This is a genomic window from Nocardia cerradoensis NBRC 101014 (genome assembly GCF_000308535.1).
Classification (GTDB): Bacteria; Actinomycetota; Actinomycetes; order Mycobacteriales; family Mycobacteriaceae; genus Nocardia; species Nocardia cerradoensis.
Window position 1 is genome coordinate 1 of the sequence record NZ_BAFW01000257.1, and the last position, 56,788, is coordinate 56,788.

Annotated in this window: 48 protein-coding genes, 3 tRNA genes and 1 pseudogene; 33 read left to right on the plus strand and 19 right to left on the minus strand. The window is 66.8% G+C overall.

Translation table 11 applies throughout. From position 1 onward, the window contains the following. The 6 genes from murJ to ON23_RS27700 all read left to right on the plus strand — a co-directional run. The coding region (murJ, locus tag ON23_RS27670; protein ID WP_051043470.1) for a murein biosynthesis integral membrane protein MurJ at positions 1 to 3,828 on the plus strand (3,828 nt) is incomplete at its 5' end. 271 nt (positions 3,829 to 4,099) lie between these two features. Continuing rightward, positions 4,100 to 4,663 carry an RNA polymerase sigma factor SigM gene (gene sigM, locus ON23_RS27675; protein WP_039781846.1) on the plus strand — a complete coding sequence of 188 codons (564 nt, stop codon included), beginning with the start codon at positions 4,100 to 4,102 and terminating at the stop codon, positions 4,661 to 4,663. 181 nt (positions 4,664 to 4,844) lie between these two features. Continuing rightward, complete coding sequence (locus ON23_RS36175; protein ID WP_157170297.1) at positions 4,845 to 5,729, plus strand: RsmA family anti-sigma factor; 885 nt, start codon at positions 4,845 to 4,847, stop codon at positions 5,727 to 5,729. 141 nt (positions 5,730 to 5,870) lie between these two features. Then, on the plus strand, positions 5,871 to 6,857 hold the full coding sequence (gene trxB / locus ON23_RS27690) for a thioredoxin-disulfide reductase (protein WP_039781816.1): 987 nt from the start codon (positions 5,871 to 5,873) through the stop codon (positions 6,855 to 6,857). A 53-nt stretch (positions 6,858 to 6,910) separates the two neighbouring features. Next, a complete protein-coding gene (trxA, locus tag ON23_RS27695; protein WP_039781817.1) occupies positions 6,911 to 7,240 on the plus strand; it encodes a thioredoxin in 330 nt (109 codons plus the stop codon). 238 nt (positions 7,241 to 7,478) lie between these two features. Next, entirely contained in the window at positions 7,479 to 8,675 is a 1,197-nt protein-coding gene (locus ON23_RS27700; RefSeq protein WP_036507426.1) for an N-acetylmuramoyl-L-alanine amidase, read from the plus strand. 82 nt (positions 8,676 to 8,757) lie between these two features. On the opposite strand, the gene ON23_RS27705 is transcribed toward ON23_RS27700, so the two are convergent. From ON23_RS27705 to rpmH, 9 genes are all read right to left on the minus strand, one after another. Beyond that, complete coding sequence (locus ON23_RS27705) at positions 8,758 to 9,498, minus strand: hypothetical protein (protein WP_036507428.1); 741 nt, start codon at positions 9,496 to 9,498, stop codon at positions 8,758 to 8,760. A 192-nt stretch (positions 9,499 to 9,690) separates the two neighbouring features. Beyond that, positions 9,691 to 10,692 carry a ParB/RepB/Spo0J family partition protein gene (locus ON23_RS27710; RefSeq protein WP_039781818.1) on the minus strand — a complete coding sequence of 334 codons (1,002 nt, stop codon included), beginning with the start codon at positions 10,690 to 10,692 and terminating at the stop codon, positions 9,691 to 9,693. 4 nt (positions 10,693 to 10,696) lie between these two features. Continuing rightward, the gene (locus ON23_RS27715) at positions 10,697 to 11,698 is read right to left on the minus strand and encodes a ParA family protein (protein ID WP_244970073.1); all 1,002 of its coding nucleotides are present in this window, start codon (positions 11,696 to 11,698) and stop codon (positions 10,697 to 10,699) included. A 307-nt stretch (positions 11,699 to 12,005) separates the two neighbouring features. Beyond that, positions 12,006 to 12,752: a 16S rRNA (guanine(527)-N(7))-methyltransferase RsmG gene (gene rsmG / locus ON23_RS27720; RefSeq protein ID WP_051043472.1), complete on the minus strand. Its 747-nt coding sequence runs from the start codon at positions 12,750 to 12,752 to the stop codon at positions 12,006 to 12,008. A gap of 87 nt (positions 12,753 to 12,839) precedes the next feature. Beyond that, a complete protein-coding gene (locus tag ON23_RS27725; protein ID WP_210743953.1) occupies positions 12,840 to 13,412 on the minus strand; it encodes a Jag family protein in 573 nt (190 codons plus the stop codon). A 43-nt stretch (positions 13,413 to 13,455) separates the two neighbouring features. Further along, positions 13,456 to 14,610: a membrane protein insertase YidC gene (gene yidC, locus ON23_RS27730; RefSeq protein ID WP_039781820.1), complete on the minus strand. Its 1,155-nt coding sequence runs from the start codon at positions 14,608 to 14,610 to the stop codon at positions 13,456 to 13,458. A gap of 4 nt (positions 14,611 to 14,614) precedes the next feature. Continuing rightward, entirely contained in the window at positions 14,615 to 14,980 is a 366-nt protein-coding gene (gene yidD, locus ON23_RS37105; protein ID WP_083904274.1) for a membrane protein insertion efficiency factor YidD, read from the minus strand. Continuing rightward, complete coding sequence (gene rnpA / locus ON23_RS27735; protein WP_083904275.1) at positions 14,977 to 15,417, minus strand: ribonuclease P protein component; 441 nt, start codon at positions 15,415 to 15,417, stop codon at positions 14,977 to 14,979. Before rnpA ends, yidD begins: the two co-directional genes overlap by 4 nt. An 85-nt stretch (positions 15,418 to 15,502) precedes the next feature. Further along, a complete protein-coding gene (gene rpmH, locus ON23_RS37110; protein WP_006550910.1) occupies positions 15,503 to 15,646 on the minus strand; it encodes a 50S ribosomal protein L34 in 144 nt (47 codons plus the stop codon). A 571-nt stretch (positions 15,647 to 16,217) separates the two neighbouring features. On the opposite strand from rpmH, the gene dnaA reads away from it, so the two are divergent. From dnaA to ON23_RS27785, 11 genes are all read left to right on the plus strand, one after another. Next, positions 16,218 to 18,266, plus strand: a complete 2,049-nt coding sequence (gene dnaA / locus ON23_RS27740) for a chromosomal replication initiator protein DnaA (protein ID WP_039781821.1) — start codon at positions 16,218 to 16,220, stop codon at positions 18,264 to 18,266. An 828-nt stretch (positions 18,267 to 19,094) separates the two neighbouring features. Further along, positions 19,095 to 20,264, plus strand: a complete 1,170-nt coding sequence (gene dnaN / locus ON23_RS27745; protein WP_039781823.1) for a DNA polymerase III subunit beta — start codon at positions 19,095 to 19,097, stop codon at positions 20,262 to 20,264. A 166-nt stretch (positions 20,265 to 20,430) separates the two neighbouring features. Continuing rightward, complete coding sequence (gene recF / locus ON23_RS27750) at positions 20,431 to 21,666, plus strand: DNA replication/repair protein RecF (RefSeq protein ID WP_051043473.1); 1,236 nt, start codon at positions 20,431 to 20,433, stop codon at positions 21,664 to 21,666. Positions 21,667 to 21,809: 143 nt separating this feature from the next. After that, positions 21,810 to 22,382 (plus strand): DUF721 family protein, encoded by a 573-nt coding sequence (locus ON23_RS27755; RefSeq protein ID WP_039781825.1) that lies wholly within the window; start codon positions 21,810 to 21,812, stop codon positions 22,380 to 22,382. A gap of 393 nt (positions 22,383 to 22,775) precedes the next feature. Further along, positions 22,776 to 24,824, plus strand: a complete 2,049-nt coding sequence (gene gyrB, locus ON23_RS27760) for a DNA topoisomerase (ATP-hydrolyzing) subunit B (protein ID WP_039781826.1) — start codon at positions 22,776 to 22,778, stop codon at positions 24,822 to 24,824. Between the two features lie 72 nt (positions 24,825 to 24,896). Then, positions 24,897 to 27,395, plus strand: a complete 2,499-nt coding sequence (gyrA, locus tag ON23_RS27765; protein WP_039781827.1) for a DNA gyrase subunit A — start codon at positions 24,897 to 24,899, stop codon at positions 27,393 to 27,395. A gap of 79 nt (positions 27,396 to 27,474) precedes the next feature. Beyond that, positions 27,475 to 28,446 (plus strand): DUF3566 domain-containing protein, encoded by a 972-nt coding sequence (locus ON23_RS27770; protein WP_039781828.1) that lies wholly within the window; start codon positions 27,475 to 27,477, stop codon positions 28,444 to 28,446. A gap of 148 nt (positions 28,447 to 28,594) precedes the next feature. Further along, positions 28,595 to 28,668, plus strand: a tRNA-Ile gene (locus ON23_RS27775). 33 nt (positions 28,669 to 28,701) lie between these two features. Next, positions 28,702 to 28,774, plus strand: a tRNA-Ala gene (locus ON23_RS27780). A 148-nt stretch (positions 28,775 to 28,922) separates the two neighbouring features. Beyond that, positions 28,923 to 29,030 (plus strand): DLW-39 family protein, encoded by a 108-nt coding sequence (locus ON23_RS38925; RefSeq protein WP_210743954.1) that lies wholly within the window; start codon positions 28,923 to 28,925, stop codon positions 29,028 to 29,030. Between the two features lie 16 nt (positions 29,031 to 29,046). Then, positions 29,047 to 29,119 (plus strand) — tRNA-Ala (locus ON23_RS27785). Between the two features lie 18 nt (positions 29,120 to 29,137). Here the strand turns inward: ON23_RS27785 and ON23_RS27790 are convergent. Continuing rightward, positions 29,138 to 29,788, minus strand: a complete 651-nt coding sequence (locus ON23_RS27790) for a TetR/AcrR family transcriptional regulator (RefSeq protein ID WP_063821344.1) — start codon at positions 29,786 to 29,788, stop codon at positions 29,138 to 29,140. Positions 29,789 to 29,966: 178 nt separating this feature from the next. Here ON23_RS27790 and ON23_RS27795 point away from each other — a divergent pair, with 178 nt between their 5' ends. The 5 genes from ON23_RS27795 to ON23_RS27815 all read left to right on the plus strand — a co-directional run bounded on the left by ON23_RS27795 (position 29,967) and on the right by ON23_RS27815 (position 37,007). Beyond that, positions 29,967 to 31,760: a multicopper oxidase family protein gene (locus ON23_RS27795; RefSeq protein ID WP_039781829.1), complete on the plus strand. Its 1,794-nt coding sequence runs from the start codon at positions 29,967 to 29,969 to the stop codon at positions 31,758 to 31,760. A 6-nt stretch (positions 31,761 to 31,766) separates the two neighbouring features. Continuing rightward, complete coding sequence (locus ON23_RS27800) at positions 31,767 to 33,023, plus strand: oxygenase MpaB family protein (protein ID WP_039781853.1); 1,257 nt, start codon at positions 31,767 to 31,769, stop codon at positions 33,021 to 33,023. After that, positions 33,020 to 34,084 carry a lipocalin-like domain-containing protein gene (locus tag ON23_RS27805; protein ID WP_039781830.1) on the plus strand — a complete coding sequence of 355 codons (1,065 nt, stop codon included), beginning with the start codon at positions 33,020 to 33,022 and terminating at the stop codon, positions 34,082 to 34,084. Before ON23_RS27800 ends, ON23_RS27805 begins: the two co-directional genes overlap by 4 nt. A 66-nt stretch (positions 34,085 to 34,150) precedes the next feature. Next, positions 34,151 to 35,713: an FAD-dependent monooxygenase gene (locus tag ON23_RS27810; RefSeq protein ID WP_086006994.1), complete on the plus strand. Its 1,563-nt coding sequence runs from the start codon at positions 34,151 to 34,153 to the stop codon at positions 35,711 to 35,713. A gap of 160 nt (positions 35,714 to 35,873) precedes the next feature. Further along, positions 35,874 to 37,007, plus strand: a complete 1,134-nt coding sequence (locus tag ON23_RS27815; protein ID WP_063821345.1) for an alpha/beta fold hydrolase — start codon at positions 35,874 to 35,876, stop codon at positions 37,005 to 37,007. Here ON23_RS27815 and ON23_RS27820 read toward each other — a convergent pair. Continuing rightward, a complete protein-coding gene (locus tag ON23_RS27820) occupies positions 36,941 to 39,643 on the minus strand; it encodes a winged helix-turn-helix domain-containing protein (protein ID WP_167331902.1) in 2,703 nt (900 codons plus the stop codon). The genes ON23_RS27815 and ON23_RS27820 overlap by 67 nt on opposite strands. Before the next feature lie 271 nt (positions 39,644 to 39,914). Between ON23_RS27820 and ON23_RS27825 the strand changes: the two genes are divergently transcribed. Next, on the plus strand, positions 39,915 to 40,955 hold the full coding sequence (locus ON23_RS27825) for an AI-2E family transporter (protein ID WP_306307146.1): 1,041 nt from the start codon (positions 39,915 to 39,917) through the stop codon (positions 40,953 to 40,955). A 12-nt stretch (positions 40,956 to 40,967) separates the two neighbouring features. Here ON23_RS27825 and ON23_RS27830 read toward each other — a convergent pair whose 3' ends face one another. Continuing rightward, on the minus strand, positions 40,968 to 41,198 hold the full coding sequence (locus tag ON23_RS27830; RefSeq protein ID WP_036496920.1) for a DUF8691 family protein: 231 nt from the start codon (positions 41,196 to 41,198) through the stop codon (positions 40,968 to 40,970). 206 nt (positions 41,199 to 41,404) lie between these two features. Between ON23_RS27830 and ON23_RS27835 the strand changes: the two genes are divergently transcribed. The 7 genes from ON23_RS27835 to ON23_RS27865 all read left to right on the plus strand — a co-directional run bounded on the left by ON23_RS27835 (position 41,405) and on the right by ON23_RS27865 (position 47,188). After that, entirely contained in the window at positions 41,405 to 41,818 is a 414-nt protein-coding gene (locus tag ON23_RS27835) for a DUF7144 family membrane protein (protein ID WP_036496921.1), read from the plus strand. A 74-nt stretch (positions 41,819 to 41,892) separates the two neighbouring features. Beyond that, positions 41,893 to 42,900, plus strand: coding sequence for an adenylate/guanylate cyclase domain-containing protein (locus ON23_RS27840; protein ID WP_039781833.1), 1,008 nt, complete (start codon positions 41,893 to 41,895; stop codon positions 42,898 to 42,900). A gap of 715 nt (positions 42,901 to 43,615) precedes the next feature. After that, on the plus strand, positions 43,616 to 44,620 hold the full coding sequence (locus tag ON23_RS27845; protein ID WP_039781834.1) for a daunorubicin resistance protein DrrA family ABC transporter ATP-binding protein: 1,005 nt from the start codon (positions 43,616 to 43,618) through the stop codon (positions 44,618 to 44,620). Next, positions 44,617 to 45,459 carry an ABC transporter permease gene (locus ON23_RS27850; RefSeq protein WP_051043474.1) on the plus strand — a complete coding sequence of 281 codons (843 nt, stop codon included), beginning with the start codon at positions 44,617 to 44,619 and terminating at the stop codon, positions 45,457 to 45,459. Before ON23_RS27845 ends, ON23_RS27850 begins: the two co-directional genes overlap by 4 nt. Positions 45,460 to 45,512: 53 nt before the next feature. Next, positions 45,513 to 45,731: a hypothetical protein gene (locus ON23_RS27855; RefSeq protein WP_039781835.1), complete on the plus strand. Its 219-nt coding sequence runs from the start codon at positions 45,513 to 45,515 to the stop codon at positions 45,729 to 45,731. Positions 45,732 to 45,776: 45 nt separating this feature from the next. Continuing rightward, positions 45,777 to 46,304 (plus strand): peptidylprolyl isomerase, encoded by a 528-nt coding sequence (locus ON23_RS27860; protein ID WP_039781836.1) that lies wholly within the window; start codon positions 45,777 to 45,779, stop codon positions 46,302 to 46,304. 14 nt (positions 46,305 to 46,318) lie between these two features. Beyond that, positions 46,319 to 47,188, plus strand: a complete 870-nt coding sequence (locus ON23_RS27865; protein WP_083904277.1) for a rhomboid family intramembrane serine protease — start codon at positions 46,319 to 46,321, stop codon at positions 47,186 to 47,188. Between the two features lie 25 nt (positions 47,189 to 47,213). On the opposite strand, the gene ON23_RS27870 is transcribed toward ON23_RS27865, so the two are convergent. Then, entirely contained in the window at positions 47,214 to 47,732 is a 519-nt protein-coding gene (locus ON23_RS27870; RefSeq protein WP_083904278.1) for a PH domain-containing protein, read from the minus strand. 140 nt (positions 47,733 to 47,872) lie between these two features. After that, positions 47,873 to 48,136, minus strand: coding sequence for a cell division protein CrgA (gene crgA, locus ON23_RS27875; RefSeq protein ID WP_030516702.1), 264 nt, complete (start codon positions 48,134 to 48,136; stop codon positions 47,873 to 47,875). Between the two features lie 82 nt (positions 48,137 to 48,218). Between crgA and ON23_RS27880 the strand changes: the two genes are divergently transcribed. From ON23_RS27880 to ON23_RS27890, 3 genes are all read left to right on the plus strand, one after another. Then, a complete protein-coding gene (locus ON23_RS27880) occupies positions 48,219 to 48,857 on the plus strand; it encodes an aminodeoxychorismate/anthranilate synthase component II (RefSeq protein WP_039781838.1) in 639 nt (212 codons plus the stop codon). A 121-nt stretch (positions 48,858 to 48,978) separates the two neighbouring features. Continuing rightward, a complete protein-coding gene (locus tag ON23_RS27885) occupies positions 48,979 to 49,665 on the plus strand; it encodes a RibD family protein (RefSeq protein ID WP_245556147.1) in 687 nt (228 codons plus the stop codon). After that, positions 49,662 to 50,168, plus strand: a complete 507-nt coding sequence (locus tag ON23_RS27890) for a deaminase (RefSeq protein WP_245556149.1) — start codon at positions 49,662 to 49,664, stop codon at positions 50,166 to 50,168. Before ON23_RS27885 ends, ON23_RS27890 begins: the two co-directional genes overlap by 4 nt. Positions 50,169 to 50,181: 13 nt before the next feature. Here ON23_RS27890 and pknB read toward each other — a convergent pair whose 3' ends face one another. The 5 genes and pseudogenes from pknB to ON23_RS38930 all read right to left on the minus strand — a co-directional run. Beyond that, positions 50,182 to 52,083 (minus strand): Stk1 family PASTA domain-containing Ser/Thr kinase, encoded by a 1,902-nt coding sequence (gene pknB, locus ON23_RS27895; protein ID WP_039781841.1) that lies wholly within the window; start codon positions 52,081 to 52,083, stop codon positions 50,182 to 50,184. Then, entirely contained in the window at positions 52,080 to 53,579 is a 1,500-nt protein-coding gene (locus tag ON23_RS27900; RefSeq protein ID WP_039781842.1) for a protein kinase domain-containing protein, read from the minus strand. Before ON23_RS27900 ends, pknB begins: the two co-directional genes overlap by 4 nt. An 82-nt stretch (positions 53,580 to 53,661) precedes the next feature. Next, positions 53,662 to 55,128 (minus strand): peptidoglycan D,D-transpeptidase FtsI family protein, encoded by a 1,467-nt coding sequence (locus ON23_RS27905; RefSeq protein WP_036496932.1) that lies wholly within the window; start codon positions 55,126 to 55,128, stop codon positions 53,662 to 53,664. Beyond that, positions 55,125 to 56,609, minus strand: coding sequence for an FtsW/RodA/SpoVE family cell cycle protein (locus tag ON23_RS27910; RefSeq protein ID WP_036496933.1), 1,485 nt, complete (start codon positions 56,607 to 56,609; stop codon positions 55,125 to 55,127). Before ON23_RS27910 ends, ON23_RS27905 begins: the two co-directional genes overlap by 4 nt. After that, a pseudogene (locus ON23_RS38930) lies at positions 56,609 to 56,788 on the minus strand (serine/threonine protein phosphatase); the annotation flags it as partial. The gene ON23_RS27910 and the pseudogene ON23_RS38930, both read right to left, overlap by 1 nt.

A 56,788-nucleotide genomic window follows, 5' to 3' on the forward strand; every position in this document is an offset into this window, starting at 1 on the left:
GCGCGCGGCGATTCGGCGGGTCCGCGCACCGCCCAGCAGGCCGTCGTCGAGCAGGAACCGGAGGACTCGTCGACCTCGCGTTTGGTCCGCGACTCCGGATCCATCGCGGTCGCGACGCTGGTCAGCCGCATCACCGGCTTCGTCAAACAGCTGTTGCTCGTCACCGTGCTCGGCCCGGCCATCGCCAGTGCGTTCACGGTCTCCAGCACGATCCCGACCATGATCTCCGAGCTGCTGCTCGGCGCGGTGCTCACCGCCATCGTGGTGCCGACCCTGGTCCGCGCGGAGAAGGAGGACGCCGACCGCGGCGCCGCCTTCGTCCGCCGCTTGGTCACCGCGGCATTCACGGTATTGGCCATCGGCACCGTCCTGGCCGTCGCCGCGGCACCGGTGATGACCACCCACATCTTCCTGTCCCACGACGGCAAGGTGAATACCGCGCTCACCACGGCGCTCGCCTTCCTGCTGCTGCCGGCCATCCTCTTCTACGGGATGTCGGGCCTGCTCATGGCGATCCTGAACACCCATCAGGTGTTCAAACCGGGTGCCTGGGCGCCGGTGTTGAACAACGTGGTCGTGCTGGCGATTCTGACTCTGTACGCGGTCACACCGGGAGAGATCAGCCTCGATCCGGTCCGGATGAGCGATCCGAAGCTGCTGGTCCTCGGCGTCGGTGTGACCGTCGGTGTCATCGTTCAGATGGTGAGCCTGCTGCCGGCCATCCGGCGGCTGGGGATCGATCTGCGCCCGCTGTGGGGGGTGGACGCCCGGCTCAAGCAGTTCGCCGGGATGGGCGCGGCCATCATCCTGTACGTGTTCATCAGCCAGATCGGCTGGACCATCGCCACCCGGGTCTCCTCGCACGCCGACGTCGCGGGCCCGACCATTTATCAGAACGCCTGGCTGCTGCTGCAGCTGCCGTACGGCGTGCTCGGCGTGACGCTGCTGACCGCGATCATGCCGCGCCTGAGCCGCAACGCCGCCGCCGACGACAATCCGGCGGTGGTCGACGACCTCGGCGTCGCCACCCGTCTGACCATGATTTCGCTGGTCCCGGTGGTCACCTTCCTCACCATCGCGGGTCCGCAGATCGGCCAGGCGCTGTACGGATACGGCCATTTCGGCAGTTCGGATGCGGGTCGTCTGGGCGAGGCGGTCTCCTGGTCGGCGTTCACGCTGATTCCCTACGCGCTGGTGCTGATTCACCTGCGGGTGTTCTACGCGCGGGAGCAGGCCTGGACACCGACCTGGATCATCCTCGGCATCACCGGCGTCAAGATCGTGTTGTCGCTGCTCACACCGGTGTTCTTCAGTGACGATCACGTGGTCATCGCCCTGGGTGTGGCCAACGGTCTGGGCTTCGTGACCGGTGCGGTGATCGGCGGCTGGCTGCTGCATCGCAGTCTCGGCGATCTGCGGATGGCCAATGTCGGCCGGACCGTCACCCGCGTGGTGCTGGCCTCGGTGGCCGGCGCGGCGGTGACGCTGATCATCGATCAGGTGCTGGGCCTGTCCCGGCTCGACGGCGGCCTCGCCTCGGTACTGCGGGTCGGCCTGGATGCGATCGTCATGTTCGGCGTCGCCTTCGGCCTGATGCGCCTGGCCGGGGTTCCGGAGATCGTCGCGCTCACGGTCGCGGTGTCGCGGCGCCTCGGCTTCACCCCGCCGGCGCCGGACCTCGGCTTGGACGACACCGCGGTCGATATGCACGACACGATGGTGCTGCCGCGTCCGGACCTCGCCGCTCCGTATTACTACCGCTACGACCCGTATACCGACGCCCAGACCATGGTGCTGCCGGTAATCCGTCCTGGTGCGGTTGACCGCACCGGCCAGGACGAGTTCCCGTACCCTGTTCGGCAGAGAAACGCAAATGCCGGTGCTACACCGGCACAACGGACTTCGAGATATCAGGGCGAAGGAGGAGCGAGGGTGAGCGACGACGCGGCGGAGGGTCAGCCTTCCGCCGAGGCTGCCGACGCGGCAGGCGCAGTGCGCACCGACGACGTCCCGCCCGGGAGTGTTCCGCCGGCCGACCGCACTCCGGAATCCGCATCCGACCATACGGAAGCGTCGAACGCCGCTGCGGCGCCCGACGGCGAAGCCGGTGTGGACGCAGATGTCCCCGACGCGCCGAACGCCGCGGACGCGGTGAACGGCAACGGTGCGGAAGCGGTGCCGCCCGGCGCGGTGCCGCCGCGGGATCCGGCCTACGACACCGGCATGCTGCCGGTCGGTTCGCCGGAGATGCCCCCGATGCGGGTGGAACCGCCGTCCCGGCGCGTGCCGCGCGGTCCCAAACTGATTCCGGGCGCCTCCGTGGCGGGTGGCCGCTATCGGCTGCTCGCCGACCACGGCGGCGCACGCGGACTGCGGTTCTGGCAGGCCTTGGATGTGAAACTGGACCGCGAGGTCGCGCTCACCTTCGTCGATGCCGATCAGAAGGCCGGCGACAATCCCGGCCACGACGGCCCGCAGGCCATTCTCTCGCGCACGCTGCGCCTGGGCCGGATCAACTCGTCCGGCCTGGCCCGTGTGCTCGATGTGGTGCGCGGTAGTTCCGGCGGCATCGTGGTCGCGGAGTGGACTCCCGGCCGCTCGCTGCGGGAGATGGCCGAGACCAAACCCTCGCCGATCGGCGCGGCCCGAGCCATCCGGGCTCTCGCCGCGGCGGCCGAACTGGCCCATCGCGGCGGCGGTTCGCTGTCGATCGACCATCCGGACCGGGTGCGCATCAGCGCCTCCGGCGATGCGGTGCTGGCCTTCCCGGGCACCTTGGCCGATTCCGATGCGCAATCGGATGTGCGTGGCCTCGGCGCGATGCTGTACGCGCTGATCACCGCCCGCTGGCCGATCCGCACCGGCGGTGTCACCGGTGCCGCCGCGACCGTCGGCGGGCTGAAGCTGGCCGATTTCGGCAGCGACGGCTCTCCGGTGGAACCGCGTCAGATTCGTCCCGAGGTGCCGTTCGAGATCTCCGCGGTGGCGGTCCGCTCGCTCGAGGCCGACAAGGGCGTGCGGACGGCGGCGACCGTGCAGCACGTGCTCGAGCAGGCCTCGGTCGTCGACCAGAAGACCGACTTCATCCCGGTCCTGCGTCTGGGCCAGCGTGCGGTGGCGAATCCGGACGAGACCCTCGCCGATCCGGAACTGCTCGCCGCCGAGCGCGAGCGGTCGCAGCGAATGCTGTGGATCCTGGTCGGCTTGGGCGTGCTCGCGGCGCTGGTGGTCGGCGTGATCATCTGGTGGTTGCTGAGCATCTTCGCGCCGGGTTCGGCCGACCAACCGCTCAACGAACAGCAGCGCAAACTGGGCCTGACCACGGCCAGCGTCGCACCGACTGCCCCGGCGGCGCAGCCTGCGGGACCGGCGCCGACCACGGCCGCCGGACTTCCGCTGCAGGCCACGGGCGTCTCGGTGTACTCCCCGGAGGGCACGCCGGACAGTCCCGGCAACGTATCGGCGCTGCTCGACGGAAATCCGACCACCACCTGGCACACCGATCAGTACTTCCAGCAGTTCCCGGCTCTGAAGAAGGGGGTCGGGGTGCTCGCGACGCTGCCCGGCCCCAGCAAGGTGAGCAAGGTCGTCATCGATTCCGCGTCACCGGGCACGGTGGTCGAGGTGCGGACCTCGCCCACCGCGGTGCCCACCCTGGATCAGACCCAGCTCGTCGGCCAGGCCACCCTGGCCGACGGCACCACCACGATCCCGGTGCAGTCCGATCAGCCGGCTCGCTACGTGCTGATCTGGATCACCCAGCTGGCCAACAACGGCGGCCAGTTCCAGACGTCGCTCGGCGACATTCGCTTCGAGGCAGCTTCCTGATTCGTGCCGTCGCGGCCGGCGACCGTCCCGGCTCGTGATAACGCCTCGCTCTGGTTGCTACCGATTCGTAATGAACGTTATGATTCACAGCGCGCTCTCAGCAGGGGAGCTTCCTGGGATCTGGTGTCTCGGTCCTGGATGATGCGGAATTAGCGGCCTGTCCGGTGTAGGACTTCGTGCCGTCGTGAGCGCTGTCCAAGGGGTTTGTGTGTCGTTCGAAGCGATCGCCAGTGGGGGGACACCGGAGTCGTCTGCTGTCCGTCGTCGCTCGATCGATCCGGACGAAACCACCGATTTCGAATTACTTTCCGCCCATGTCGCGGGCGACCGTGATGCTTTCGGCATTCTGTTCCGCCGTCATTACCACCGGCTCTGGCAATTGGCGCTGCGCACCTGCCGCACTCCGGAGGATGCCGCCGATTCGCTGCAGGACGCGCTGCTGTCGGCGCATCGCAATGCCGCCACCTTCCGCGGGGATGCGGAGGTACGCAGCTGGCTGCATCGCATCGTGGTCAATGCGTGCCTGGATCGTATGCGGCGCAACAAGTCTCGGCCCGCGACATCGCTGTCGGACGAGTCGATGGCCGAACCGGCGGTGGAACGCGACGACATCGCGCAGCGCGAGGTGAAAATGGTGGTCGCCGCGGCGCTGTTCACGCTGCCGCCCGATCAGCGAGCAGCGCTGGTTGCGATCGACATGGAAGGGTATACCGTAGCGGAAGCGGCGCAGTTGCTGGGCGTCGCCGAGGGGACGATCAAAAGTCGCTGCGCCCGGGGCCGTAAACGGCTGGAACAGGAATTGGAATTCCTGCGAAATCCGGGGAACCGGACGTAGCCGAGAAGCGTCATTACTAACAGACGGACAATTATTCGTTGTGCTTGCCGCCGCATCGCTGCGATGACAGGTGCTACATCATGAGGCCGGACCCGGAGAGGCGATGGACGACAAGGGCGAATTCGCCGCGCGGCGACGCCGTTCCGGGGTGTGGGGCGACGAATCGGACACAGGAGGTGTGATGGCAGCCCGTCCGGTGCCGCGCCCTCCGTTCTCCACCGATCTGCTGGCCGATCTGCACGCCGACAACGTCCCTCCCGAACAGGCCGAGCTGCTGTGGCCGCAAGTTCGCCGCGACCCCGACGCCGTTCGTTTCCTGCACTCGCTCGACGGCGTGAGCGCCGAGTTACGCGCGCTGAGCCTGGACGACCACATTCTGCATCCGATCCCCACCCAGGTAGCGGCCCGGCTGGACGCGCTGCTGGACGAGTTGTCGCGCGGCGAACAGCCGCAGCCGGTCGCCACCGTCCACCATCTCTACGGCGACGGATCGGGCGGCGAACCGCCCTCCACCCGTCCGATGCCGGCGCTGGACGCGGTAGCGCAGGAGGCGCTGCCCGAAGAACCGATGCCCATGGAACCGCACGAGCAGGACGCCGATGTTCCCGGCGCGGCGGGCCCGGGCGCGCCGGTCTCGCTGGACGGTCACCGCGCGAAGCGATGGCGCTGGTTCACCGCGGCCGCGGCGGCAGTGGCCGTCATCGCCGGAACACTGGTCGCCGTGGACGCGGTGACCGATCGCACGGTCAGCCCGAAGGCGCTGCCGGCGCAGCACAGCGGCACCGTCGCCCTCGACGACGAGCTGTCCTCCGCGGCCGTGCTGAGTGCCATGGGCCGCAACGACGTCACCGGCGCGCTGTCGGGCCCCGGGGCCATGGCCGGCTGCGTGAAAGCCGCGATTCCGGACCGCACGGTGCTCGGCTCGACGAATGTCACATATCGCGGTGAATCGGCCGTCCTGATTCTGCTCACGGGCCCGCGGCCGCCCAAGATCACCGCGCTGGTCGTCGGGACCGGTTGCAGCCCAGCGGATCCGCAGATCCTCGAGATGCGCGATATCGGCTGACGGCGCGTGGGGTGCGCGAACGCCTCGTCGACGGCGACGTTTCCGGGCGTGGCCTCGAGTACGGCCGGTCGGCGGCGGGAACATCTACGTTTACCCTGTTGTTGACCGACACGCCTGTTGAACACACTTCGGAAGGGCATCATGAGCACGCCTGTACGCGATCTGATCATTGTCGGCTCCGGCCCCGCCGGCTACACCGCCGCGGTCTACGCTGCCCGGGCCGAGCTCGAACCGCTGCTGTTCGAGGGCACCCAGTTCGGTGGCGCGCTGATGACGACGACCGAGGTGGAGAACTTCCCCGGCTTCCGCGACGGCATCATGGGCCCCGATCTCATGGAAGAGATGCGTGAGCAGGCCAAGCGCTTCGGCGCGGATATTCGTACCGAGGATGTCGAGGCGATCGATCTCTCCGGCCCGATCAAGTCGGTCACGGTCGGCGGCGAGGTCTACCAGGCCTACGCGATCATCCTGGCCATGGGCTCGGCGGCCCGCTATCTGGGCGTACCGGGCGAGCAGGAGCTGCTCGGCCGCGGTGTCAGCGCCTGCGCGACCTGTGACGGCTTCTTCTTCAAGGGCCAGGACATCGTCGTGGTCGGTGGTGGCGACTCCGCGATGGAGGAGGCGACCTTCCTCACCAAATTCGCCTCCAGCGTGACGATCGTGCATCGCCGCGAGGAATTCCGCGCCTCCCGCATCATGCTCGAGCGGGCGAAGGCCAACGAGAAGATTCGCTTCCGCCTGAACTCCGAGGTGGTCCAGGTGCACGGCGACACGGCCGTGACGAGTCTCACCCTGCGCGACACCAAGACCGGCGAAACCTCCGAACTGGCGGCCACCGGCCTGTTCGTGGCGATCGGCCACGACCCGCGCAGCGAATTGGTCCGCGGCCAGGTCGATCTCGATGCCGAGGGCTATGTGAAGGTGCGCGAGCCCGGCACCGCGACATCGGTGGACGGCGTCTTCGCGGCCGGCGATCTGGTCGATCACACCTACCGCCAGGCCATTACCGCCGCCGGTACCGGTTGCCGTTCGGCGATCGACGCCGAGCGCTGGCTCGCCGAGAAGGGCGACATCACCAGCAACACCCTCGATAACGCCGGCAATCCGGTGGAAGTGACCGCCGGCTGATCCCCCCGAACCCTTCGAATATCGCGTCATCGCACACCGCTAGGAGTACCGCCATGTCCGAAACAGCCACCAAGACCGTCACCGACGCCACCTTCGAACAGGATGTGCTCGGCAGCGACAAGCCGGTGCTCGTCGACTTCTGGGCCTCCTGGTGCGGTCCGTGCAAGATGGTCGCCCCGGTGCTGGAGGAGATCGCCGCGGCGCACGGCGACAAGCTGATCGTGGCGAAGGTCGACGCCGATGCCAACCCCACCAGCTCCCGTGACTACGGTGTGATGGCACTGCCGACGATGATCCTGTTCTCCGGCGGTAAGGAAGCCAAGCGCATCGTGGGTGCCAAGGGTAAGGCCGCGCTGCTGCGCGAACTCGAGGGCGTCATCTGAGTTCTCCCGGTCGAGGCCCCGGATCAGGGTACGTCGCGAGCGTGCCCGGCCCGGGGCCCCGATGCGGTTTCACCAGGAGGCACTCCGGGACCCGATGGCTGTGTACTATTTCGGCACCCGGAGAATTGCCGAAATACGGCTCGGGTCTGAGACAATCGACCGACGCTCCGGTCGTGCGAGGGTGTGTGCCATCGCATAAGTGGGTACCCGGGTTGGCGGAAGGAAAGGGCTCTCACGCATGCACCGACTTCGTCACGGCGATACTGGTCCAGCCGTCGCTGAGGTCCGGAGCACCCTGGCAAGTCTCGGATTCCATCCACACCCGCACGGGACCGACCGGTCCGGCGGGCAGGGGGAGTACTGGAAGGACTCCGACGCCGTCTTCGATCGTGAACTCGATTCGGCCGTACGCGCTTTCCAGCAGCAGCGCGGCCTGTTGGTCGATGGCGTCGTCGGGCCCGCCACCTATCGTGCGCTGAAGGAGGCCTCCTATCGCCTCGGCGCCCGCACCCTGATCTATCAGCTGTCGGCGCCGCTGTACGGCGACGACGTCGCCACTCTGCAACGCCGCCTGCAGGATCTGGGCTTCTACGTCCATCGCATCGACGGCTATTTCGGGCCGCACACCCACGATGCGCTCACCGCCTTCCAGCGTGAGATCGGCCTGTCCGCCGACGGCATCTGTGGTCCGGACACCCTGCGTTCGCTGGAACTGCTCGGCGCGCGGGTCACCGGTGGCAATCCCCATCGCATCGCCGAGGAGGAGGTCGTGCACCGGGCCGGCCCGCAGCTGACCGGCAAGCGCATCGTCATCGACCCCGGAATGGGCGGCGAGGACAAGGGTTTGGCCGTGCCGACGGAATTCGGCGATGTGTACGAGTCGGAGATTCTCTGGGATCTGGCGAGCCGCCTGGAGGGCCGGATGGCCGCCACCGGCATGGAGACGTTCCTGTCCCGCCCGTGGGGCGCCAACCCGACCGACGCCGAACGCGCCGAGACCTCGAACACCTTCGATGCGGATCTGATGATCTCGCTGCGCTGTGCGGCGAATCTCAGTTCGTCCGCGGGCGGTGTGGCCAGTTTCCACTTCGGGAATTCGCACGGTTCGGTGTCGATGATCGGCCAGGTGCTGGCGGGATTCATCCAGCGCGAGATCGTGGCGCGAACCTCGTTGCAGGACTGCCGCACCCACGCCCGCACCTGGGACCTCCTGCGGCTGACGAAGATGCCGACCGTCCAGGTCGATATCGGATACCTGACAAATGATTACGACGCCTCGGTATTGACCAATCCCCGGATGCGCGATGTGATCGCGGAGGCCATTCTGATCTCGGTCAAGCGGTTGTATCTGCTCGGCCAGGACGATCAACCCACCGGCACTTACACCTTCGCCGAGCTGTTGGCCGAGGAATTGGCCGCGGCCGATCGGATGTAGGTCCCGAATAGCACAGGAAGGCGCCCCCGGAATTCGATCCCGGGGGCGCCTTCCTTTTTTCGTGTCAGTGGCCTTTTGCGTGTCAGTGGCAGGGAACGCCCGGCTGCGCCTGCATCGCAGCAGCGGCAAGCAGCTGGTCCAGAGCGCGCTCGACGTCTTCCTTCCACAGATGATCGCTGTCGAGTTCCAGCCGCAGGCGCGGGAATCGGTGATGTTGGGCCACCACCGAGAATCCGACATCCTCGAGGAAGTCCGCATCGATCATGCAGCTTTCGGGCGAGCAGGCGCTGTTGGCCTTCTGCCGCGGCGCGGAGGCGATACCGTGGCCCGGCGAATCGATGCGCTCCATGAAGAACATGGACCGCACTCCACGGGCCGGCAACGCGGTCGCTGCCGGATCGGTACGAATCCCGAAGGCCTCGATCGCTCGCACACCTCGGCGCATCAGATCGCCGACGACGGCCTGAATCAGCCGATGGGCAATATCTCCATCATTGTGCGGCGGTTCGGCCCGCAGCGTGGTCAGCAGGACCGCGTCCGGGCTCACGGGGGAGGTGGGGAACAGTGCCGCGCGCGGAACCACACTGGGCGGCGAATACAGCGCACATCCGGCCGGCTGACCGTCGACAACAGCGATCTGCCCGCACGATCCCCATTCGAGCATCACCGTTGACAACCACGCCTCCTTTTCGAAGACGGGGTCGCTGAATTCACGGGAATCTGCCGCCACGGCCGGGTCGATCTCCCAGAACACGCATCGACGCGCATGTGCCGGAAGTTTGTCCAGTCCGCCGAGGGTTAGTGCGGTCACGCTGGTCGACACCGCTCTGCTCAGCCTCCAGCTTTCCGATTCATCTATGCTCACGCCGCATCAACATCTTCTCGCCAGCAAGAATATGCGATCAAAGCGAACGCCTCATTTCCCATCCCTTATCGATCGCGGCACATTCGGATCGGCGCGAAAAACAGCGGTGTCACAGTGACGTTTCTCGCCGAACCCCAGGGGTCTGTCTCGTCAGAGCTGTTGTTGCTCCATCAGCCCGACAATGCGCTCCAGATCGTCGACCGAACCGAACTCGACAACGATCCTGCCCTTCTTCTTGCCCATACTCACCGTCACCCTGGTGTCGAACGAATTGGCCAATCGCTCGGCGACCTTGTCCAACCCCGGTGCGTAAATCTGCCTCCGCTTCGGCGTCGGCTTCACTTCGTCTTCGGGGTAGCGGTTCGCGAGAGTGACGGCCTCCTCGGTCGCACGAACCGACAACCCCTCGGCGACGATGCGTTCGGCCAACCGCTCCTGCGCCTCGGCGCCCGCTTCCAACCCGAGCAGGGCACGAGCATGTCCGGCGGAGAGCACGCCGGCCGCGACTCGTCGCTGCACCGGAATCGGCAACTTCAACAGGCGAATCATATTCGTGACGACCGGTCGGGATCGGCCGATTCGGTTCGCCAGTTCCTCGTGGGTGACGCCGAATTCCTCCAGCAGCTGCTGATAGGCCGCCGCCTCTTCGAGCGGATTCAGCTGCACCCGGTGGATGTTCTCCAGCAGCGCATCGCGCAGCATGGCGTCGTCGGTGGTTTCCCGCACGATCGCCGGAATGGTCTCCAGGCCGGCTTCCTGGCAGGCTCGCCATCGCCGTTCACCCATCACCAGCTGATAGCGCGGAGTGGGGGAGGACTCCAGTACCCGCACCACGATCGGCTGCATCAGGCCGAATTCCCGCACCGAATGGACGAGTTCGGCGAGCGCATCCTCTTCGAAGACCTGCCGCGGCTGCTTCGGATTGCGCTCGATCTGATCCGGCGGAATCTCCCGATATACCGCTCCGGCACCCGACTCCTCGGCCGCATCGGGAACCCGATGCAGATAGGCCGACGCGGGATGCGGGCCGATCGGATCGAGTCCGATCACCGCATTGGCTGCCGCACTTCCGAGTCCCTGCACATCGGCAGGACCGGTCGGAATCAACGCGGCTAGTCCGCGCCCCAAGCCACCCTTCTTCGCCTGACTCATCGGCCTACCGACCCCTTTCCTGTGCTGCACCAGCCGTACCGACCGCAGCGCCTTCTTGGCCCGGCGTCGCTCGGCTCTGGACGACGGCCGAGCGGGCCGCGATCTCCCGCCCCGCATCGAGATAGCTCATCGCGCCGCGGGAACCAGGATCGTAATCGAGCACGGTCATGCCGTAGCCCGGCGCCTCGGAAACCTTGACGCTGCGCGGAATCACCGAGCGCAGCACGGCGTCACCGAAGTGGCCGCGAACCTCTTCGGCAACCTGGTCGGCGAGTTTGGTCCGGCCGTCGTACATGGTGAGGACGACGGTCGAGACGTGCAGTTCGGGATTCAGATGTGCCTGCACCAGACCGATATTGCGCAGCAGCTGGCCGACGCCCTCCAGCGCGTAGTACTCACACTGGATCGGGATCATCACTTCCTTGGCCGCCACCATCGCGTTGACGGTGAGCAGGCCGAGAGAAGGCGGGCAGTCGATCATGACGTAGTCGATGTCGTAGCCCGCCAGGTTGGCCTCTTGGATGGCGGCTTTCAATCGACCCTCACGGGCGACCATGGAGACCAATTCGATTTCGGCGCCCGCGAGATCGATCGTCGCCGGAATGCAGAGCAGGCGTTCGTTGTGCGGGCTGCGCTGGATCGCGTCCTGCACCGAGATCTCACCGATCAGCAGTTCGTAACTCGACGGCACACCCGAGTGATGCTCCACGCCGAGCGCGGTGCTGGCATTGCCCTGAGGGTCGAGATCGATGACGAGCACCGTCATCCCCTGCAGCGCCAGTGCGGCAGCGAGATTCACGGCCGTCGTCGTCTTACCGACGCCGCCCTTCTGATTGGCGATGGTGATGATGCGTTGCTCGCGAGGCTTGGGGAGGTTGAGCGAGCCGGGGTGCAGGACCTGGCTGGCGCGATGGGCCTCGGCCGCGATGGGGGTTTCGGCGGCGGAGATATTTCCGAATGCGGTCTTGGCGAATTCATCTCCCTCGAGGCCACCGCTGTCCAGCATTCCGGGCACCCGGGACGTTGTTTCCCGTGAAACATTCGCCGGACGGTTCGACATACAGGCTCCTAACCCCGAGAACTTCAGACACGTGCCCAGGCAGCACCGGCGCCGCATGGCTCGAACAAGCAGAACGCGGAGCTGCCGGGAACCGCGAAACCGCGCGCTCACGCTCGACGACAACTAGCTTGCCAGCACCGGCCAGAATACGGAAGTTGAACCGCGGCAATCACTATGCGACACGCGCGGAATGACTCGTCGCGAGCGTCGCATGCGGCTTCGCTGGGCGTTGTTTCACATGAAACAACCAAAGTTACTGTGCGCGTCGGGCGCGTCGATTCGCTTCCTTGTTCGCCCGCTTCTCCGCGCGCGGGACACGCTCCACGCTGAGCACCACGGTCGGGGGTGTCACGATCCCGACGCCGCATTCGAGGATCTGCGCGTGGCCGGCGCCGGCGCGCGCCAATTCCACCCGATCACGCTCGAGCTCCTCGGCGACACTGGATCCCTTGAGCGCCAACATATGGCCGTGTTCATGGATGAGCGGCAGGGACCACTTCGCCAATTTCCCGAGGGGGGCGACCGCACGAGAAGTCACGTAATCCGCGCCGCCCGCTTCCTTCCGGACGTCCGGCTGTTCGGCACGCCCGCGGACCACGGTGATCTCGAGTCCGGCCGATTCGACGAACTCCGCCAGGAACTTGGTGCGCCGCAGCAGCGGCTCGACGAGTGTGATGCGGAGGTCCGGACGCGCGATGCCGAGGGGGATCCCGGGAAGTCCGGCGCCGCTGCCGATATCGACAACGGACGCTCCGAGGGGAATCAACTCGCCCAGCACCGCGCAGTTGAGGATGTGGCGATCCCAGAGTCGCGGCACCTCCCGCGGTCCGATCAGACCGCGTTCGACGCCCGCGGTCGCCAGCGCGGCGCAGTACTGCTCGGCCAGCGGAAGGCGATCGCCGAACACCTCGGCCGCCACCGCGGGCGGCGTCAGATCGACCGAGTCACCGCCGGGGGAGTGCTGAGGTGTGGCACCCGCGCCTCGTTCCACGTGAAACATCCTTCCGGACCGTCGAAATCCATCAACACAAAGAGTAGGGCCCCCGGTCCGATGAACCGGGGGCCCTACCTTACCCATTCGACATTCTCAGGCCGGGATCACGACCACGTGCCGGTTGGGCTCGACACCTTCACTCTCGCTCGCGACACCGTCCACGGCCGCCACGGCATCGTGAACGATCTTGCGTTCGAACGGAGTCATCGCCGCCAGAGATTCGGGCTTACCCGATTCCGCCACCCGCCGCGCCGCATCGGTTCCGAGGGCGCTCAGCTCCTCGCGACGCTTGGCCCGCCACCCGGCCACGTCGAGCATCAGGCGGCTGCGCACACCGGTCGCCTGCTGCACGGCCAGTCGGGTCAACTCCTGCAGCGCATCCAGAACCTCGCCGCGCCGACCGACGAGCTTCGACAGATCCCGCCCGCCGTCGATGCTCACGACCGCTCGGTCGCCCTCGACATCCAGATCGATATCGCCGTCGAAGTCGAGAACGTCCAGCAGCTGCTCCAGATAGTCGCCCGCGATTTCACCCTCTTCGATCAACGCCTCTTCGGCATCGGTCGGATCCGGTTCGGTCGCCTCGTCGCGGTCGTCCACCGCCGCCGCATCATCCTGCACACCGAGGGCCACAGTGGCGTCCCCTCCATCGGTCTCAACAGTCATATGTCGTTTCCTTCAATCTGAATCATCCGTCGTATCGGATCCGCTAGCGACGTCGCTTCTGATTCGCTCGACCTCTGTTGCCGGATCGCTTGCGATTACCCGGCCCGGGCGACTTACCCGACGAGCCCGACTTGCCGGAGGCCGAACCGGCCTTGGCCGAAGAACTCGAACTCGTGGAGTCCGAAGTCGTGGAGGCGGCGGTGCCGTTGGTCGCGGCCGCGGACTTGTCCGCGTCGGCGGCCGACGTCTCGGCGGCGCCGGATTTCTTCTTGGCGGTCGGCTTGGCGCCGGGCTTCGGCGCGTTCTGCGCCTTCCGCTCGATCGCCTCTTCCTTCTTCTGCTGCTCTTCCTTGTCGATACGCCCGAAGACCAGATGCTGCTGCCCGTAGGTCCAGATGTTGTTGGACACCCAGTAGAGCAGGATCGCGATGGGCAGGAACGGGCCACCGACGACGACACCGAGCGGGAAGACCCACAACGCCAACTTGTTCATCAGCGCCGCTTGCGGATTCGCCGCCGCCTCCGCGCTCTGGCGTGCCACCGAGGCGCGGGCGTTGAAGTGGGTCGCGAGGCCGGCGATGATCATCAGCGGAACCGCGACGACGACCATATTCCACACATGCGGGATGCCGCCGTAATCCGCGTAGGCATCCAGGGTCGCCTTGGGGGAGGTGATCGCGGCGGAGATCGGCGCACCGAAGATACGGGCGCTCAGGAACGACTGCACATCGTGCGCGCTGAACACGTAGTTCGGCGTCATCGCGTTCTGCTCGGGCGTCATGTGCAGCTGGCCGATACCACTACCGGTGCGGTTGAACGACCGCAGCACGTGGTACAGACCGATGAACACCGGCACCTGGGCCAGCACCGGCAGACAGCCCATCAGCGGGTTGAAGCCGTGTTCCTTCTGCAGCTTCTGCATTTCGACGGCCATCTTCTGGCGGTCGTTCTTGTACTTGCGCTGCAGTTCCTTGATCTGCGGCTGCAGTTCCTGCATCTGCCGCGTGGTGCGCACCTGTTTGACGAAGGGCTTGTACAGCACCAGGCGCAGGGTGAACACCAGGAACACCACTGCCAGCGCCCAGGCGAAACCGTTGCTGGCGCCCTTGTCGAAATCTCCGAGTCCGAAGACGAACCCGAAGATCCGGTGCCAGAACCAGAGGATCCAGGACACCGGGTAATAGATGAAGTCGAGCACGGCTCTATGTACTCCCGTCGGTCGTGTCGCCGGTCACCGCGCGCGGCGACCCTTTACAAGACTTGTGTTCAGCCGCCTCGTCATGGGCCCGGCTCGTCTCGTGAGCCGCTTCGGCAGCAGCCCGTTTCCGTTCCGGAACCGGGTCCCACCCACCAGGGTGCCAGGGCGCACATTTGGCCAGACGCACGGCCGCCAATCCGAGACCGACGACCAGCCCGCGAGTACGCAGAGCCGTTACCGCGTACTCACTACAGGACGGGGTGAATCGGCACACCGGCATGCGGGTGGGGGAGACGTAGGTCCGGTACAGCTCGATCAGGAAGATCACGAGATTCGCCGGAAGCCGCGTCACCACGCGCAGGCGGTTCATGACGCATCACTCGAAGCCACCCGCGCGGCGGAGAGATCGAAGGACATTTTCCGCAGCGCGGAACGCAATTGCTGATCCAGCTCCGCCGAGGTCGCGGTCGCGGCACCGGGGAGGGCGCGGATCACGACATCGGCCTCCGCCGGAAGATCGGCGACGACCCCGGCGCAGATATGACGCAGGCGGCGGGCGACGCGGTGTCGTACCACCGCGGTGCCCACCGCCTTGCTGACGATCAATCCGAAACGAGGACCACCGAAGCGCGCGAGCGATCGGACCGCCGCATCGTCGGGCCTCCCGGCATCGTCGGATCTCAGGTCCACCGATGCCGACGGCACCACCACATGCACGACGATGTCCCGTCTCCCGACTCGTCGGCCACGTCGCACCGTCCGGGAGAAGTCGGCACGATGATGCAGCCGGTACGGCTCAGGCAACACCCGAGTGTCCGAGCACGTAACGGGTGAACGGAAGCAGCGAGACGATCGACGAGTCAGGCATGGCGGCGATGCCGATGCCGTGCGATCAGGCCGTCAGAGAAGCGCGGCCCTTGCGACGGCGCGCCGACACGATCGCGCGCCCGGCACGGGTGCGCATCCGGAGGCGGAAGCCGTGGACCCGCGCACGACGACGGTTGTTCGGCTGGAACGTCCGCTTGCCCTTGGCCACGGTCAACACTCCTCGAGTTGGTGGGCGCCAGGCGGCGCCCGAAGCTGTTCGGTGAAACGTATGTGGTCGCGATGAAAACTGGTCTTCATCGGCACAACGCCCATTGCGTGGTGGTCCCGCTGGATCGATGATTCGACCGGGCAGCAGGCAGCAAACACCTCGTCAACGGGTGACTGTACGAGGGTACTGATCAGCCAGGAGAGGGTCAAACTCGGGGTCCCTCATGAGACGCCCGCCACTGAACTTCCGGCCGGCGACAGCCGTTCACCCCGGGCGACTCACCGTGCTGCCGCGACGCGCCGTCTGGACGGCGCACTCGTGAACCACCCTTGTCACAGCCACCGCAGACCCACTACGATTCATAGCTAGAAGATAGCTGCAGAAGCGCAGGTCCAGGCGCTGACCGGGGGGTTGTTGCAGCGAACCACGTATCATCCCAGTTCTCCACATCTGTGGATAATTGTGTGGAAAGACCCCTGGAGTGGCATATTCGTATGGCTGACGGCCAGGCATGTCAGTGGTCGCCGACCGTTGGAGCTCCTGTCGAGTTGCTCCGGGGAGGAAATAATACGTGGACGACGAGCAGAACGTGTTGACCGCGGTCTGGCCCGAAGTGGTCGCCGAGCTCACCGCCGGCTCCACCGACGGGGCCATCCCGCCGGTGACCAACGCCCAGAAGGCGTGGCTCGGCCTGGTCAAACCGCTCACGGTCGCACAAGGCTTTGCCCTGCTCTCGGTGCCTTCTTCCCTGGCCCAGGAGGCCATCGAACGCGATCTGCGCGAACCGATCCTGCGGTCGCTCGCCCGTCGGCTGGGCCCGCAGGTGGAAGGTCTCGGCGTCCGGATCGCCGCGCCGGCCAACCCGCCGCCGGACCGTCCCGGTGCCGGCGCCCGCCACGCTCGCCTCACCTCCCGCCCCGAGCGGATGCGCGACAAGCCGCGCGAACCGGTCGGGTTCCCGGCGCCGCCGCAATATCCCGACGCCGACGATTTCCCCACCCCACGCTATCTTTCCCCAGCCGACTACCAGGCCCGGACCGCCTATCCCCAGGGTGAGTATCCGTCCGCGCCGATGGCCGGGGAATTGCCGGACAGCCTCGGACCGTCGTCGCCGCTGCGCCGGGACCCGGACGCGCATCTGCACGACGAAGCGCTGGTCCGGCATCCGGACAGTCTGCGGCGCGATCCCGACGATCTGCGCCGGGACCCCGACGCCTTCCGCCACGATCCGGACGCACTCCGGCGCGAAACCGACGCCCTGCGCCGGGACGCCGACACGCTGTCCGGCCGGGACGGACTGCACGGTCCGGATTCGCTGCGGCGGGAAGCGGACTCACTGCGCCGCGACCACGAACTGCACCATCCACCGGAGGCGCTGCGCCGGGAGCCCGAGCCACTGCGGCACGACCAGGAGCTGCCCCGGGCGGGCGGACATCCCGGACAGGAATCGCTGTTCGCGCCGGAACCGGAGGTCGGCCAGCGCCCGGGCGTGGCCGAGGACGCCGACGAACCGGTGGTGAGCGCGCGCAATTCCTGGCCGACGTATTTCGCGAAGTCGCCGGAACCGCCGGCACCGGCCCCCGCCTCGTCCTCGGCCAGTTTGAACGCCAAGTACACCTTCGAGACCTTCGTCATCGGCGCCTCGAACCGGTTCGCGCACGCCGCGGCGGTGGCGATCGCCGAGGCGCCGGCCCGCGCGTACAACCCGCTGTTCGTCTGGGGTGCATCCGGTCTCGGGAAGACACATCTGTTGCACGCGGCCGGGCACTATGCCCAGCGGCTGTTTCCCGGGATGCGCGTCAAATACGTCTCGACCGAGGAATTCACCAACGACTTCATCAACAGCCTGCGCGACGACCGGAAGGTGGCGTTCAAACGCCGCTACCGCGAGACCGACATCCTGCTGGTGGACGACATCCAGTTCATCGAGGGTAAGGAAGGTATCCAGGAGGAGTTCTTCCACACCTTCAACACGCTGCACAACGCGAACAAGCAGATCGTGGTGTCCTCCGATCGCCCGCCGAAACAGCTGGCGACGCTGGAGGAGCGCCTGCGCACCCGCTTCGAATGGGGTCTGATCACCGATGTGCAGCCGCCGGAGCTGGAGACCCGGATCGCGATCCTGCGCAAGAAGGCGCGGATGGATCGCCTCGACGTGCCGCACGACGTGCTGGAACTGATAGCGAGCCGGGTCGAGCGCAATATCCGTGAACTCGAGGGTGCGTTGATCCGGGTGACGGCCTTCGCCTCGCTCAACGGCCAGCCGCTGGATCTGTCGCTGGCCGAGGTCGTGTTGCGCGATCTGATGCCCGATACCACGACCATCGAGATCACCGCGTCGACGATCATGGCCGTGACCGCGGAGTACTTCAACACCACGCTGGAGGAACTGACCGGCCCCGGTAAGGCCCGGCCGCTGGCTCAGGCTCGTCAGATCGCGATGTATCTGTGCCGGGAACTGACCGACCTTTCCCTGCCGAAGATCGGCCAGGCCTTCGGTCGCGATCACACGACGGTCATGTACGCGGAGAAGAAAGTGCGCAAGGAGATGACCGAGCGCCGCCGGGTCTACGACCAGGTTCAAGAACTCACAGCCCGAATCAAACAGCGCTCGCGCTGAATCCCTACACAAGCCGATCCACCCGGTTGACCTGGGTGGATCGGCTTTTTCGTGTTGTGGATTCCTCGAGGAGTCCTTGTGGAGTCCTCGAGGAATCCCAGGTTTGTCCTCGAGGTTGCGCACAGTCGATGCGCCACCCTGTGCACGCATTCGCTCACAGCCCTCGGTCCACAGTTCCCACAGCCGAATTCGTCCACGGGGTCCGAACTGCGAAGACGGCCGAATCGGCATGTGGATTCCTCGAGGACTCCCTGTCAGGTCCTCGAGGAATCCCCCGGTAGTGCACCGATCGGCACACACGTGTGTACAACAGGTCTCGAGTCATGGAAGAACTCGAGGATGGCTCGAGGATGGAGGTTGAACAGTTTTCCGGCCTCCACAGCGGCTCACTGTTCATCCTCGAGTCACCCGCCGGACATCCCCACGCCGCCACGCCTCCTGAACTGGGCGAACGGCCCGCGTCCACAGAATCCACAGTGCCTACTACTACTTCAGTTCTTCTTCTTTAGATTTCTTCTTGAAAACAGGGTGTGTGGAAACTCGGCTCGGAGACCGACGGATCGATTCGCGGCAGTCCACATCCGAACGAAGCAGGGAGCAGAACGGATCCGGCCGTCCGGCGACGACGCACCGGGTGAGGGGGTGACGTAGTCATCGCCCGCTTGCGCGGGTACGGTTTGATGTCGGTCGCCTGTGCCACACTGCGGTGCGTACGGGCGAGCCGTTCCGACCGCATTGCCGCGCGAACCACGCTGTTGTATGAACGCTGATCACCACGGCGTCGAACAGATCACGACCGATCGAGACTGGGAGAGGACATACCGAGCGATGGAGCTTGCAAGTATGAAGTTTCGGGTCGCTCGCGAGGATTTCGCGGAATCCGTCGCCTGGGTGGCCCGTAGCCTGCCGTCTCGCCCGCCCGTGCCCGTCCTGGGCGGTGTGCTGCTGGTGGCCGACGAGGACGGCCTCACGGTCTCCGGATTCGACTACGAGGTCTCCGCGCAGATGCGCGTCGCCGCCGAGGTGGCCGGCCCGGGACAGGTGCTGGTCTCCGGCCGCCTGCTGGCCGACATCACCAAGGCACTGTCCAACAAACCGGTCGACGTCTCGGTCGACGGCACCCGCGTGCTGATCGCCTGTGGCAGCGCCAAGTTCTCGCTGCCGACCATGCCGGTCGAGGACTATCCCCAGTTGCCCGAACTGCCCCCGCAGACCGGCGAACTGGGTGTGGATCTGTTTTCCGAGGCCGTGGGCCAGGTGGCGGTCGCCGCCGGTCGCGACGACACGCTGCCGATGCTCACCGGTATCCGTGTGGAAATCGAGGGCTCCCGGGTGGTTCTGGCCGCCACCGACCGCTTCCGCCTCGCGGTGCGGCATCTGGAGTGGCAGCCCGGTCGCCCGGATGTGGAGACCGCGGTCCTGGTCCCGGCGCGCACGCTGTCGGAATCGGCGAAGACGCTCGGCGCCTCCGATGCGCCCGTCCAGCTGGCCTTCGGCACCGGAACCGACGGACTGCTCGGGATCGTCAACGGCGGCCGCCGGACCACCACCCGGCTGCTCGACGCGGAATTCCCCAAGTTCCGCCAATTGCTCCCCAAGGAGCACACCTCGATCGCGACCCTCCAGGTGAGCGCGCTGATCGAGGCCATCAAGCGCGTAGCCCTGGTGGCCGAGCGGGGCGCCCAGGTGCGGCTCGAGTTCTCCGATCAGGGCCTGCAGCTCTCCGCCGGCGGCGACGACGCCGGTCGCGCCGAGGAATGGCTGGAGGCCGAGTTCCGCGGCGAACCGCTGACGATCGCGTTCAACCCCGGCTACCTCAACGACGGTCTGTCGGCGCTGCATTCGGACCGGGTGACCTTCGGTTTCACCACTCCCAGCCGTCCGGCGGTGATGTGCCCGACCACCGACGACGAACCGGAACTGTCGGATTCCGGCGCGTTCGCGGCACTGTCGAGCAACTACATCTACCTGTTGATGCCGGTTCGTTTGCCCGGCTGATCGATTCGATCCCCATGGTTCCCGCCTCGCCGGCCGCGATACGACCGGCGAGGCGGCACTCGTTCACCCCGACCTGTGGAGATGTTGATAAACCTGTGAAAAACCCCGGGCGCGTGTGCATTTCGACCCGTCCGTCACAAAGTGCCTGGTGACGGCGGGTTCAGCTATGCACATCCGGACGCTCACACTGCGTGATTTCCGCTCCTGGGAGCACGCCGACCTCGAATTACCCACAGGCAGAACCGTTTTCCTGGGGTCGAACGGCAACGGTAAAACCAACCTCGTCGAGGCCGTCGGATATCTGTCCACACTCGGTTCCCACCGGGTTGCCGGTGACGCCCCGCTGATCAGGTTGGGGCAGCAGCGATCTCGGATCGGGGCGACCGTCGTCAACGGTGGCCGCGAACTGCGCATCGATGTGGAGTTGAATCAGGGCTCCGCCAATCGCGCGCAGATCAATCGGTCGCCGGTCCGCCGCACACGTGAGATCCTCGGCATCCTGCAGACCGTGTTGTTCGCGCCGGAGGATCTGGCACTGGTCCGCGGCGACCCCTCCGAACGCCGCCGTTTCCTGGACGAACTGGCCACCGCCCGGCTGCCGCGCCTGGCCGCGGTCCGTTCGGACTACGACCGCGTGCTGCGGCAGCGTTCCGCGCTGTTGAAAACGGCTGGGCGGCAGGCTCGTTCGCGCTCCGGTGCGCCGGCCGAACTGAGCACCCTCGACGTCTGGGACGGACATCTCGCTGCCCACGGTGCGGAACTGCTGGCCCAGCGACTGCGGCTGGTGCACGAACTGCACCCCTATCTCGAGCAGGCCTACCGGTCCATCGCGCCGGAATCGCGGACCGCCGCCATCCGCTACCGCAGTTCCGCGTTGCCCGAGGACTTCCTGGATCCACAGCGTTCTCCACAGCCGGGCGATGTCGAGGCGCTGGAGGCGAATATGTTGAGCGAGTTGGCTTCCGCGCGCGGCAAGGAGCTCGAGCGTGGCGTCTGTCTGGTCGGCCCGCATCGCGACGATCTGGATCTGATGCTCGGTTCGGCGCCCGCGAAAGGTTTTGCCAGCCACGGGGAATCGTGGTCGTTCGCCTTGGCCTTGCGACTGGGCGCCTTCGAACTGCTGCGCAGCGCGGGGACCGATCCGGTCCTGCTGCTCGACGACGTCTTCGCGGAATTGGATCGCCGCCGTCGCACCGCGTTGGCGGCCGTGGCCGCCGGCGCCGAACAGGTGCTGATCACGGCCGCGGTGCCCGAGGACGTGCCGCCGGAACTCGGGGCGAATCCGGTCCGGGTCGAGACGGACGGCGTCGCGGACGGGCGGACCTCGCGCATCGTCGAGCCCCCGCCCCGCGCGGACGAGCCCCGCGCGGGCGAATCCATCGAAGGCCGGCACCTCGGGTGAGGCCGATCGGCGCACCTGGGCCGAACCGCCCCGTACGCAAGGGGCGCGAGTTGTCGGACCCAGCGGCTAGCCTTGCCGCAATGCAGTGATCGGACGGGAAAACGATCGGACGGGGAAACGACCGGACGGGAAGGGAGTCGAAGATGGCCGCAGAACCCGGGCGCGAAGACGGCTCCCCGCCGTCCACCGGCCCCGAACCGGAACTGCGCGGTGTGGACCTGGCCCGCCGCGCCCTGGAGGAGGCGCGCGCCGCGGCCCGTGCCAGCGGTAAGGCGGTCGGCCAGGGGCGAGCCTCGCCGCGTAAGGGCGGGGTCCGAGCATTGCGTCGGCGTTCCGGCTGGTCCGGTGCGCGGCCCGATGACCGCGATCCCCAACTGCTCTCCGCACTGGCCGGATCTCTGGCCAAGAGTCGCGGATGGTCGGGAAAGGTCGCCGAGGGAATGGTTTTCGGCCGGTGGTCGGCCGTGGTCGGCGACGATATCGCGGCACATGCCGACCCGGTATCGCTCACCGACGGCGTGCTGAGTATTCAGGCCGAATCCACCGCCTGGGCCACCCAGTTGCGAATGCTGCAGTCGCAGATCTTGGCGAAGATCAATGCCGCGGTCGGGCAGGGCGTGGTCACCTCGCTGAAGATCAGTGGTCCCGCCGCCCCGAGCTGGCGCAAGGGCGAGCGGCATATCAAGGGGCGCGGTCCGCGCGACACCTACGGCTGATTCGCGACCGGTGAGTTTCACGTGGAACCGGTGCGGAGGTTCGTCTCGCGCGAAACCACATCGGCGTAACTTTGCCGCGCGGGATCCGAGTGCCCGTCGCTTTCCGCTGAGGCTCACGGGAGCGGGTTCGCCTATAACCGGACCCGGTGGCGACCGATTTCACGCACTCACGACGCTCTCAGGGGTGTCATAGGTGCATCCTGTGCCGGGGGTACCAGTAGGATGGAAGAGTAACTAGCGGCGATACCTTCGGCGCGTTCCGTGCAGCACGCGCGAGGACCCGTAATTCTCGAGCAGTTCGAACATCTCGAGCAGAGGCCATACGGGGCTCGGTCTGTGTGTGTTGTCCGACGTCGCATCGAGGGATCAGCAAGTAAGGAGAGCTACCGAGCAGTGGCTGCCAACGACTCCAACGCAAGCGGCTCGTCCAAGGCGAAAGCGGGCAACAAGGACTACGGTGCCTCCAACATCACCGTTCTCGAAGGACTCGAGGCGGTCCGCAAACGCCCCGGTATGTACATCGGTTCCACCGGTGAGCGCGGTCTGCACCACCTGATCTGGGAGGTTGTGGACAACTCCGTCGACGAGGCGATGGCCGGTTACGCCACCCGGGTCGACGTGACGCTGCTGGCCGACGGCGGCGTCGAGGTCGTCGACGACGGCCGCGGTATCCCGGTGGCGATGCACGCTACGGGCGTGCCCACCATCGAGGTCGTCATGACCCAGCTGCACGCCGGCGGCAAGTTCGACTCGGACGCCTACGCCGTGTCCGGCGGTCTGCACGGTGTCGGTATCTCCGTGGTGAACGCGCTGTCCAGCCGGATGGTCACCGAGATCGACCGCGACGGCTTCCATTGGAGCCAGGAGTACAAGGACGCCAAGCCCGGCAAGCTCGTCAAGGGCGAGCCCACCGACCGGACCGGCACCACGCAGCGCTTCTGGGCGGATCCGGACGTCTTCGAGACCACGACCTACAACTTCGAGACGATCTCGCGCCGGTTGCAGGAGATGGCCTTCCTGAACAAGGGCCTGACCATCACCCTCACCGACGAGCGGGTGAGCGAGGCCGAGGTCACCGACGAGGTGGTCAGCGAGACCGCCGAGGCGCCCAAGCACGACGAGGGCACCGCCACGCCGCCGGAGCCGAAGGTCAAGACTCGCACCTATCACTACCCGGGCGGGCTCGAGGATTTCGTCAAGCACATCAACCGCACCAAGCAGGCGATCCACAACACCGTCGTCTCGTTCACCAGCAAGGGCACCGGCCACGAACTCGAGGTCGCGATGCAGTGGAATTCGGGGTACTCCGAATCCGTCCACACCTTCGCCAACACCATCAACACCCATGAGGGTGGTACCCACGAAGAGGGCTTCCGCGCGGCGCTGACCACGGTGGTCAACAAGTACGCCAAGGACAAGAAGCTGCTCAAGGAGAAGGACGGCAACCTCACCGGTGACGACATCCGCGAGGGTCTGGCGGCCATCGTGAGCGTCAAGGTCAGCGAGCCGCAGTTCGAGGGCCAGACCAAGACGAAGCTCGGCAACACCGAGGTGAAGTCGTTCGTCCAGCGCACCTGCAACGAACATCTCGCGCACTGGTTCGAGGCCAATCCGGCCGATGCCAAGACGATCGTGCAGAAGGCGGTGTCCTCCGCGCAGGCCCGCGTCGCCGCCCGCAAGGCTCGTGAGCTGGTACGGCGCAAGAGCGCGACCGATCTGGGCGGGCTGCCGGGCAAGCTGGCCGACTGCCGGTCCAAGGATCCGAGCAAGTCCGAGATCTACATCGTCGAGGGTGACTCCGCCGGTGGCTCGGCGAAATCCGGCCGCGACTCGATGTACCAGGCGATCCTGCCGCTGCGCGGAAAGATCATCAACGTCGAGAAGGCGCGCATCGACAAGGTCCTCAAGAACAACGAGGTCCAGTCCATCATCACGGCGTTCGGCACCGGTATCCACGACGAGTTCGACATCTCGAAGCTGCGGTATCACAAGATCGTGCTGATGGCCGACGCCGACGTCGACGGCCAGCACATCTCGACCCTGCTGCTGACCCTGCTGTTCCGCTTCATGCGCCCGCTGGTCGAACACGGGCACGTGTACCTCGCCCAGCCGCCGCTGTACAAGCTGAAGTGGCAGCGCTCGGAACCCGAATTCGCCTATTCGGACCGCGAGCGCGACGGTCTGCTGGAGGCCGGTCTGGCCGCCGGCAAGAAGATCAACAAGGACGACGGCGTCCAGCGCTACAAGGGTCTCGGCGAGATGAACGCCAAGGAGCTGTGGGAAACCACCATGGATCCTTCGGTGCGGGTGCTTCGTCAGGTGACGTTGGACGACGCGGCCGCGGCCGACGAATTGTTCTCCGTGCTGATGGGTGAGGACGTCGAGGCGCGTCGCAGCTTCATCACCCGCAATGCCAAGGACGTCCGCTTCCTCGATGTGTAGCCGGCGCTGCGCAGCGCACTGCGCGCCCGTCCACATGCCGAGCCTCATGCACAAGCCTTTCAAGGAGACTTCATGACCGAGACCACGCTGCCGCCCAACGGTGGTGCGGGCGACCGGATCGAGCCGGTCGACATCCAGAACGAAATGCAGAGCAGCTACATCGATTACGCGATGAGCGTGATCGTGGGCCGCGCGCTGCCGGATGTGCGCGACGGCCTCAAGCCGGTGCACCGGCGCGTGCTCTACGCGATGTACGACAACGGCTACCGGCCCGACCGCGGCTATGTGAAATCCGCGCGCCCGGTCGCCGAGACCATGGGTAACTACCACCCGCACGGCGACGCCTCGATCTACGACACCCTGGTGCGCATGGCGCAGCCGTGGTCGCTGCGGTATCCGCTGGTCGACGGGCAGGGCAACTTCGGTTCCCGCGGTAACGACGGCGCGGCCGCGATGCGGTACACCGAGTGCCGGCTCACCCCGCTGGCGATGGAGCTGCTTCGCGAAATCGACCACGAGACGGTCGATTTCACGCCGAACTACGACGGCCGCTCGCAGGAGCCCGTGGTTCTCCCCAGCCGGGTGCCGAACCTGTTGATGAACGGGTCCAACGGCATCGCGGTCGGTATGGCGACCAATATCCCGCCGCACAACCTGAACGAGTTGGCCGACGCCATCTACTGGGCGCTGGACAACTACGACGCCGACGAGGAGACCACCCTCGCCGCGTGCATGGAGCGCGTCAAGGGCCCGGACTTCCCGACCTACGGCCTGATCGTCGGAAACCAGGGCATCCACGACGCCTACACCACCGGTCGCGGTTCCATCCGGATGCGCGGTGTGGTCGAGATCGAGGAGGACAATCGTGGTCGCACCACGATCGTCATCACCGAGCTGCCGTACCAGGTCAACACCGACAACTTCATCAACTCGATCGCCGAGCAGGTCAAGGACGGCAAGATCGCGGGTATCTCCGATATCCACGACGAGTCCTCCGACCGCGCGGGTATGCGGATCGTGGTCACCGTCAAGCGCGACGCCGTGGCGAAGGTGGTGCTGAACAACCTCTACAAGCACACCCAGCTGCAGACCAGCTTCGGTGCCAACATGCTGTCGATCGTCGACGGTGTGCCGCGCACGCTGCGACTGGACCAGATGATCCGGCTCTACGTCGATCACCAGTTGGACGTCATCGTCCGGCGCACCCGCTACCTGTTGCGCAAGGCCGAGGAGCGCGCGCACATCCTGCGTGGCCTGGTCAAGGCGCTGGACATGCTGGACGAGGTCATCGCCCTGATCCGGCGTTCGGCCAATACCGACACCGCGCGCACCGGCCTGATGGAACTGCTCGAGATCGACGAGATCCAGGCGACCGCCATCCTCGATATGCAGCTGCGGCGCCTGTCGGCCCTGGAGCGGCAGAAGATCATCGACGAATTGGCCCGCATCGAGGCCGAGATCGCCGATTTGAAGGACATCCTGGAGAAGCCGGAACGTCAGCGTGCCATCGTGCGCGACGAACTGGCCGAGATCGTCGAGAAGTACGGCGACGACCGCCGCACCAAGATCGTCGCGGCCGACGGTGACGTCGCCGACGAGGATCTGATCGCTCGCGAAGACGTCGTGGTCACCATCACCGCGACCGGCTACGCCAAGCGCACCAAGACCGATCTGTACCGCAGCCAGAAGCGCGGCGGTAAGGGTGTGCAGGGCGCGGGCCTCAAGCAGGACGATCTGGTCAAGCACTTCTTCGTGACCTCGACTCACGACTGGCTGCTGTTCTTCACCAACCTCGGCCGGGTCTACCGGGCCAAGGCCTACGAATTGCCCGAGGCCAACCGCACCGCGCGCGGCCAGCACGTGGCCAACCTGCTGGCGTTCCAGCCGGAGGAGAAGATCGCCCAGGTCATCCGCATCAAGACCTACGAGGACGCTCCGTATCTGGTGCTGGCCACCCGCAACGGCCTGGTGAAGAAGTCGAAGCTGACCGACTTCGACTCCAACCGCACCGGCGGCATCGTCGCGGTGAATCTGCGCGATGGTGACGAATTGGTCGGCGCCGCACTGTGTTCGGCCGAGGAGGATCTGCTGCTGGTGTCCGCGCACGGACAGTCGATCCGGTTCACCGCCAACGACGAGGTGCTGCGTCCCATGGGCCGCGCGACCTCGGGCGTGCAGGGTATGCGGTTCAACGCCGACGATGAGCTGTTGTCGCTCAACGTCGTTCGCGACGGCACCTATCTGCTGGTCGCGACCGCTGGCGGATACTCCAAGCGCACCGCGATCGAGGAGTACACCGCACAGGGCCGCGGCGGTAAAGGTGTGTTGACGATTCAGTACGACCCGAAGCGTGGCAGTCTGGTAGGAGCGCTCATCGTCGACGACGATGACGAGCTCTATGCCATCACGTCCGGCGGCGGTGTCATCCGGACGGCGGCGAATCAGGTACGCAAGGCGGGCCGGCAGACCAAGGGCGTGCGTTTGATGAACCTCGGCGAGGGCGATACCTTGCTGGCGATCGCTCGTAACGCTGATGAGCCCGACCAGGTTTCCGGTGAAGAAGAGGCCTGAGGCTCGGATTAGCGTTAGGTTCTGGAAGCGGTAATTTCTCCACAAGCAGCGGCGCCACGACGGATCGAAGGATTCTGCATTGACCACTCCGAATCAGCCGAACGACGAGCGAAACCACGCCAACGGTGTGACCGAGCGGATCGCACCGTCACCGATTCCGCCGCGGCCGGCGCCGCGGTCGGGGTCGTCGGCCGACAACGGCTCGGGTAGTTCGCCCGCAAACCCCGAGTCGCAAGGCGATTCCGCGAAATCCGGCGGTTCGGCGCCGGAGGCCGTCGAGGCTGGTGACGGTCGTGGTTCTCGCTTCGACGAGGGGTGGTCGCAGCTGCCGCAGCGGGAACCGCAGTCGAATCTGAATCGCCCCGGCCAGGCCCCGGTGCAGGGCCGGGCGAATTCGCAGACGAGTCTCGGTGGCGGGGTGAAGAACGCCCGCACCACCACCGACCTCGCGGCCAAGGCGGCGCGCAAGGAAGCGGCGATGGTGAAGTCCGTCGGCATCGACGGGCCCACCCGCAGCATCGCCCGCCCGGAACTGATCAAGGATCTGCCCGATCTGTCGGATCTGCGTCATCCGATGCCGCAGGCGGACCCCGGTGCGGCACAGTCGGTTCCGATGGCGGTGAAGACCGGCGCGCCGACCGTCTCGCCGGCTGCCCAGGCGGCGGTCGCCCAGGCGGTGACCAGCGGTGAGCCGTTGCGCGCGACCGTGCAGGTGCGCCATATCGATCCCTGGTCGACGTTGAAGGTGTCGCTGGTGATCAGCGTCGCCATGTTCTTCGTGTGGATGCTGGCCGTCGGATTCCTCTACATCGTGCTGTCCGGCATGGGTGTGTGGGACCGCCTGAACAGCACCTTCACCGACATGGTGAACGACAACAACTCCTCGGCGACGACGATCATCGACGCCGGTAGCGTCTTCGGATACGCCGCCGTCATCGGCCTGATCAACGTGGTGCTGTTCACCGCGCTCTCGACGGTGGGTGTGTTCATCTACAACCAGTGCACCGATCTGGTGGGCGGCGTGCAGGTGACGCTGGCCGATCCGGACTGACGGACTTCGCGACGCACGGCCGGCCGGTTCGCACCGGACCGGCCGTTCGTGCTTTACGGGCGCTCTTACCAGGCGTTTTGGAGAGCAATCGGAGGGTTGTGTAGTCTCTACCGAGTCAGTCACGACAACATGTCGAGACGAACACCACGGGCCTATAGCTCAGGCGGTTAGAGCGCTTCGCTGATAACGAAGAGGTCGGAGGTTCAAGTCCTCCTAGGCCCACATTCACATACCCGGTCGTCATCGACGGCCTAGGGGGCCTTAGCTCAATTGGCAGAGCACTGCCTTTGCAAGGCAGGGGTTAGGGGTTCGATTCCCCTAGGCTCCACTTCTTCTTCTCACGATCCGGGGGGATCCGATCACTGTCGCGCCGGTTCCGAGCGCGCAGATCCACACACGCAGCGCCGAGGGTATCGCGTCGTCGGCGCCGGAAGTCGTGGCTGCCGGGGCCGACGCGGCACAGTAGGGTGGACGGCATGAAACTTCTTCTGACGATCGGTGTCATCGCCGCAGTTGTCTTCGCCGTCACCAAGGTTCGCAAGCGGAGCGAGGCGGATCTGTGGCACGAGGTGACCGCGCGCTGAGCCGTCACGCTCGACCGGGGCCTTAGCTCAATTGGCAGAGCACTGCCTTTGCAAGGCAGGGGTTAGGGGTTCGATTCCCCTAGGCTCCACAACGTTCACAGCTCCACTCATGGCCGGGCCAGCAGGTCGATGACCGCCTGTACTTCCTCCGGCGTAGGGGTCGGCAGATTGTCGCGGCCGTGGATCAGCCCGATTCCCAGATACACCATCGCGCCCGCGCGCAGCCGCGCCTGAACCGGCTCGAAACCCAGATCGAGCATCGCCGTCTGCACGGTGCGGAAGATGCGCTGATCCAGCGCCCGGACCGCCGCCGCGACGGTGACGTCGGTGCGTGACCACTCCCGCACCGAGGCCTCGACCATCCAGTGCTTCGGATCCACCAGCATGGCCGCCATCTGTTCGATGCGGGACTCGACCGGAATCGAATCCAAGGCGGCGAGGGCGCGGACGGCTTCGCTCTGCATCTCGCCCCACCGGTCGGCCATCGCGGCCATCAGCTGTTCGAGATCGTCGAAATGCCAGTAGAAACTGCCCTTGGTGACGCCCAGTTCCTCGCACAGCCGGGGAATGCGGATCGCGGTCACACCCTCGCGCCCGAGCAGGTCCAACGCGCCGTTCACCCAGTCGTCGTACGACAGCCGCGCCGTCCGAGGGCGGTTGCGATGTTGGGCCTCCGCCTTTTTGGACACCGCCTTCTCGGATACCGCCCTTCCGGGCGCTTTCCCGGGCGTGACCGGGGTCTTCTTCGGTGTCGTCATCAATTCACCGCCGAGTCGCCCAGGTCCATGACCCGATCGTAGGGGAGCCGGTCGGCTGGGGATTCGACGCGCATCCGACGCACCTTCTCGGACCATTCAAATGAGTACCGTTCACTGTACTCAATGGTATGGTCGCGGCGACGGGTGACGATCGGTGTCACCTCGGAAGGTGCGAGGGATGTATCGACCGATCGGCCGCCGCGCGGTGCTGCGCGGTCTCGGCGCAGGCCTGACGGCCGCGATGGCCGGGCGGGCGGCTACGGCCACCGCCGATCCCGCACCGGGCGGGTTCGAGAGCCCGCTGATATTCCATTCCCCGCCGATGCGGCCGTTCGTCGTCGAGCTTCCGCGGCCACCCGTCGTCACCGGAAGTCACCTGGACCTCGTCGCGTACACCACCAGCCATCGCTTTCACCGCGATATGCCCGCGGTGCCCGCATTCGGATACAACGACCAGACGTACCTGGGCCCGACCGTCGAACACGAGGCCGGCCGCCCGCTCACCGTCCGGTTCCACAACCGGCTCGGCGACCATCCGTTCGCGGGTGATATCGACACCACCCTGCACGGGGTGCCGGAGAGTTACCGGACCACGGTTCCCGCCTCGCTGCATCTGCACGGCGGAGTGACGCCGCCCGCCAGTGACGGACATCCCGAACGCCTGGTCGTGCCGGGACAGCACCTCGATCACGACTTCCCGCTGCGCCAGTCGGCCGGTCACCTCTGGTACCACGATCACGCGATGGGGATCACCCGCGCGAACGTCTACGCCGGATTGACGGGCATGATGCTGCTGCGCGACGAATTCGACACGGGAGCACCGGACAATCCGCTCGGGCTGCCGGCGGGGGAGTTCGAAATCCCCATGGTGCTGCAGGAGAAGTTGTTCACCCCGGACGGCCGCCAGAGCTTGCGTTCGACCGCGGTGGTGCCGCCGGGTTCGTGGGAGGGCGGTGCGGTCGGCGACGTCGGGGTGGTGAACGGGGTGGTGTGGCCACAGCTGCCGGTCGCGCGCGGGCTGTATCGGTTCCGTGCGATCAATGCCGCCTCGTTCAGTACGTGGAATCTGTTCTTCGGCAATCGGATGCGGTTCTGGGTGATCGGAAACGACCACGGACTGCTCGACGCGCCGGTGCCGGTGCGTAATCTGCGGCTCGCTCCGGCCGAACGGATCGATCTCCTGGTGGATTTCGCCGACCTCGCGCCGGGGGAGACGGTCGACCTGTGCAACGACGAACAACCGGTGTTCCAGGCGGCGATCCTCGGGGAGGTCGCGATGCCGGTGTTCTGCCGCTTCCGCGCCGAGGATCGTACGGGATGGCGCGGACCGGTGCCGCAGACGCTGCGCGGCGGGCCGCGACAGCCCGCGGTGCTACCGCCGGTGCGGGTGCCGGCGCTGTCGCGCACCCTCACGATCAGCCAGCCCTATGAACTGCGTGTGCCGCCCGCGATCATGTCGCTGAACAACCTGCGCTATTCGGATCCGGATATCGATATGCCGCGGCAGGGCACGACCGAGGTGTGGAACATCGTGAACATCACACCCGATCCCCATCCCATCCACATCCACCTGGTGGACTTCCGCATCTTGAGCAGGACGCCGCTGCGGACTGTGGATTACCAACTCGCTCATCCCCAACCGCCGATCGGCATCCGCTGGACTCCCGACCCGGAGGGTTTCCTCGCGGGCCCGGCGCAGCCGCCGGCGCCGTGGGAGAGCGGCCGCAAGGATGTGGTGCGAGTCGACGGCGGCACCGTCACCCGCATCGTGGTGCGATTTCCCACCGCCGACGAACTCGGCTTCGATCCCGACGCGTCGTTCCCCAGGATCGGCCCGCCGATGCCGGGTGCGGCGTATTCGGCGGAACATGCCGCGCATCAGGATTCGGATCTGCGCGGTTTCGTCTGGCACTGCCATCTGCTCGATCACGAGGACCACGACATGATGCTGCGATTCCGAACGGTGCGGTGAATGCGAATGACGACACAGGTACGAACCCTGAAATGCCCCAGCGCTTTCCGGTATTGGGAGGCCAAGCAGCGGCCCGCCGTCCAGCGGCTGGAAGCGATCGTGCGGAAGGTGACCGGCGCCGAACTCTTTCCGACCGACGACCAGGCGCGAGCCCTCACCGAGGATCTGTTCGCCGGTGATCCGGTCGCCGAACGATTCGTCGCCGAGGTGATGCACGGCCCCGGCGGTTCGGCGGCCGGCCGGGCGCTGCTGGACCGGGCCTTGGCCGAGGGTATCGATGCCGTTCCCGAGGCACCGGATTCGATGCGCGAACTGTTCGCCGAATTCGACACCGTGCCCGCATGGGTGCGTCCGGAACTGGTCGAACAGGGGGCGGGCATCTGGCGGCGCTGGGGCACCATGTTGTTCAGTTTCGCGGGTGCGGAAACACTGGAGATGTACACCGAATCCGCGGTCGCCACCCCGCTGTCGCTGGCGGGCGGTTACGCCGGAAACAGTGCGCTGCGCAGGTATCTGGAGACCTGCCGGTTCTGGATGGACGTCTCGCAGCCGAATGCGCTGCTGACGCCGGGGTCGACCGGGCGCGCCACCGCGCTGAAGGTCCGGGTCATGCACGTGTCGGTGCGGGCGCGGGTGGCCGGCCATCCCGAATGGGATATCGACAAGTGGGGACTGCCGATCAGCCAGACCTATCAGTTGCTGACCCTGATCGCGGGCAGTGTGACACCCGGACTCGGGCTGTGGGTGCTGGGCTATCAGACCACGCCGTCGGAAATCCGTGCGCTGCTGCACTTTCAGAGATACATGGGATATCTGCTGGGCGTGCGTTTGCAGTGGCATCCCGAAACGGTGATCGACTCGCTGCGCGTACTGGCGATGACGATCGCCTCGCGTTCCTACGACGCCGGCGCGCACGGCGCGGAATTGATCGAGTCCTATCCCGCCGCCTTCGCCCCGCGTCCCGAACACCGCGGCGCGAGCCGGGTGCGGGCGGCCTACAACTACCGCATCAACTCGGTGTATTCGGCGATGTACATGGCACCCGGCACACGGCGCAAATACCGTATGCCCCCGGCCTTTCCCTGGTTACTGATTCCACTGCTGCGGTTCCCGCTGATCACCGCCATGGAATTCGCGCGCCGGATACCACCGGTCGGGCGGTTGCACGAGAAGGTGATGGTCCGGCACCGGGAGAACTGGTACCGCGCCCAAATGCAGGGCCGGGAAGCGGAATTCGATGCGAGCGGAGCGTTGCGGCGATGAACGACACAGCCATTGTCGAGGCATGGAACGGTCCCGGCCGCCGGGACGGCGAACTCACCACGGTCGAACCGCGGCACAACGCACTCCATCCCGCGGCGAGTTCGCTCGCCTTCGAGCACTGGTATTTCGACGCACATCTCGACAGCGGACACACCGTCGTCGGATTCCTCACCAAACGCCGTCCCGAGGATTTTCCGCACGCACGTCCCTGGGTCGAGTTGATGGTCTACGAACCGGACGGCACCCGTCGGCAGGTCGCCCGGAAATATCCCCGCAAGCAGGCGTCGTTCGATGCGCGATCCTGTGACGTGCGGATCGGGAACAACCGCGCATACACCGAATTCCGGCCCGACGGGTTGCCGACGCACCATCTGCGACTGGCCGAGGACGGTCTGGAATTCGACCTGCGCTTCGACAACGAACTGCCCAGCTGGATGCCGGGACAGGGCGAAACGCATTTCGGCGGCGGTGATTCCTTCGGCTGGGTGGTCGGCTCGCCGCGAGCCCGGGTGAGCGGCACGGTGACCATCGACGGTGCCGAGCGGCCGGTCACCGGTCGCGGTTACGCCGACCACAACTGGGGCGTCGGCGATATGCGCAAGATCATCGAGCGCTGGCACTGGGGCCGACTCTATGTCGAGGACTATTCGTTGCTGTTCGCCGACGTGCTGACCCAGCAGCGGCGCGGCGCGCACGAGATCGCGCCGCTCATGCTGGCTCACCGGGACCGCATCGTCCTCTCGACCGGCGAGACGACCTTGCGGGAGGGGCCGGCGCGGTTCGACGCCACCGCCGGGCGCGGCTATCCGGAATGGATCGAATTGCGCGTACCCGATCAGGTCGAGTTGCGGCTGACCGTGGAACGGGTGATCCACGCCCACGATCTCCTCGACGATATTCCGCTGGTCGGCACGCGGTTGCTGAAACCGCTGGCGCACAGGTTGATCGGTCATCCGGGCTATTTCCGATTCGAATCCACCTTCGAACTGACCGTGCTCGGCGGGGCCGAACCGGTCCGGCGCACCGGCACCACCTTGCACGAACTGGTGGCGCTCACCTGAGCCTTGCGCGGGCCGCGCATTCGCGGTGCAAGGGAGCTGCAAGCGCCCGGCGGCAGGGTCGATGTCATGAGCGAGACATTCGATGTGGTGGTCGCCGGTGCGGGCCCGGTCGGGCTGATGCTGGCGTGTGAACTGCGGCTGGCCGGCGTCGAGGTGCTGGTCGTGGAACGGCTGACGGAGATCGATCGGACCATCAAGGCCGGAGCGATCAATGTGCCGACGGCCCAGGCCTTCGATCGACGCGGACTGTTGCCCGAGTTGCTGGCGCATCAGCAGGCGGCGGTCGAGCGGATGAAGGCATTCACCGGTGGGACGGCGGGCCCTGCGAACCGGCCGCCGATCGCGGGCCATTTCGCGGGAATCATGTTGTCGTTCGATCTGATCGACGCGGAAGACCCCGCCTTCGCCGGCGTCGGGCCGGCGGGCCGGGCCGTGCTGGTGAGCCAGCAGGGCATCGAGGAGATTCTCGGTGCGCGCGCCGCGGAACTCGGCGTGGTGGTGCGCCGCGGCGTGCACCTGACCGATCTGACCGACCACGGCGACGCGGTGACGGTGCGCTGCCGTTCCGAGCAGGGCAGCGTTTCCGACGAAAGCAGCGGTTCCGGCGAGATCCGCGCTTCGTGGCTGGTGGGTTGCGACGGCGGACGCAGCACCGTCCGCAAACTCGCCATCTTCGACTTCCCGGGGATCGGGCCGGAGATCACCGGGCGGCAGGCGGTGGTGGAGATGTCGGAAACCGAAGGGCTGCAGCCCGGTTGGCATGACACCGACCACGGCATCTACGTCTACGGGCCGACTCCCGGCCGTTTTCTGACCGTCGAACTCGACGGACCGCCCGTCGATCGTGACGCGCCGATCACGGCCGCCGAGCTGGAGGCGAGCCTGCGCCGGGTCGCCGGGGTACCCGTGCGGGTCTCCGCGGTGCATTCGGCGACCCGGTTCACCGACAACACCCGTCAGGTCCCGGACTATCGCAAGGGCCGCGTGCTGCTCGCCGGCGATGCGGCGCACGTGCATTCGCCGTTCGGTGGGCAGGGCCTGAACCTGGGAATCGGCGATGCGGTCTGTCTCGGCTGGAAGCTGGCCGCGGTCGTCGGCGGCCGGATGGACGAGCGGCTCCTGGACACCTACACCGCCGAGCGGTATCCGATCGGCGCCTGGGTGCTGGAATGGACTCGGGCGCAGGTCGCGCTCATGCGGCTGGATCGGCGCAGCAAGGCCCTGCGGGCCGTGATGTCCGAACTGCTGTCCACCGGCGACGGCGCGACCACCGTGTTCAAACGGATCTCCGGCGTCCTGCATCGCTACCACCTGGGCGGCGACCACGAACTGGTCGGCACCATCGTTCCCGATCGCGATCTCTCCGACGGAACTCGCGTGGCCGAACACTTCACCACCGGCCAGGGCGTGTTGTTTGACTTCGCCGACTCCGCGGAGCTACGCGCCGCCGCGGCGCCGTGGCAGGACCGGATACGGATCGTGACGGCGAAGCCGCTGGACGCCTCGGACGAGACCGGCGCCGGCGAGGCGGCCGGGGTGCTCGTCCGTCCGGACGGATACGTCGCGTGGGCGGCCACCCTGGGTGTCGAGGGCGTGACGACGGCGCTGACCCGCTGGTTCGGCCGGTGAGTGCGATTCCCGCCGGCCTTACCGAACGTGTTATATGTAACTTCGAGTAGCGGGCATATGGGCCGCCTGCCTACCATCGAACAGCTATCGTTCGTCGAGGCGCCGGTGTGGACCGGTGCGTGCTGCGGGAATCGCGGCCGGGAGTGGAAGGGAACAGCCCGTGGTCGCGATCGTTGCGGATCTGCCGCGCGCGGCGCGCAATATCTGGGCGGTGTCGTTCGGCGACGGAATCGAGCCCTACCGGCCGGCGCCGTCCACACCGATCAGTGAGCAGCCACACAACCGGCTGCTGCGCTACGACCGCGAGGAACCGGGGACCGGAAATCCGGTGCTGCTGGTACCGCCGCTCGCGGTCACACCCGCCTGCTTCGACCTGCGGGACGGCCAGAGCCTCGTGCGCTATCTGCTCGGCATCGGCAAACAGCCGTATGTGGTCGACTACGGCGATTTCGATTACGGCGACCGCGATCTCGGCCTCGAGCACTGGACCCACGGCATCGTGCCGGACGCGGTGCGCCGCGTGGCCGCCGAACACGGGCGACCCGTGGACGTGATCGGCTGGTCCCTGGGTGGGGCGCTCGCGATGATCGCCGCCGCCGCCCATGCGGATCTGCCGATCGGGTCGGTCACCGGCCTGGCTACCCCGTTCGACCAGCGCCGCACCCCGTTTCTGGTGCCGGTCCGGATGGCGGGGCGGCTGACCGGTGGACGCGGCGTCGCCCTGGCGACCAGATTGCTCGGCGGGGCCCCGCGCGAGCTGGTCCGGCTCGGCTTCCGGTTACAGGCCTTCGATCGTGAGCTGACCCGCCCGCTGTTCATCGCCCGGCATGCCTCCGACACCGAGGCGCTGGCCCGCATGGAAGCGGTCGACCGCTTCATGGCGACCATGCCCGGCTATCCCGGACGTTCGCTGTGGCAGATCTATCGCAGTCTCGTGTTGCGAAACGAATTGGCGGAGGGCGTGATTCGACTGCGTTCGGATCTCGTCGTGGATCTGTCGAAACTGACCTGCCGGGTGCTGCTGATCGGCAGCCGCACCGACATGCTGGTGCCCGCCGGTTCCACCCGCCGCGGTGTGGACCTGCTCACCGGCGCCGCCGAGGTGCGGTTCGTGGAGGTGTCCGGCGGACACCTGGGGCTGATGGTCGGCCCCGACGCGGCCGGATCGACCTGGCCCGCGATCGGCGATTTCCTCGGCGACTCCTCGGGCGGCTCGGCCGCTTCCGATCAGATCAAACCGAGTTCGCGCGCCCGTGTGATGGCCTCGGCCCGGGATCCGCTACCCAGTTTGTGATAGATCCCGCGCAGGTGTGTTTTGACGGTATTGATCGAAACACCCATGCCCTCGGCGATATTCAGCGTCGTCATCCCGGACGGCAGCTGGCGCAACACCGACATCTCGGTTTCGGTCAGCCCCGGATTGTGCGCCGTGCCGCGAGCCGACGGATGGACCCGGATCAGATCGACCAGCCGGTCGTGATGACCGAAACGGCCGACCGAACCGTCCAGTAACGCAACGATTCCCGGCACCTCCAGGAACGGTCGCACGATCCGGTCGTCGGCCGCGTGATGCAGCGCCTGCGCCAGCGCCTCGTAGGCCTTGACCGGGCGGTCCAGGTGGTCGGATGCGGCGGCGTACAACAGCCAGCCCGTGACCGCGGTGAGCGCGGGCAGCCCGTCGGTCCGGCGCAGCAGTGGCTGCAGCAGTTCGAGTGTCGTCGACGAGGTCTGCGCGTACTCCGACAGGCAGGCCTGCGCCAGCACGACCTCGGGTGTGTGGCCCAGCACCGCGATCGCTCGCTCGACCAGAGTCTGTGCGCCGACGCGGGATTGGATCCGCAGCAGTGCCGACACCGTGTGCAGGACCAGATTGCCCGCGCAGCGCGGTGGTGCCGGCTCGGCGAGCATGTCGAGCAGCTGCATCCGCAGCGTATCGGCGGCCAGGAAACGATCTGTGGCGGAATCGAATTCGATCAGCCGGAGCAGCGCGAGCGCCTGCCGGTCGGCGGTCGGCGCGGGGGACAGGCCGCTCGTCGTGGCGGGTGGGAGCTGCCCGCGGGCCTCGATCGGATCACCCTGCAGATAGTGCGCGTAGGCGATCATCGCCTGGGCATGGGTCATCGCGGAATGCGTGTGCAGGCCGTACTTCTCGGCGAGTTCCACGGCGTGCTCGGCCCGCTTGCACATCACCGTGAGATGGCCGCCGATACCGCCGCACAGTGCCAATCGCGTCGCCGCCGGCACGACGAAGCGGCCCAGTCCGGCATGTTCGGCCAGCGCGAGCGCCTGCCACAGTCCCGGTTCGGCGCGCGCGACATCGCCGCGGTGCAGATGCGCATTCGCCATCTGCAGGACGATGTAGCAGTCCAGTTCGGCATGACCGGTCGGCGTGGGCGTCGCCGGCTCGGGCGCAGCGGGTTCGGCGCCCGTCAATACCGCGACATCGGCGACCACCGCGGTGCGCAGCGCGAGCAGCCAGGACGCGGGTACCAGGGCGGAGGCCGAACAGGGTTCTGCTCCGAGTCGATCCAGATACGCCGTGCACGCCGCCACGTCCCCGCGGCTCACGGCCTCGGCGATGCGCAGCAGCTGGACGAATTGATCGTCGGCGAGTTCGCCGACGTCGTCGAGCCTGGCGAAGAAGGACGGCCCGTCCCCGCCGAACACCAACCTCGGGCCGTGTTCGCGGATGAACCGCGACAGCTGCGGGTGCCCCGGTACGGCGAGCACATGATGCAGTGCCGCCGACGGCATCCGGGCATCGACGAACCATCCCGAACAACTGCGGTGAAGGCGCGGCAGCCGGTTCGCAAGCGTGCGCGCGGCCTCGGCGAGCAGGTAGGCGCGCAGCATCGGGTGATAGCTGTGCCACAGTTCGCCGTGGCGGGCCACGCACGTGATAGGCATATTGTTGCGCAGCAGATATTCCAGTGTGGCCGGGGCGGATTCGCCGACCAGCTCGGTGGCCAGCGCGACACTGAACTCCTCGGGCACCGCGGTGGCGAGCAGGAAGTGCAGCGCATCGTCGGGCAGCGCGCCCAGCAATTCGCCGACGAGGAAGTCGCTGATGGCGTGGGGCGCGCGAGCCAATGCCGCCAACGCGGTCGGCCGGTCCTGCGGATTCGCGGCCAGATAGATCGCGGCGATCCGTACGAGTGCGGCCCAGCCGCAGGTCAGACGTTGGATTCCGGCGATATCGGCGGCGCTCAGGTGGAGATCGTGCTGGCCGAGCAGGGCCGCGGTGCGTTCGTTGTCGAGCGCGAGTTCGCGCGCGGTCAGACGGGTGAGCCGGCCACTCAGTTCGAGCCCGTGCCATCGCAGCGGCGGATCGAACCGGCCCGTGACGATCGTCGTCAGGGTCGGCGGTGCGTTTTCGACGACATATTCCAGCCCTGCCAGGGCCAAGGGGTCGGTCAGCAGGTGGGCGTCGTCGAGGACGAGCACGGTCGGTTCGGCTCGCTCGGTCAGCCGGTCCACCAGTGTCGCCGGTTCGGCGAGCGGACCGGTGGGGTCGCGGTCCGGTGATCCGGCGGGGAGGTCGAGCACTCCGGCGATCGCACGCCACAGATCGGCCGATTCGCCGCGGCGCCCGGTGAAGGTCAGCCAGCCCACCCGGCAGTCGGAATGCCGGGTCGTCAGTCGCGTCACCCAGTCGGCGGCCAGCACGGTCTTGCCGGTTCCGGCGGGGGCGCAGATCAATACGGCCTGTCCGGCGCCGGTCGCCGCCGCCTCGTCGATGCGAGCGTGGGCGCCGGGAAGCGACAGCGGTACGAAGGAGAGTTCGGGCACGCCGAGTTGGAGGCCACTGCGAATGGTGGCAACGTTTGAGCTATCAGCTAACGATCGCGTTATTCTGGGCGAAGCGTTCAAAGCGCCTCCCGGAGCTGTGCCTTCGCCGAAGGCAATGTCGGTGAAGCCTGCTTTCTCCAAACTGAAACGTACACTAATCATTTGCTGAAATCGGTCAAAATGTGCGTTCCATCATGATTTCGAATCGGTCTCGGGCCGTCGAATTCGGCCGTGGCGCAGGACGTACCGGGCCGGTCGGAGCCGTAGTGTCGGTCGGAGAATCGACAGTCCGGTCTGTGGCGGCGAGGTAATTCCGATGCAATTGCGACGAGATCGGCCCGCGCGGGCCGAACGAGCAGCTCCGCCACCCGCTTCCGGGGGAACATGGCCGCTTCCGCGCGGACTGATCGTGATGCTGTCCGTCGCCGCCGCCGTGGTGGCAGTCCTGGGGATGAAGGCGTTCGCCGGTGTGCTCGGCCCCACCTTCCTGGCGCTGATGCTGACCATGGCCGTTCAGCCGGTGCAGACCTGGGTGCAGCGGCGCGGCTGGCGGCCGTGGATCGGCATGGTGGCGGCGCTGATCCTGGTCGTCCTGATTCTGCTCGTCCTGCTCGGCGCGCTGGTGCTCTCGATCGCGCAATTGGCGTCCGAACTGCCGAAATACTCCGACAAACTCGACGACATGCTCAACGGTGTGCGGGATACGCTCGCCGATCTGGGAGTGGATACCGAGCAGATCCACAACGCGCTCAACGGACTGGATGTGGGCAAGGTCGTCGATGTCCTGTCCGTGGCGCTGAGCAATGCGCTCGGAATCTTCTCCAATCTGTTCTTCGTGCTGGCACTGCTGCTGTTCATGGCGATCGACGGCATGATGATCGATCGCAAATTGGTGGTGGTCGCCAAGGCGCGACCCGAAATCGCTTATGCGCTGGGCGTATTCGCCAGCGGCACCCGGAAGTACCTGGTGGTTTCCACGGTATTCGGCTTGATCGTCGCCGTCTTCGACGGTGGAGCGCTGTGGCTGATGGGCGTGCCGCTTCCGCTCCTGTGGGCGCTGCTGTCGTTCATCACCAACTACATTCCGAATATCGGTTTCGTCATCGGCTTGATTCCGCCGGCGCTGCTCGCGCTGCTCGACAGCGGTCCGGTGCTGATGGTGTGGGTGATCGTCGTCTACTCGGTGATCAATTTCGTGATCCAGTCGATCATCCAGCCCAAATTCGTCGGGGATGCGGTCGGCCTGAGCGTGACCGTGACGTTCCTGTCGCTGGTTTTCTGGTCGTGGGTCCTGGGCGCGCTCGGTGCGCTGCTGGCGATTCCGCTGACCCTGCTGATGAAGGCGCTGCTGCTCGATATCGATCCGACCACCCGGTGGGTCGGTGTGCTGATCCAGGACCGCGCGCCCGATCCGGACGAGCACCCCGCGCCCGTTCCGGACGAGCAACCGTAGCCGGCGGCGACCTCAGCCTGCCGAGTCGGGCAGTTGCGCCATACCCAGCAGCGTCAGGCCGAGCGAGTCGATCCGCGCGAGCACACCCCGCATGGCCGTGGCATCGGAGAGTGCGCCGAACAGCGTGGTCGTGCCGGCCGAGGAATGCTCGCTGCGGCTCAACTCCGGAAATGCCGCCAGGGCCCGTTCGGACAATTCACCATCGATGACGAACTGATAGCGGATCGACAACGACCAACTCACCTCCTCGGCCGGGTTACCTGCTCGCCTCCAGGCTCGTGCATCACCGCTGGTGGGCGCCTCATCCGCCCGGGATGAGCTCGAGATCCGGCCGCGAACGGGTCCGGCGGAACGCCCGCGCCCGCTACTCACCCGTCACGGGTGAAGTCAACGCGCGTCGCGATGGGCACATTCATGGGAAAGCCCCTCGGCTGGGAAGGAGTTCTGCCATGACCACAACCCCGCAGGAGCATCCGGTACGTCAGGGCATCGCCGCCGGAACCTCGATCGGCGCGGCGATCCTGCTGGTCACCGTCGGTGTGCTCTCGATTCTGGAAGGAATTTCGGCGGTCGCCAACGACAACCTGTTCGTCGTGGGGATCGACTACGTCTACCAGTTCGACACCACGACCTGGGGATGGATCCACATCGTGCTGGGGATTCTGCTGGTGATAGCCGCGCTCGGCCTGATGGCCGGCACCACATGGGGCCGGATCGTGGCAATCACGTTGGCGGCGTTGTCGATTCTGGCGAACTTTTTGTGGCTGCCGTACTACCCGGCGTGGTCGATCCTGGTGATCGCGTTGAATGTCGTGGTGATCTGGGCGGTCGCGACCTGGCAGCCCGGCCCCGACCGCGTGTGACCGACCGGGTCGCCCGGCTGTGACAAGTCATCGGCGGGCGACCCGGGTCCGGCGGGATCCGTATCGTCGGAATTATGGCCTCCCCGGAGCTGTCGAAGCTGGTCCAGTCGGTTGTCGAACCGTATCTACTGGAGGGACCTCGCCGCTACAACCGGGTCGAGGTCGCGGAACTGTCGGGCGTACCGTCCGATCTGTCCCGGCGGCTGTGGGTTTCGCTCGGCTTTCCGGCGCATGACGACGACGCCGCGGTCGAATTCACCGACGGCGATGTGAACGCGGTCCGGAACTTCCGCAGTCTCGACGCGCTGGCCGGCGCCGATGTGCGCCGGCAGCAGGCGGCCGCGCGCACCCTCGGGCAGTCGATGGCGCGACTGGCGGAATGGCAGGTCGATCTGGTCGCGGAGGAGATCGCCGACCGGATCCGGTCGATCACGGCGGGCGATCCCGGGGTGGACCAGGACAAGGTGGCCCGGGAGGCGACCGCCGAGGTGGTGTCGGCGCTGCAGCAACTGCAGGCATATGCGTGGCGGCGGCATCTCGCGGCGGCACTGACGCGGTCGCTGGCCGGGGACGGCACCGGAGAAACGTTGCGGGAGTTGGCCGTCGGATTCGCGGATATGGTCGGCTACACCCGGCTGACCCGGCATCTGGAAGCCGACGAACTGGACGATCTGCTCGAGTCGTTCGAATCCGTCACCACGGGTGCGATCACCGCGAACGGTGGCTGGACCATCAAGAACGTCGGCGACGAGGTCATGTTCGCGGCCGAATCCGCGGTGGCCGCCGGCCGGATCGCATTGGCGATCCAGGAGGCCACGACGAGTGCCGGGACCACTCCTGAACTGCGGGTCGGTCTGGCCTATGGGCAAGTGTTGCAACGGTTCGGTGATCTCTACGGTTCGGTCGTGAATACCGCGGCACGGCTGACCGGTGTCGCGCGGCCGGGCACCGTCCTGGTGGACGACGGCGCGGCAACACAATTGGCGGACGAACCCGAGTTCTCGCTGCGGAATCTGCGCAGCGTCCGAGTGCGGGGGATCAACCGTCTCGGTTCGCATGTGCTGCGGCGGAACGAAAGCTGAAAGTGCTGCCGCACAACAAGCTGAAAGTGCTGCCGCACAACGGAGGAAGCGGTCCGTGCGCCGGTCGGAAAAGCCCCGGGAATTGGAAGCGGGCCTCGGCGAAGGGGGGGAGTTAGCCGAGGCCCGCGTAGGGTCGGCCCGGGGGGAGGGGCCGACGTGACTGATCCTACGCGACGATTCTCGTTTGTGTCTGCATGAGGGGCGCTAGTTTCGAAATTTTTTTCTCTGGTGTGTTGCGGGGCACCTCGTCCGGTTTGCCGAGACGGGGGTGGACGTCACGGTGGTCGTCGCGAATTATGTTGCGACGCAACGGAATAAACGTGTTTCACGTGAAACGATCGAGGGTCGCGGAGCCTCGTCGCCGGCGTCGAATTCGGTAGCTGTGCGGGGGTGGCATCTCGCAGTCGTGGGCGTTTTCACACCTTTGGGGCTTTACGCGAGCGACGGTAGGTAGCCGCACGGGACGTACTCGAGTAGCGCACTACTCGCGACCCTCGAGAGCGGGCGCGAGAGTATCGAATCGGTCGCATCCCGCCGGCACCCCCGAGCACCGCCGGATCCCGGGATGCGACCACCTCCGCTTTCCGGCCGGTCGAGCCGGGTGCCCGACGGGCTTGTTCGGAGCGCGCTTATTCGGATGAACTTGTCGGTGGTGTGGGCAATACTGCACGGCAGTAGCAAACCTCACATTCACATCGAACGGCAGGGGAAAAGCATGCCCGACGCCATCATCGCCGAGGGTTTGGTCAAGAAGTACGGTCGGCTCGTCGCCCTCGACGGGCTCGATCTCGCGGTTCCCGAGGGGACGGTGACCGCACTGCTCGGCCCCAACGGCGCCGGGAAGACCACGACGGTCCGGGTGCTGACCACGTTGCTCACACCCGATGCCGGCCGCGCCACGGTCGCCGGTATCGATGTCCTGCGCGAACCGCAGCGGTTACGCGCGCACATCGGCGCTTCCGGCCAGTACGCCGCCGTGGACGAATACCTCACCGGCTTCGAGAATCTGGAGATGGTGGGGCGGCTCTACCACCTGGGCATCCAGCGCAGTAAACAGCGCGCCCGGGAGCTGCTCGAACGCTTCCGGCTCAGCGATGCGGCCGATCGGCCGGTGAAGGGATACTCCGGCGGGATGCGGCGCCGTCTGGACCTGGCCGGAGCCCTGGTGGCGAATCCGCCGGTACTGTTCCTCGACGAGCCCACCACCGGCCTCGACCCGCGGGCCCGCCTGGATCTGTGGGATGTGATCGAGGAACTCGTCGCCGGCGGTACCACCCTGCTGCTGACCACGCAGTACATGGAGGAAGCGGACCGGCTGGCCGATGCCATCGCGGTGATCGACCACGGCACGGTCATCGCGCGCGGCACCGCCGACGAGCTCAAGACCCTGGTCGGCGGCGACCGGATCGAGCTGACCGTCGAACACGCCGACGTCCTCGCCGTCGCGCAGCAGGCTTTGGCCGGGCTCGCCGTCGGCGATATCCACGTCGAACCGGGATTGCGGCGGCTCACCATCCCCGTCGACGACGGCTCACAGGCGCTGGTCGACACCATCGAACGGTTGTCCGCGCACCGGGTGCGCATCCAGGACGTGGGCCTGCGACGGCCCTCGCTCGACGACGTCTTCCTCACCCTGACCGGGCACGAGGCCGCCGACTCCATCGACCCGGCCGATGCCGCGCAGACCCTCGAACAAGCCACGGAAGGACACAGCAGATGATCACCGCGGCGATCGATACCCGCAGACCGACACTGGCCGAACGTGCGGCCATCGTGGCCGGTGACAGCCTGACCATCGCCAAGCGCAACGTCATCAAGATCAAACGAGTGCCCGATGTACTGATCTTCTCGACGCTGTCGCCGATCATGTTCGTCCTGCTGTTCGCCTACATCTTCGGCTCGGCGATCAGCGTGCAGGGCACCTCGTACCGCGAATTCCTGATCGCCGGCATCTTCGCCCAGACCTCGGTCTTCGGCGCCACGTTCACCGGCACCAGCCTGGCCGAGGATATGCAGCGCGGAATCATCGACCGATTCCGCTCGCTGCCGATGGCGCCCTCCGCGGTCCTGGTCGGGCGCACCGTGGCCGATGTCGCCATCAATGTGGTGAGCCTGGTGGTGATGTCGGTGACCGGACTGCTCGTCGGCTGGCGCATCCACGGCTCCTTCCTCGAGGCCGTGCTGGCCTATGTCCTGTTGTTGCTGTTCGCCTACGCGATTTCCTGGATCATGGCCGTGGTCGGTTTGCTGGTGCGCGCGCCGGAAGTGTTCAACAACGCCAGTTTCATGGTGATCTTCCCGCTGACCTTCATCGCCAACACCTTCGTGCCCAGCGAGGTGCTGCCGACACCGCTGCGTGTGGTCGCGGAATGGAATCCGGTCTCGGCGGTGACGCAGGCGACGCGCGATCTGTTCGGCAACACGAGTCCGGCGAATCCGACGCCCGATGTGTGGTCGCTGCAGCATCCGGTGGCGACGACATTGATCTGGGTGGTGGCGATTCTGGTGATCTTCGTGCCGCTGGCACTGCGTCAGTTCAAGCGGTCCGTCAGCCGGTGAGGCTCTCACCTGGCGCTACTGCGGCCGGCCCGGGGCTGTGACAGCATGGGGGCATGCAGTTGGGCAGTTCCCGGAAATCCGGTCGGTTGCGTAATCGGCTCATCGCGGCGGGCATTGCCGCGGCCGCCGGCGGTGCCGCATGGGCGGCCGCCTCGCGTCGCCCGCAGCTGCCGGAGCCGGCCGCCGAACCGCCGCGGCTGGGATATGCGGACGGAGCGAGCGCATCCGGGACGGCGGCGAACCCGGCCGACGACGCGGCGCACACCGGCTAGGCGCGCCCCGCGAGTACGGACAGCCGACATGGCACGATATTCGGCGTGACCTCACCGAATCAGACCGCCGTGGCCGTCCTGCACACCAACCTCGGCGACATCAAGATCTCGCTCTTCGGTAACCACGCCCCGAAGACGGTGCGTAACTTCGTCGGCCTCGCCGACGGCAGCGCGGCCTACACGACGACGAACGCCGGCGGCGGCACCTCCGGACCGTTCTACGACGGCAGCGTATTCCACCGCGTGATCGACGGTTTCATGATTCAGGGCGGTGACCCGACGGGTACCGGCCGTGGTGGGCCGGGCTACGAATTCGCCGACGAATTCCACCCCGAACTGCGCTTCGACCGCGGCTACCTGCTGGCCATGGCCAATGCCGGACCCGGCACCAACGGTTCGCAGTTCTTCATCACCGTCGGTGCGCAGCCGCACCTGAACCGCCGCCACACCATCTTCGGCGAAGTGGTGGACGCCGATTCGCGCAAGGTCGTCGACGCCATCGCGACCACCGCGACCGACCGCAACGACCGGCCGAAGGAGCCGGTCGTCATCTCGAGCATCACCCTGAGCTGACCCATCGGAGTTTCGTGAATCCGCAACCGCCCGCACCGACCTGCTACCGCCATCCCGATCGCACCACCGGATTGGCATGCACGCGGTGCGGGCGGCCGGCGTGCCCCCAATGTCTGCAACCGGCCGCCGTCGGGCAGCACTGCGCGGAGTGTGTCGCGCAGGGGCGCAGCGATATTCGCCCCGGCCGGCCGGCCGTCACCGGTCCGTTCGCCACCGCGCGCCGCACGCCGTATGTCACCTACGCGCTGATCGCGATCAATGTCGCGGTCTTCGCCGTCACCGCGAGCCAAGCCCACAGCGTCACCGACAATCATCTGTCGCAGCTGTTCTACGACTGGGTGCTCGCCCCGCAGTGGGTCGCCCAGGGGCAGTGGATTCGCGTCCTCGGTTCCGGATTCCTGCACTACGGGCCGCTGCACCTGGTGGTCAACATGTTCGCCCTCTACATTCTCGGCCGCGATACCGAACTCGTGCTGGGACGTTCGCGATTCCTCGCGATCTATCTGGTTTCGCTGCTCGGCGGATCGGCGGCGGTCATGTGGCTGGCGACCGATTCCGCCACGGCCGGTGCGTCAGGCGCCATCTACGGGCTGTTCGGCGCGATGACCGTCATTCTGCTGCGGCTGCGGCAGAGTCCCGTGCAGATGCTGGTGTTGATCGCGATCAACCTGCTCATCAGCGTGTCCCTGCCGGGTATCTCGCTGTGGGGCCATCTCGGTGGACTGGTGGCGGGCACGCTCGCCGCCGCCGGAATCCTGTTCCTGCCGGAATGGCTGCGGGCGCGGACCCGGGATTCGATCCGGTGGATCGGATGGGGTTCGGTGGCAGGTCTCGCGGTGCTGACGATCGCGCTGATCGGCGCGGGTGCGGCGGTTCTCGCCTGATTCGGTGCGCGGTGGGGTTCCGGTGTCAGCTGGTGCGCGGTTCGGTGGGAACGAGACCGTGCACGGTCATCACATCCAGGACGTCCTGGGGATGGGTACCGAGATCCCAGCGGCCGAAGATCACCAGCCGCTCCTCACCCTTGTGGTCGACGTCGAGTTCCAGATTGGGGATGCTGCGGCCCAGGCGCCGGAACCCGACGACTCGCGCCCGCAGAATCTGGTCGGGACCGTAGCGTACCGGCCCGAACAGGCCACGAATCACCAGGTGGGCCGGATGCCCGGGAACGACGGTCAGGCGCGGGCGCTGCCGGAAGCCCAATCCGGCCAGGCACAGCAGCAGCGCCGCGGCCAAGCCGATCAACAGCCGGCTCGGCGCGTCGGAGGCGAACACGGCGGCCACTGCCAGCGCCACTCCGCCGAGAGTGACCGCGGCCAGGGCGGGTGCCGGTGTGGACCACTCGAGCCGGGGCGCCGGCTCCGGACTACCGAATTCCCCAGCGGACCCGGGACGATCGGACTCGGGGTGTTCGGGCGGTGTGCTCACGGTCCCCAATTGCTCCTCGAGTTGTCCACAGAATCATCCACAGGTGTGCATGAATCACACGCGTGTAATAAGGCTGAACGCCACCCGATCAGCGCCACCCGTGCGACAGCACGATCAGCGCCACCCGTGCGACAGCACGATCAGCGCCACCGCATCGTCATGATCAGGCCGATCACCATGAGTCCGAAGCCGATCAGGAAGTTCCAGGCGTTGAGATCGCTCATCCATTGGATGTGGTCGGCGCCCAGGTAGTAGACCAGCAACCATGCCAGACCGGCCAGCATGAAGCCGAGCATGATCGCCACATACCAGACCGGCGACGGACCGCCCTTCACCTTCACCGGGGTGCGGCTGGTCGGGTTGATCGTGTAGTCGGTCTTCTTGCGGACCTTCGACTTGGGCATGACGTCCTCGTATTCGGCGTGCAGGTCTGCCTAAAGGCTATCTCAGCTGCGTATCGATGGTGGCGCCACGTACTCTCGAACCATGCGTGTTCTGGTCGTCGACAATTACGACAGCTTCGTATTCAACCTGGTCCAATATCTGGGCCAGCTGGGTGCGGAGGCGACCGTCTGGCGCAACGACGACTCCCGGCTGCAGGACACCGACGCCGTGGCCGCCGATTTCGACGGCCTGTTGATCAGCCCCGGCCCGGGCACCCCGGACCGCGCCGGTGCGAGTATCGAACTGGTCCGCGCCTGCGCCCGGACCCGGACTCCGCTGCTCGGCGTGTGCCTGGGACATCAGGCGATCGGCGCGGCGTTCGGAGCGACCGTGACCCGCGCTCCCGAGCTGCTGCACGGCAAGACGAGTTCGGTTTTCCACATCGGTGCCGGAGTGCTGGCCGGGCTGCCCGACCCGTTCACCGCCACCCGCTATCACTCGCTGACCGTGCTCGAGGACACCTTGCCCGGCGATATCGAGGTGATCGGACGCACCGAGAGCGGCATCGTGATGGCCGTGCGGCACCGCGACCTGCCCATCCACGGTGTGCAGTTCCATCCCGAATCGGTGCTCACTCAGGGCGGGCACCGGATGCTGGCGAACTGGCTCGAGGTGTGCGGCGAGCGTCCGGCCGAGGGCCTGGTCGAGACGCTCGAATCCGAGGTCGCCGCGCTGGTCTGACCCGGTTGCTGCGCTGGGCAAGCGAAAGCCTCACCGTGACAAGGAGTGTGCGCATGCATGAGCTCGGCGCGGTCGTCGTGGCCCGGCGGCGCTGATGGCCCGGCCGTACGTCGTGCTCTCGGTGGCTACCAGCATCGACGGATATATCGACGATGCCGGTCCGCAACGATTGCTGCTGTCCAACGCGGAGGATTTCGATCGCGTCGACCAGGTGCGTGCCGAATCCGACGCGATTCTCATCGGAGCCGAGACTCTGCGACGCGACGATCCCCGGTTGTCGCTGAGCAGTGAGCGACGACGCGAGGCGCGGATCGCGGCGGGAAAACCCGAATTCCCGGTGCGCGTCGTCGTCACCGCGAGCGGTGAACTCGACCCCGGGCAGCGGTTGTGGAACCAGGGTGGCCGGCGGCTGGTCTATACGACCACGGCCGGGCGGGAGCGGCTCGGCGATCGGCTGGCCGGCCGAGCCGAGGTCGTCTCCCTCGGCAGTTCCGTCGACTTCTCCGCGCTGCTCGACGATCTGGGCGAGCGCGGGATCGCCCGCCTGATGGTCGAGGGCGGAGGCCGCATCCACACCGCCTTCCTGGCGGCGGATCTGGCCGACGAACTGCTGATGGCGGTCGCCCCGGTACTGGTCGGTGACAGCGCGGCCCCGAAATTTTTGCATCCGGCCGACTTTCCCGGCGGTTCTCGGCGCAGAATGGCTTTGGTGGATATCACTCGCCTCGGGGATATCGCAGTCCTGCGGTATCTGCCGCGGCCGGCACCGTCCGATGGGAGTTCGGCGATGATGAAAGACGCACTGTGACAACCGAATCCGATGCGTGGGAGTCGGTCGAGTCGGCCAGCCGTGTTCCCGGCCGGCCCGGGGCGCACCGGTTCTGGATGCATCACGCGATCGGCTTGGCCCGCCTGTGCCCGCCGAGTGCCACCGCCTTTTCGGTCGGTGCGGTGATCGTCGGCCCGGACGGCGTCGAACTCGCGCACGGCTACTCCCGCGAAACCGAGCCGAAGGTGCACGCCGAGGAATCGGCACTGAACAAACTCGGCGCCGATCCCCGGCTCGCGCAGGCCACCCTCTACAGCACGCTCGAACCCTGTTCCACCCGCGCCTCGGTCGGGCGCGCCCCGTGTGCCGACCGCATCCTGGCCGCCGGAATTCCGCGCGTCGTCATCGCGTGGCGTGAACCGCGCACCTTCGTGGAGAACTGTGTCGGCGTGGAGAACCTGCGTGATCACGGCGTCGAGGTGATCGGACTTCCCGACCTGGCCGACGAGGCCATGTCGATGAATCGCCACCTCGCGCTGTGATCACCGGCCAGCGTCAGGGCGGGCCCAGTACTCCCGTGACGATCGTGATGGTCGCGTTGCGTGCCACCGACGAACCCGGCCGCGGCTGCTGATCGATCACCCGGCCGACATTGCTCGCGTCGAACGTGCCCTGGGTGCTCTGGCTGATCTGGCCCACACCACCGGTCCAGCCCACCGAGCGCAATTTGTCCACGGCCTGCGACGGGGTGAGACCGGTCAGCGACGGCATGGTGATCTGATCGCTGGACACCTGCACGGTGATGGTCGATCCCTTGTCGGCCATCGAACCGCCGGCCGGATCGGTGGACAGCACCTCACCGGCGGGCCGTGACGAGCTGACCTTCTGGATCACGACCTTGAATCCCGCGCTGTCGGCCAGATTCGGTTCCGCCACATCGATCGACTGGCCCACCACATCGGGCACGCGAACCTGGTCCGGGCCCTTGCCGAGGGTGATCGTCACCTTCGAACCGGCATCGATCTTGGTTCCGGCGGCGGGGGATTCGGCGATCACCTTGTCCTTGTCCTCCGGGCTGGAGGCGCCGCGCTGGATCTGTGGATCCAGGAGCAGCCCAGCCGCGTTCAAATTCTGCTCGGCCTGCTGCTGGGTGAGTTTCGTCAGCTGTGGCACCGGCACCTGCTGCGGACCGGTCGAAATCTGCAGGGTCACCGTGGACCCCTTGTCGACGCGCGCACCGCCCAGGGGCTGGGTCGCGACCACATTGCCGCTGGCGACCTTGCCGTCCGGTTTCGGCTGGACGGCGACATTGAACCCCAGTTTCTGGAGATCGTTGCGCGCCTGCTCCGCCGGCTGATTGGACAGATCGGGTATCGCGACCTGATCGGGTCTGCTGCCCGGACCGATCAACACCCAGAACAGCGCCACCAGCACCGCGACCACCGCCGCGGCACCGATACCGATCCACAGCTTGCGCCGCGAACCGTCGGATTCGGGTTCCGGCTCGTCGTCGCCGTCGTTGCGTTCGACCGTGCGGTAGCTGCGCGGTTCGGGCTCCATGCTGCCGAGGAAGGTGGTGCGGTCCTCCTCGGTCATCACCATCGGCGCCTGCGGCTTCTGGCCGCCCAGCACCCGGATCAGGTCGGCGCGCATCTCGGCCGCGGACTGATACCGGTTGGCCGGATTCTTGCTCATCGCCTTGAGGATGACCGAATCGAGCTCGCGCGGTACGCCCGGATGAACCAGCGACGGCAGCTTCGGATCCTCGCGGACATGCTGGTAGGCGACCGCGACCGGCGAATCACCGGTGAAAGGCGGCTGCCCCGTGAGGATTTCGTACAGCACACAGCCGACGGAGTACACGTCGGACCGGGCGTCGACCTGTTCGCCGCGCGCCTGTTCCGGTGACAGATACTGCGCGGTGCCGATCACCGCGGCGGTCTGGGTCATCGGATTCGAGCTGTCCGCGATGGCACGCGCGATACCGAAGTCCATCACCTTCACCGCACCCTGGCGGTTGATCATGATGTTGGCCGGCTTCATATCGCGATGCACGATGCCGTTCTTGTGGCTGAAATCCAGTGCGGCACAGACATCGGCGATGATCTCCATCGCCCGGCGCGGCGGCAGCGGACCCTTGCCGCGCACGATATCGCGCAGCGTCTCGCCGTCGACGTACTCCATCACGATGTAGGGCAGCGGGCCGCCGTCCACCTCGGCCTCGCCGGTGTCGTACACCGCGACGATCGCCGGATGGTTCAGCGCCGCCGCGTTCTGCGCCTCGCGCTTGAAGCGCAGATAGAACGTGGGGTCGCGGGCGAGATCCGCGCGCAGCACCTTGATCGCCACGTCGCGCCCCAGTCGCAGGTCACGAGCCTTGTGCACCTCCGACATACCACCGAATCCGATGATCTCGCCCAGTTCGTAGCGAGAAGACAGATTCTTCGGGGTCGTCATGGCAGTCCTTGTGAGGAGGTGTCAGGGTATCTACTGCTGTCGGCTTCGTGCGTACCGCCGGCCCCCGGTAGTGAATCGCCGGCCCCCGGCAATGGTAGGTCGAGCGAGGGGACGGACGGGCGTGTTGTGGGGCGCGTGGTGCGGGTCGGCCGCTCCCGGGTGGTGGTCGTCGGCGGGGCGGTGGTGGTGGTCGTGGTCGGCGGCGGTGTGGTCGTCGTGGGCTCGGGAGTCGTCGTCACCACCGGCGGCGGGGCCGGTTGGACGGTGGTCGTCGGCTCCTCGGTCGGGGTCCACACCGTGGTCGGCGGCGGAGGCGCGACCACGGACGTGGTCGACTTCACCGGTGCTACCTTCGAATCCGGGGCCTTACCGCTGAGCAGCACCCAGGCGGCCAGGCCGCCGAGGAGAACCGCGCCCGCGCCGAGTCCGGCCATCACCTTCTGACCGGTGGTGAACCCCTGCTTCTCGGCGTCGCCGGCGGGGCCGGGGCCGGGCATCATGGCCGTCGAACCAGCCGCCGCGCCCACCCGGGCCGGTTCGGCGGCCGAATAGCGGGCGGTCGCGCCGTCGTAGTCACCGCGCGGGATGACCGCGGTCGGGCCGGGCGGGAGGACGCGAGTGGCGCCGGTCTGCGGGACCGCGCCTCCGCGCGGCGGCGGTGGGCGGCGGCCGGCCCGGACCGCGGCCACGGCATCGGCGAATTCGCCGCCGCTGTGGTAGCGCCGCGTCGGATCCTTGGTCATCGTGATGTCGATCAGCTCGCGCACGTTCGGCGGCAGATCGGCCGGCATCGGCGGCGGCGCCTCGCGCACATGCTTCATCGCCACCGTCAGCGCACCGTCGCCGGTGAACGGCCGATGGCCCGACAGCGCCTCGTAGCCCACGACGCCGAGTGAGTACACGTCACTGGCCGAGGTGGCATCCTCGCCGGTGGCCTGCTCGGGAGCGATGTACTGGGCGGTGCCCATCACCATGCCGGTCTTGGTCACCGGGGAGGCGTCGACCGCCTTCGCGATGCCGAAGTCGGTGATCTTCACCTGTCCGGTGGGGGTGACCAGGATATTGCCGGGCTTCACGTCGCGGTGGACCACGCCCGCGGCATGGGCGACCTCGAGGGCGCGGCTGGTCTGCTCCAGCATGTCCAGACCCTGGCCGACCGAGAGCCGGCCGAGCCGGTTCAGCACCGCGTTGAGTGGTTCGCCCTGCACGAGCTCCATCACCAGATAGGCGGTTTCACCGCCCTGCGGGTCGTAGGTCTCGCCGTAGTCGTAGACCCCCGCGATGCCGGGGTGGTTGAGCTGCGCGGTGGTCTTGGCCTCGGTCTTGAACCGATGCCGGAACGTGGGATCCGCGGAGAATTCGGCCTTGAGGACCTTCACCGCGACCCGGCGGTCCAGGCGGGTGTCCAACGCCTCCCACACCTGGCCCATACCGCCCGTGGCGATCAGACGTTGCAGCCGATACCGATCGGCGATCAGGGCACCGTTGTTCAGCATGGCCGCCCCCGACGGTAGGTTCGCCGATCACGACGTTGTTGCATATCCACCTGGGGTCCTGGTCCTCGCTTACTCATCGTCCTCAACCCCCCTGCAATCCGGCGTCCAGCACGGCCCGGGCCACCGGCGCCGCCACCGATCCACCGGTCGCCGCCAGCGCGCGGTCGCCGCCGTTCTCCACGATGACCGCGATCGCGATCTTCGGATTCTGCGCCGGCGCGAACGCGATGTACCAGGCGTGCGGCGGGGTGTTACGCGGGTCGCTGCCGTGTTCGGCGGTGCCGGTCTTGGAAGCGATCTGGTACGGCCGCGGCTGGGTACCCCCGGCCGTGGCCTTCTCCGAATCGATCATCAGCCCGGTCAGCTGGCTGGCCACCGGGGCGCTGATCGCCTGCCCGACCGACACCGGTTTGGTGGTGGACAGATCGCGCAGGTCGGGACCCTGGGTCCGGTCGACCAGATGCGGCTCCATCCGCACACCGCCATTGGCTACGGTAGCCGCGATCACGGCATCGTCGAGGGGGGTGAGAGCTACGTCTCGCTGGCCGATGCTGGTCTGGGCCAGCGCCGCGTTGTCCGGAATCGGGCCGACCGTGCTGTCGGCCACCGGGATCGGGATGCCCGAATGCGGGCCGATGCCGAAGGCCGTGGCCTCGTCCTTGAGTTTGGCCGCGCCCACCTTCATGCCGATCTCGGCGAAGGCGGTGTTGCACGAGAGCCGGAACGCGTCGTGCATCGTCGCGGTCGCACCGCCGCCGCACGGAGTGCCGTTGTAGTTCTCCAGCGTGGTGTTCGTGCCGGGCAGGGTGATGTTCGGCGCCGCGGTGAAGGCGTCTTCCGGCTTGATCCCCATCGACAGCGCGGCCGCCGCGACGACGACCTTGAATGTCGAACCGGGCGGATACGTCTGCGACACCGCACGATTCAACATCGGCTGACTCGGGTCCGCGCTCAGCGATTCCCAGGCCTGGGTGGCGCGCGCGCCGTCGTGCGTGGACAGCTGGTTGGGGTCGTAACTCGGTGTCGACACCATGGTCAGGATGCGGCCGGTACTCGGTTCGATCGCCACCACCGAACCGGTGTAACCCTTGCTGGTGAGCTGGTCGTAGGCGACCTTCTGCATCATCGGATTGATGGTGGTCACCACGTTGCCGCCGCGCGGATCGCGGCCGGAGATCATGTCGATCAGGCGCCGCCCGAACAGGGCGCTGTCGGAGCCGTTGAGCACCGAATCCTCGGAACGCTCCAATCCCGTGCTGCCGTACTGCATCGAATAGAAGCCGGTCACCGGGGCGTAGGCGGAGGGATCGGTGGGATAGGTGCGCAGGTACTTGTAGCGGTCGTCGGTGGCCACCGAACTGGCGAGCACCGTGCCGCCGGCCGAGATCTGACCGCGCTGGCGGCTGTATTCGTCGAGCAGCACCCGGGAGTTGCGGGGATCGTTGCGCAGGCTGTCGGCCTTGATGACCTGGACGTAGGTCGCGTTCACCAGCAGCGCGACGATCATCACCATGACCGCCATCGCGACCCGGCGGAGCGGGGTGTTCATGCCGGCTCTCCCTTCTCGGGTCGGGGCGTCTCGGCGCGGATCATCTCGGTCTGTGCTTCGGCGATCGGTGCGGCTTCCCGGCGGCGAGCCGGCGCCGGCGCCCGAGCGGCGTCGGAGATCTTCACCAGCAACGCCAGCAGGGCGTAGTTCGCGAGCAGCGAGGAGCCGCCGTAGGACACGAAGGGGGTGGTGAGCCCGGTCAGGGGAATCAGTTTGGTGACGCCACCCACCACCACGAATACCTGAATGGCGATGGTGAACGCCAATCCGGCGGCGAGCAGCTTGCCGAAACTGTCGCGGACCGCCAGGGCCGTGCGCAGGCCGCGTACCACGAAAACGGCGAACAGCATCAGGACCACGGTGAGCCCGATCAGGCCCAGTTCCTCACCGATGGTGGCGATGATGAAGTCGGTCTTGGCGAACGGCACCTGCGAGGGCCGGCCGCTGCCGAGTCCGGTCCCGGCCAGGCCGCCGGTCGCGAGCCCGAACAGTGATTGCGAGATCTGGTAGCCGGTGCTGTTGTAGTCGTCGAACGGGTGCAACCACGTCGACACCCGCACCCGCACGTGGCCGAAGGCGTTGTAGGCGAGGAAGAATCCGAGCGCCAGCAGTCCGGCGCCGACGATCAGCCAGCCCACCCGCTCGGTCGCGATGTAGAGCATCGCCAGCACGGTGGCGAAGATCAGCAGCGAGGTGCCGAGGTCCTTTTCGAAGAACAACACGACCAGGCAGGCCGCCCACACCAGCAGAATCGGGCCGAGGTCGCGCGGGCGCGGCAACTCCATCCCCAGCACGTGGCGCCCGGCCGCGGTGAACAGATCCCGCTTGGCGACCAGTACCGACGCGAAGAAGATGATCAGCAGGATCTTCGCGAATTCACCCGGCTGCACACTGAAACCGGGCAACCGGATCCAGATCTTGGCGCCGTTGGTTTCGGAGAACCTCCCGGGCAGCAGCGCGGGGATCATCAGCGCCACCAGGCCGAGCAGCCCGAGCGTATAGCCGTAGCGGGCCAGGGTGCGGTAGTCGCGCAGCAGCACCAGCACCGCGATGAACAGGGTGATCCCCAGCGCTGTCCACAGCACCTGTTGATTGGCGTCGGGGGAGGGGATCGACCACGAGTTGTGGATCGCGGTCTGCTCGTCGGCGAGATCCAGGCGATGGATCAGCACCAGCCCGAGTCCGTTGAGCAGCGCGGCGATCGGTAACAGCAGCGGATCGGCGAACGGGGCGAAGCGCCGCACCGCGAGATGGGCGACACCGAACAGCGCCAGATAGGCGAAACCCAATTTGGCCAGATCCCAGGTGATTTCCTGATCCTGACTGGCCTCCACCAGCACCAGCGCAACCGTGGTGATGACCACCGCGAAACCCAGCAGCAACAGTTCGACGTTGCGGCGGGTCGACGGTGGCGGCGCGGGAGCGAACCCGCCCGGTGGACTGGGGAACGCTCCAGCGGACGGCGGTGCCGGTGCGGACATCAGTCCGCCTTCCTGCAGTTCTCCCCCGGAGTCTGAGGGGCCGGCGCCGCGGTGGTGGGTGCCGGCTGCTCGGAATGGGCGGGGGCATTGGTCGGGTTCGGCGCGGACGTACCCGGGGTGTTGGGCGCGGGGGACGGTGCCGGCGTGGCGGGAGCCGGGCTGCCCGGAGCCGCGGTGCT

Coding starts and splice junctions, on each gene's coding strand:
- ON23_RS36175 (WP_157170297.1), top strand. CDS start 4,845: ATGGCAGCCCGTCCGGTGCCGCGCCCTCCGTTCTCCACCGATCTGCTG.
- trxB (WP_039781816.1), top strand. CDS start 5,871: ATGAGCACGCCTGTACGCGATCTGATCATTGTCGGCTCCGGCCCCGCC.
- trxA (WP_039781817.1), top strand. CDS start 6,911: ATGTCCGAAACAGCCACCAAGACCGTCACCGACGCCACCTTCGAACAG.
- ON23_RS27700 (WP_036507426.1), top strand. CDS start 7,479: ATGCACCGACTTCGTCACGGCGATACTGGTCCAGCCGTCGCTGAGGTC.
- ON23_RS27710 (WP_039781818.1), bottom strand. CDS start 10,692: ATGAGTCAGGCGAAGAAGGGTGGCTTGGGGCGCGGACTAGCCGCGTTG.
- ON23_RS27715 (WP_244970073.1), bottom strand. CDS start 11,698: ATGCTGGACAGCGGTGGCCTCGAGGGAGATGAATTCGCCAAGACCGCA.
- rsmG (WP_051043472.1), bottom strand. CDS start 12,752: ATGTTTCACGTGGAACGAGGCGCGGGTGCCACACCTCAGCACTCCCCC.
- ON23_RS27725 (WP_210743953.1), bottom strand. CDS start 13,412: ATGACTGTTGAGACCGATGGAGGGGACGCCACTGTGGCCCTCGGTGTG.
- yidD (WP_083904274.1), bottom strand. CDS start 14,980: ATGAACCGCCTGCGCGTGGTGACGCGGCTTCCGGCGAATCTCGTGATC.
- dnaN (WP_039781823.1), top strand. CDS start 19,095: ATGGAGCTTGCAAGTATGAAGTTTCGGGTCGCTCGCGAGGATTTCGCG.
- recF (WP_051043473.1), top strand. CDS start 20,431: ATGCACATCCGGACGCTCACACTGCGTGATTTCCGCTCCTGGGAGCAC.
- ON23_RS27755 (WP_039781825.1), top strand. CDS start 21,810: ATGGCCGCAGAACCCGGGCGCGAAGACGGCTCCCCGCCGTCCACCGGC.
- gyrA (WP_039781827.1), top strand. CDS start 24,897: ATGACCGAGACCACGCTGCCGCCCAACGGTGGTGCGGGCGACCGGATC.
- ON23_RS38925 (WP_210743954.1), top strand. CDS start 28,923: ATGAAACTTCTTCTGACGATCGGTGTCATCGCCGCAGTTGTCTTCGCC.
- ON23_RS27790 (WP_063821344.1), bottom strand. CDS start 29,788: ATGACGACACCGAAGAAGACCCCGGTCACGCCCGGGAAAGCGCCCGGA.
- ON23_RS27795 (WP_039781829.1), top strand. CDS start 29,967: ATGTATCGACCGATCGGCCGCCGCGCGGTGCTGCGCGGTCTCGGCGCA.
- ON23_RS27800 (WP_039781853.1), top strand. CDS start 31,767: ATGACGACACAGGTACGAACCCTGAAATGCCCCAGCGCTTTCCGGTAT.
- ON23_RS27805 (WP_039781830.1), top strand. CDS start 33,020: ATGAACGACACAGCCATTGTCGAGGCATGGAACGGTCCCGGCCGCCGG.
- ON23_RS27810 (WP_086006994.1), top strand. CDS start 34,151: ATGAGCGAGACATTCGATGTGGTGGTCGCCGGTGCGGGCCCGGTCGGG.
- ON23_RS27825 (WP_306307146.1), top strand. CDS start 39,915: ATGCTGTCCGTCGCCGCCGCCGTGGTGGCAGTCCTGGGGATGAAGGCG.
- ON23_RS27835 (WP_036496921.1), top strand. CDS start 41,405: ATGACCACAACCCCGCAGGAGCATCCGGTACGTCAGGGCATCGCCGCC.
- ON23_RS27840 (WP_039781833.1), top strand. CDS start 41,893: ATGGCCTCCCCGGAGCTGTCGAAGCTGGTCCAGTCGGTTGTCGAACCG.
- ON23_RS27845 (WP_039781834.1), top strand. CDS start 43,616: ATGCCCGACGCCATCATCGCCGAGGGTTTGGTCAAGAAGTACGGTCGG.
- ON23_RS27850 (WP_051043474.1), top strand. CDS start 44,617: ATGATCACCGCGGCGATCGATACCCGCAGACCGACACTGGCCGAACGT.
- ON23_RS27855 (WP_039781835.1), top strand. CDS start 45,513: ATGCAGTTGGGCAGTTCCCGGAAATCCGGTCGGTTGCGTAATCGGCTC.
- crgA (WP_030516702.1), bottom strand. CDS start 48,136: ATGCCCAAGTCGAAGGTCCGCAAGAAGACCGACTACACGATCAACCCG.
- ON23_RS27880 (WP_039781838.1), top strand. CDS start 48,219: ATGCGTGTTCTGGTCGTCGACAATTACGACAGCTTCGTATTCAACCTG.
- pknB (WP_039781841.1), bottom strand. CDS start 52,083: ATGACGACCCCGAAGAATCTGTCTTCTCGCTACGAACTGGGCGAGATC.
- ON23_RS27900 (WP_039781842.1), bottom strand. CDS start 53,579: ATGCTGAACAACGGTGCCCTGATCGCCGATCGGTATCGGCTGCAACGT.
- ON23_RS27905 (WP_036496932.1), bottom strand. CDS start 55,128: ATGAACACCCCGCTCCGCCGGGTCGCGATGGCGGTCATGGTGATGATC.
- ON23_RS27910 (WP_036496933.1), bottom strand. CDS start 56,609: ATGTCCGCACCGGCACCGCCGTCCGCTGGAGCGTTCCCCAGTCCACCG.